Source organism: Gammaproteobacteria bacterium, assembly GCA_029862005.1.
Classification (GTDB): Bacteria; Pseudomonadota; Gammaproteobacteria.
Map to the genome: position 1 here is coordinate 1 of JAOTYD010000001.1, position 57671 is coordinate 57671.

57 protein-coding genes (1 of these 57 running past the window's edge) are annotated in these 57671 nt (G+C 54.0%); 48 read left to right on the forward strand and 9 right to left on the reverse strand.

What is annotated here, in order from left to right; all coding sequences use genetic code 11:
• Positions 1 to 493: 493 nt before the first annotated feature.
• From OES20_00005 to OES20_00020, 4 genes are all read right to left on the reverse strand, one after another.
• Positions 494 to 700 (reverse strand): addiction module protein, encoded by a 207-nt coding sequence (locus OES20_00005; protein MDH3633062.1) that lies wholly within the window; start codon positions 698 to 700, stop codon positions 494 to 496.
• Between the two features lie 157 nt (positions 701 to 857).
• Positions 858 to 1880 (reverse strand): hypothetical protein, encoded by a 1023-nt coding sequence (locus tag OES20_00010; protein MDH3633063.1) that lies wholly within the window; start codon positions 1878 to 1880, stop codon positions 858 to 860.
• 66 nt (positions 1881 to 1946) lie between these two features.
• On the reverse strand, positions 1947 to 2315 hold the full coding sequence (locus OES20_00015) for a hypothetical protein (protein MDH3633064.1): 369 nt from the start codon (positions 2313 to 2315) through the stop codon (positions 1947 to 1949).
• A gap of 178 nt (positions 2316 to 2493) precedes the next feature.
• Positions 2494 to 2931 (reverse strand): hypothetical protein, encoded by a 438-nt coding sequence (locus tag OES20_00020; GenBank protein ID MDH3633065.1) that lies wholly within the window; start codon positions 2929 to 2931, stop codon positions 2494 to 2496.
• Between the two features lie 763 nt (positions 2932 to 3694).
• Here OES20_00020 and OES20_00025 point away from each other — a divergent pair.
• Both OES20_00025 and OES20_00030 read left to right on the forward strand, forming a co-directional pair.
• On the forward strand, positions 3695 to 4687 hold the full coding sequence (locus OES20_00025) for an integron integrase (GenBank protein ID MDH3633066.1): 993 nt from the start codon (positions 3695 to 3697) through the stop codon (positions 4685 to 4687).
• Positions 4688 to 4741: 54 nt separating this feature from the next.
• Positions 4742 to 5410 (forward strand): alpha/beta hydrolase, encoded by a 669-nt coding sequence (locus OES20_00030; GenBank protein ID MDH3633067.1) that lies wholly within the window; start codon positions 4742 to 4744, stop codon positions 5408 to 5410.
• Positions 5411 to 5412: 2 nt separating this feature from the next.
• Here OES20_00030 and argH read toward each other — a convergent pair whose 3' ends face one another.
• Positions 5413 to 6801: an argininosuccinate lyase gene (gene argH, locus OES20_00035; GenBank protein ID MDH3633068.1), complete on the reverse strand. Its 1389-nt coding sequence runs from the start codon at positions 6799 to 6801 to the stop codon at positions 5413 to 5415.
• A gap of 105 nt (positions 6802 to 6906) precedes the next feature.
• On the opposite strand from argH, the gene OES20_00040 reads away from it, so the two are divergent.
• The 44 genes from OES20_00040 (at position 6907) to OES20_00255 (ending at position 50941) form a co-directional block, all read left to right on the forward strand.
• On the forward strand, positions 6907 to 7965 hold the full coding sequence (locus OES20_00040; GenBank protein ID MDH3633069.1) for a histidine kinase: 1059 nt from the start codon (positions 6907 to 6909) through the stop codon (positions 7963 to 7965).
• On the forward strand, positions 7962 to 8693 hold the full coding sequence (locus tag OES20_00045; protein ID MDH3633070.1) for a LytTR family DNA-binding domain-containing protein: 732 nt from the start codon (positions 7962 to 7964) through the stop codon (positions 8691 to 8693). The genes OES20_00040 and OES20_00045 overlap by 4 nt, the downstream gene beginning before the upstream one ends.
• A 5-nt stretch (positions 8694 to 8698) precedes the next feature.
• Positions 8699 to 9631 carry a hydroxymethylbilane synthase gene (gene hemC, locus OES20_00050; protein ID MDH3633071.1) on the forward strand — a complete coding sequence of 311 codons (933 nt, stop codon included), beginning with the start codon at positions 8699 to 8701 and terminating at the stop codon, positions 9629 to 9631.
• A 2-nt stretch (positions 9632 to 9633) separates the two neighbouring features.
• Positions 9634 to 10413: a uroporphyrinogen-III synthase gene (locus OES20_00055; protein MDH3633072.1), complete on the forward strand. Its 780-nt coding sequence runs from the start codon at positions 9634 to 9636 to the stop codon at positions 10411 to 10413.
• A gap of 19 nt (positions 10414 to 10432) precedes the next feature.
• Positions 10433 to 11710: a uroporphyrinogen-III C-methyltransferase gene (locus OES20_00060; GenBank protein ID MDH3633073.1), complete on the forward strand. Its 1278-nt coding sequence runs from the start codon at positions 10433 to 10435 to the stop codon at positions 11708 to 11710.
• Positions 11703 to 12896, forward strand: coding sequence for a heme biosynthesis protein HemY (locus OES20_00065; protein MDH3633074.1), 1194 nt, complete (start codon positions 11703 to 11705; stop codon positions 12894 to 12896). Before OES20_00060 ends, OES20_00065 begins: the two co-directional genes overlap by 8 nt.
• A gap of 17 nt (positions 12897 to 12913) precedes the next feature.
• On the forward strand, positions 12914 to 13687 hold the full coding sequence (locus OES20_00070) for a methyltransferase domain-containing protein (protein ID MDH3633075.1): 774 nt from the start codon (positions 12914 to 12916) through the stop codon (positions 13685 to 13687).
• Positions 13688 to 13717: 30 nt separating this feature from the next.
• Entirely contained in the window at positions 13718 to 14077 is a 360-nt protein-coding gene (locus OES20_00075; protein MDH3633076.1) for a GFA family protein, read from the forward strand.
• Positions 14078 to 14105: 28 nt separating this feature from the next.
• Positions 14106 to 15638, forward strand: a complete 1533-nt coding sequence (betC, locus tag OES20_00080) for a choline-sulfatase (GenBank protein MDH3633077.1) — start codon at positions 14106 to 14108, stop codon at positions 15636 to 15638.
• Entirely contained in the window at positions 15635 to 17491 is a 1857-nt protein-coding gene (locus OES20_00085) for a HAMP domain-containing histidine kinase (protein MDH3633078.1), read from the forward strand. The genes betC and OES20_00085 overlap by 4 nt, the downstream gene beginning before the upstream one ends.
• Positions 17488 to 17943, forward strand: coding sequence for a response regulator (locus OES20_00090; protein ID MDH3633079.1), 456 nt, complete (start codon positions 17488 to 17490; stop codon positions 17941 to 17943). Before OES20_00085 ends, OES20_00090 begins: the two co-directional genes overlap by 4 nt.
• A 105-nt stretch (positions 17944 to 18048) precedes the next feature.
• Entirely contained in the window at positions 18049 to 18882 is an 834-nt protein-coding gene (locus tag OES20_00095; GenBank protein ID MDH3633080.1) for an HDOD domain-containing protein, read from the forward strand.
• 66 nt (positions 18883 to 18948) lie between these two features.
• Positions 18949 to 21045: an EAL domain-containing protein gene (locus OES20_00100; protein MDH3633081.1), complete on the forward strand. Its 2097-nt coding sequence runs from the start codon at positions 18949 to 18951 to the stop codon at positions 21043 to 21045.
• 82 nt (positions 21046 to 21127) lie between these two features.
• Positions 21128 to 22174, forward strand: coding sequence for an MBL fold metallo-hydrolase (locus OES20_00105; protein ID MDH3633082.1), 1047 nt, complete (start codon positions 21128 to 21130; stop codon positions 22172 to 22174).
• A 160-nt stretch (positions 22175 to 22334) separates the two neighbouring features.
• Positions 22335 to 23786 carry an aldehyde dehydrogenase family protein gene (locus tag OES20_00110; GenBank protein ID MDH3633083.1) on the forward strand — a complete coding sequence of 484 codons (1452 nt, stop codon included), beginning with the start codon at positions 22335 to 22337 and terminating at the stop codon, positions 23784 to 23786.
• On the forward strand, positions 23783 to 24784 hold the full coding sequence (locus OES20_00115) for a dipeptidase (protein ID MDH3633084.1): 1002 nt from the start codon (positions 23783 to 23785) through the stop codon (positions 24782 to 24784). Before OES20_00110 ends, OES20_00115 begins: the two co-directional genes overlap by 4 nt.
• A gap of 5 nt (positions 24785 to 24789) precedes the next feature.
• Positions 24790 to 26466: a hypothetical protein gene (locus tag OES20_00120; protein MDH3633085.1), complete on the forward strand. Its 1677-nt coding sequence runs from the start codon at positions 24790 to 24792 to the stop codon at positions 26464 to 26466.
• Positions 26463 to 27116 (forward strand): DUF3726 domain-containing protein, encoded by a 654-nt coding sequence (locus OES20_00125; protein ID MDH3633086.1) that lies wholly within the window; start codon positions 26463 to 26465, stop codon positions 27114 to 27116. The genes OES20_00120 and OES20_00125 overlap by 4 nt, the downstream gene beginning before the upstream one ends.
• Positions 27117 to 27391: 275 nt before the next feature.
• A complete protein-coding gene (locus OES20_00130; GenBank protein ID MDH3633087.1) occupies positions 27392 to 27667 on the forward strand; it encodes a hypothetical protein in 276 nt (91 codons plus the stop codon).
• A gap of 132 nt (positions 27668 to 27799) precedes the next feature.
• Positions 27800 to 28753, forward strand: a complete 954-nt coding sequence (locus tag OES20_00135) for an arginine deiminase family protein (GenBank protein ID MDH3633088.1) — start codon at positions 27800 to 27802, stop codon at positions 28751 to 28753.
• A 73-nt stretch (positions 28754 to 28826) separates the two neighbouring features.
• A complete protein-coding gene (locus OES20_00140; GenBank protein MDH3633089.1) occupies positions 28827 to 29318 on the forward strand; it encodes an SET domain-containing protein in 492 nt (163 codons plus the stop codon).
• A gap of 10 nt (positions 29319 to 29328) precedes the next feature.
• Positions 29329 to 30132 (forward strand): enoyl-CoA hydratase, encoded by an 804-nt coding sequence (locus tag OES20_00145; GenBank protein ID MDH3633090.1) that lies wholly within the window; start codon positions 29329 to 29331, stop codon positions 30130 to 30132.
• Positions 30129 to 31760, forward strand: coding sequence for an acyl-CoA synthetase (locus OES20_00150; protein MDH3633091.1), 1632 nt, complete (start codon positions 30129 to 30131; stop codon positions 31758 to 31760). Before OES20_00145 ends, OES20_00150 begins: the two co-directional genes overlap by 4 nt.
• Positions 31757 to 32227, forward strand: a complete 471-nt coding sequence (locus OES20_00155) for a CoA-binding protein (protein ID MDH3633092.1) — start codon at positions 31757 to 31759, stop codon at positions 32225 to 32227. The genes OES20_00150 and OES20_00155 overlap by 4 nt, the downstream gene beginning before the upstream one ends.
• A 12-nt stretch (positions 32228 to 32239) precedes the next feature.
• A complete protein-coding gene (locus OES20_00160; protein MDH3633093.1) occupies positions 32240 to 33523 on the forward strand; it encodes an O-acetylhomoserine aminocarboxypropyltransferase/cysteine synthase in 1284 nt (427 codons plus the stop codon).
• 285 nt (positions 33524 to 33808) lie between these two features.
• Complete coding sequence (locus OES20_00165) at positions 33809 to 34252, forward strand: NfeD family protein (GenBank protein MDH3633094.1); 444 nt, start codon at positions 33809 to 33811, stop codon at positions 34250 to 34252.
• Positions 34253 to 34263: 11 nt separating this feature from the next.
• Positions 34264 to 35199: a paraslipin gene (locus OES20_00170; GenBank protein MDH3633095.1), complete on the forward strand. Its 936-nt coding sequence runs from the start codon at positions 34264 to 34266 to the stop codon at positions 35197 to 35199.
• Positions 35200 to 35871 (forward strand): HAD family phosphatase, encoded by a 672-nt coding sequence (locus OES20_00175; protein MDH3633096.1) that lies wholly within the window; start codon positions 35200 to 35202, stop codon positions 35869 to 35871.
• 260 nt (positions 35872 to 36131) lie between these two features.
• On the forward strand, positions 36132 to 38021 hold the full coding sequence (gene mnmG, locus OES20_00180; protein ID MDH3633097.1) for a tRNA uridine-5-carboxymethylaminomethyl(34) synthesis enzyme MnmG: 1890 nt from the start codon (positions 36132 to 36134) through the stop codon (positions 38019 to 38021).
• A complete protein-coding gene (gene rsmG, locus OES20_00185) occupies positions 38022 to 38648 on the forward strand; it encodes a 16S rRNA (guanine(527)-N(7))-methyltransferase RsmG (GenBank protein ID MDH3633098.1) in 627 nt (208 codons plus the stop codon).
• Positions 38645 to 39433 carry a ParA family protein gene (locus OES20_00190; protein MDH3633099.1) on the forward strand — a complete coding sequence of 263 codons (789 nt, stop codon included), beginning with the start codon at positions 38645 to 38647 and terminating at the stop codon, positions 39431 to 39433. The genes rsmG and OES20_00190 overlap by 4 nt, the downstream gene beginning before the upstream one ends.
• 5 nt (positions 39434 to 39438) lie before the next feature.
• On the forward strand, positions 39439 to 40302 hold the full coding sequence (locus tag OES20_00195) for a ParB/RepB/Spo0J family partition protein (GenBank protein ID MDH3633100.1): 864 nt from the start codon (positions 39439 to 39441) through the stop codon (positions 40300 to 40302).
• A 103-nt stretch (positions 40303 to 40405) separates the two neighbouring features.
• On the forward strand, positions 40406 to 40765 hold the full coding sequence (locus tag OES20_00200) for an ATP synthase subunit I (protein ID MDH3633101.1): 360 nt from the start codon (positions 40406 to 40408) through the stop codon (positions 40763 to 40765).
• Positions 40766 to 40771: 6 nt separating this feature from the next.
• Complete coding sequence (atpB, locus tag OES20_00205; GenBank protein ID MDH3633102.1) at positions 40772 to 41614, forward strand: F0F1 ATP synthase subunit A; 843 nt, start codon at positions 40772 to 40774, stop codon at positions 41612 to 41614.
• A gap of 40 nt (positions 41615 to 41654) precedes the next feature.
• Positions 41655 to 41885, forward strand: coding sequence for a F0F1 ATP synthase subunit C (gene atpE / locus OES20_00210; GenBank protein MDH3633103.1), 231 nt, complete (start codon positions 41655 to 41657; stop codon positions 41883 to 41885).
• A 37-nt stretch (positions 41886 to 41922) separates the two neighbouring features.
• Positions 41923 to 42393, forward strand: coding sequence for a F0F1 ATP synthase subunit B (locus OES20_00215; protein MDH3633104.1), 471 nt, complete (start codon positions 41923 to 41925; stop codon positions 42391 to 42393).
• Between the two features lie 10 nt (positions 42394 to 42403).
• Positions 42404 to 42949 carry a F0F1 ATP synthase subunit delta gene (locus OES20_00220; protein ID MDH3633105.1) on the forward strand — a complete coding sequence of 182 codons (546 nt, stop codon included), beginning with the start codon at positions 42404 to 42406 and terminating at the stop codon, positions 42947 to 42949.
• Positions 42950 to 42979: 30 nt separating this feature from the next.
• A complete protein-coding gene (gene atpA, locus OES20_00225) occupies positions 42980 to 44521 on the forward strand; it encodes a F0F1 ATP synthase subunit alpha (GenBank protein ID MDH3633106.1) in 1542 nt (513 codons plus the stop codon).
• Between the two features lie 12 nt (positions 44522 to 44533).
• Positions 44534 to 45394, forward strand: a complete 861-nt coding sequence (atpG, locus tag OES20_00230) for a F0F1 ATP synthase subunit gamma (GenBank protein MDH3633107.1) — start codon at positions 44534 to 44536, stop codon at positions 45392 to 45394.
• Positions 45395 to 45433: 39 nt separating this feature from the next.
• Positions 45434 to 46813: a F0F1 ATP synthase subunit beta gene (atpD, locus tag OES20_00235; protein MDH3633108.1), complete on the forward strand. Its 1380-nt coding sequence runs from the start codon at positions 45434 to 45436 to the stop codon at positions 46811 to 46813.
• A gap of 9 nt (positions 46814 to 46822) precedes the next feature.
• Entirely contained in the window at positions 46823 to 47236 is a 414-nt protein-coding gene (locus OES20_00240) for a F0F1 ATP synthase subunit epsilon (GenBank protein ID MDH3633109.1), read from the forward strand.
• A 212-nt stretch (positions 47237 to 47448) separates the two neighbouring features.
• Positions 47449 to 48819 carry a bifunctional UDP-N-acetylglucosamine diphosphorylase/glucosamine-1-phosphate N-acetyltransferase GlmU gene (gene glmU / locus OES20_00245; protein MDH3633110.1) on the forward strand — a complete coding sequence of 457 codons (1371 nt, stop codon included), beginning with the start codon at positions 47449 to 47451 and terminating at the stop codon, positions 48817 to 48819.
• A 3-nt stretch (positions 48820 to 48822) separates the two neighbouring features.
• Positions 48823 to 50646 (forward strand): glutamine--fructose-6-phosphate transaminase (isomerizing), encoded by a 1824-nt coding sequence (glmS, locus tag OES20_00250; protein MDH3633111.1) that lies wholly within the window; start codon positions 48823 to 48825, stop codon positions 50644 to 50646.
• A gap of 31 nt (positions 50647 to 50677) precedes the next feature.
• A complete protein-coding gene (locus OES20_00255) occupies positions 50678 to 50941 on the forward strand; it encodes a hypothetical protein (protein ID MDH3633112.1) in 264 nt (87 codons plus the stop codon).
• On the opposite strand, the gene OES20_00260 is transcribed toward OES20_00255, so the two are convergent.
• From OES20_00260 to OES20_00275, 4 genes are all read right to left on the reverse strand, one after another.
• Positions 50915 to 53347 (reverse strand): heavy metal translocating P-type ATPase, encoded by a 2433-nt coding sequence (locus OES20_00260; GenBank protein MDH3633113.1) that lies wholly within the window; start codon positions 53345 to 53347, stop codon positions 50915 to 50917. The two genes, OES20_00255 and OES20_00260, sit on opposite strands and share 27 nt — an antisense overlap.
• Before the next feature lie 230 nt (positions 53348 to 53577).
• Positions 53578 to 54249 (reverse strand): hypothetical protein, encoded by a 672-nt coding sequence (locus OES20_00265; protein MDH3633114.1) that lies wholly within the window; start codon positions 54247 to 54249, stop codon positions 53578 to 53580.
• A 14-nt stretch (positions 54250 to 54263) separates the two neighbouring features.
• Positions 54264 to 55664, reverse strand: coding sequence for a hypothetical protein (locus OES20_00270; GenBank protein ID MDH3633115.1), 1401 nt, complete (start codon positions 55662 to 55664; stop codon positions 54264 to 54266).
• Between the two features lie 64 nt (positions 55665 to 55728).
• Complete coding sequence (locus OES20_00275; protein ID MDH3633116.1) at positions 55729 to 55917, reverse strand: hypothetical protein; 189 nt, start codon at positions 55915 to 55917, stop codon at positions 55729 to 55731.
• 207 nt (positions 55918 to 56124) lie between these two features.
• Here OES20_00275 and OES20_00280 point away from each other — a divergent pair, with 207 nt between their 5' ends.
• Positions 56125 to 56928: a response regulator gene (locus tag OES20_00280; protein ID MDH3633117.1), complete on the forward strand. Its 804-nt coding sequence runs from the start codon at positions 56125 to 56127 to the stop codon at positions 56926 to 56928.
• A protein-coding gene (locus OES20_00285) for an ATP-binding protein (protein MDH3633118.1) crosses the window boundary here: on the forward strand, positions 56925 to 57671 show its start. It continues 768 nt past the right edge of the window; the window shows 747 of its 1515 coding nt (coding positions 1-747); the start codon lies at positions 56925 to 56927; the stop codon falls past the right edge of the window. Before OES20_00280 ends, OES20_00285 begins: the two co-directional genes overlap by 4 nt.

The window sequence follows — 57671 nt, forward strand, 5'->3', positions numbered from 1 at the left end:
GGTCCTGATAGTGAACCCTAATGTAAGCAGTCTCGATCCAACCAATTTCCTTTTGCCGCTTGTCGCTAAGTTGCGTCATTAACTCCGATAAATCGCTGCGCAGTTGGTTTAGGTCGTAATCTATATTGGGAAGAGTAGCCATAAGACGCCTAACGCTCAAATCAGCGGCGCGGCGTCAGCCGCGTCCGTCTGCATTTGCTTGTTATGTTCTATCTTTCCAGTTATTAGGGTCACGGCTACCGTGCATTACTGCGACAATTGATACAAGAGCATTTTCTGCTCTGTAGTAAATTCCAAATGGAAATTTCTTAATGACGGCTCTTCGAGTATTCGATGAACCACGGGAAACATTTCAGGATTTCGCCAATTAGGTCGCAGATCGACAAAACTTCGTCCAAAAATTCTGCTCCCAATCCTTATCTTTGAGTCTCATACCAGGCAGCTGCGTCTGCGACATCTGTTTCAGCATCCGGCTGGAAGTTGACTACGGACTTCACAGCCTGCTTTTTATATCCGCTATGACCTCAGAAGCTTCGCGCCCTTTGTCGCCATCCCCTTCATAGGCGTCTAGGCGTTTGTCTAGCTCCATCCTCTGAGCATCTGTCAATTCAAGTGAAGATTGTTCCGCCGCAATGCTGTCCCAGATATCTTCGACTAGTCGGATACGGTCTTCTAATGGAAGTTTTAATATGCTTGACATAGGTTAATCTCCGAGCGGTATTTTACCACCAATTACTCGTAGATGTGACATAGAACATAACGCCTGGCATCAGCGGCCAAAGTGAACGCGTAGCGGGCGCTTTGGTCCGACTGCATGCGCTTGTTAGGCGATAATGGTTGTAATTCGATATCGTTACTCATGCGCGGCCAGTTTTGCGTAACGTATTGATCATTGACGCTGCATATGTCTCGTCATTGGAAGGAGTTTCATCGCATGAATTTTCGCTGAATGCATTGGTACTGCTAAATAGATTGGGTTCCAGGAAAAATACGATGGAATGACGGACCCTGTCCCAACCTAATACTCGATGCGGCGTTGCAACGAACTTCCGAGATGACTGCGTTTCGAGGGCCTCTCCCAAATGGACAGAAAGCCCTTCACTTCTCTCGGGGACATCCAGCCACTCTCCGGTTGGCGTTTTAATTTGCAAACCTGGTTGATCTTGCCATTGGAAGGTGAGCCCGCCATTGTCGGTATGTTTTTTTCCGATAACGTTTTGATTTTGCCCAGTTGGATTACCTGGATATTTCAATAGTCGCATACTCGAGCTACTGTTCTGGTATCGAGCCGCTGCGGTTGTTTCATTGACATTCAAGTAGCGCGCCATGGCGCGAATAATTCTGACACCCAATGCCTCCATTTGCGTGAATCGTGCAGTCATTTCTTCTCGCCAGTTGGGGGCGGGCTCTACTGAAGGCCAGACATTTGTTTCGGTGACCAGTTCGATATCATCTATACCGGGACCAGAGGCGGGCATTTCTGGGCCAATATCGAAGATTTCATTGTAGGCAAAACCACCGGCTCGCCTATCGACGTAGCCGCGCATACAGCGTCGACTGGTGGGGCACATTTCCCGCTTCCCCATTTCATATAGCACTGGCTGTGATAGGTCAAACAGGGAAAATAGTTTCTCGATTATTTTAGATTCTGGTTTTAACGGGGCAGGTAAGCCGACCGCCATGAATCCCCCAATGGTTTCACATGCTTTTCCTATTGCTTGATCTACAGGCACCCAGATTTCGGGCTTGTCGTCATACAACACTCGGATATCGATTATCGGTAAGGTGTTTCGTTTATTAATCACGGGTTTTGTATGGAATTTTACTGGGTTTAAAATCGAAATAATTGAAGATTTCTGAAATCGCCTAACGCTCGGCATCAGCGGCGTGGCCGTAGGCCACGTCCGTCTGCATGCCCTTGTTAGGCGCGTTTTGTTTAGTGTTACCTACTTTGTAGAATATTTGCTCGCGTAATAATAGCTGTACGTCATCAGGCTAATCAGACCAATTGCAAATAGAAACAGGACCAAATTAAATTCAACAGTTCCATCCAAAGAAAACTTCGTTCTTACGACCGTAATCAATGTTACAACGAGAATTGTTGGAATCAGTATCCATTTTCGCTCTATTGGTTTTCTATCTGCTATTAGCAACATTACAGTCCATGAGAATATGGTAACAGACGCCAGACCCATCGGATAAGCTACTTCGTCTACACCCATTCTTTCCGGTATCCACACTAAAATTGCAACAATGAAATCTGCTATTGCCGCAATCCAATAACTCAGTCTCAATAATAGAATTGATTTTGTCATATCATTTTGTCCCTAAAGACGTAGAAATCGGATACTGTCGCGGAGGTAGGGATTTGTCTAAGCGCCCTAACGCCTCGCATCAGCGGCAGACAAAGCGCGTAGCGGTTTGGCTGTCCGGCTGCATGCGCTTGTTAGGCGGCTTTGTTGGCTCATGCTTAGTAGCTGCGTCTTAGGAGCTTTATAGCTCATTGAATGTGCCTGCCTGCGTAGAATTTACACCTGCCGTTGTAGTTTCAGTTGCGACATATGTCCCAGAGAAAGCAGTATTAAATGTAAACGAATAAGCAATACTCCCACCCACAGAATCTGTTACTTTAACAGTACCACTGGCACCATTAGAGCTATAGATGTACATCCCCCATGAATCGGGAAAATTAACTCCATCACCTTGTACGGTGTACCAAGGCTGAGAACTTAAAAAAACAACGGTAAATGTGCCCGTTTTTGAGAACTCACCTGAACCAGATTCAGCTGTTACTCGATACGTTTTACCAGCTAATGTACTTGGTGCCGAAACTGCTGCTGCATCGTCATCACTGCTGCTAATACCACCAATACTGCATGATATTAATGACATAGTTAGGGAGAGAAATGAGATACAGGCCATTGCTTTCATTTTATATCTACATTGTCCTATATGGATGATTACTGTTATGACGAAGGACTCATTAAACGCCTAACGCCTCGCATCAGCGGCCGGCCGTAGGCCGGTCCGACTGCATGCGCTTGTTATGGGTAAATTTGAACTCTTTACTCAAACTGCTGAAGTACACCAATGCTAATATGAAGCCATCTATAATACTCATTACCTGAAGATACACAGTTGAAAGCTCAGTTAAGACAGTAATTCCATAAAAGAACGATGAGACAACCGAAAGGATTGTTAACCAAAGAAACGCCAATCTGGCCCAGGGCTTAAAGTAAATAAGGCCAATACTGACGACACCATAAGCAATTAGAAATGCATATGAAATGTTACTCAGTGCCTCCCAGCTAAAAACACGACCAACGTGCGCCCAAGACAATGCGTCAATTGTCTCTGGGCTGTAGAAATGCGATTCAATTCTGGGCAGGAATCCCCAAATTACATAGAGAGCCACTGATGCAATCACTAAGATTCGAAAGTAAAGTTTGAACATTTATGATTTACCCATAACAGCCTATTTAAAAGGTCTTCGACCTTTTAATATATATTAGCGGGTGGACTTGATAACTGGGGGGTTGTGTTTGGTATGTTGCCAAGTTTCTGATTTACCCACTAAATTTGTTGCTGATTATTAGATTCATTGTTATCGAGTAAATGACTCGATAATACCCTTGATTTGGCGGCTGAGGTTGGTAAGGTGGCTGGGAATAGTTTCACGAAAGGATTCGTTACTATGCCCACCTTACAAAAGCCTGTTGCCTCGCCGTTTCTTGCCTCCGTGTCTGATTATATGGCGGTGCGTCGCTATAGCAAACGCACGATCAAATCATATCTCTACTGGATCAGGTATTTTATCGTGCACCACGGTATGCGCCACCCGTCTGAAATAGGTTCGAAGGAGATTGAGCAATTCCTGACCTATCTCGCGGTGGAACGGGAGGTTTCCATTGCCACTCAGAAAATTGCGCTGAATGCGTTGGCTTTCCTGTACAACCGGGTGCTTGAAAACCCGTTGGGGGAACTGGGCAATTTCAATCGCGCCAGGCGTCAGCGCAATCTCCCGGTTGTGTTAACCCGGCTCGAGATCGCTCAGTTGCTGCAACACCTGTCAGGCACGGCCCTGTTGATTGCGTCGCTGCTCTATGGCTCGGGCTTACGCCGTACCGAAGCGGTTAGGCTAAGAGTCAAGGATATCGATTTGGAGCGCCACCAGTTACAGGTGTGGAATGGCAAGGGATACCATAACCGTTTGACCACGCTGGCACCTGAACTGGTGCCACCGTTGCGAAGCCAGATCGAAAGGGTGCGCCTGTACCTGCAGGAAGACAGCCGGCATGCGCACTATGCGGGTGTCTGGATGCCGGATGCGCTGGCGCGAAAATATTCCGCAGCGGCCAAAACCCTGGGGTGGCAGTACCTGTTCCCGTCTCCGCGCCTGGCGCTAGACTCGCACAGCAGTTTACTCCGGCGTCACCATCTCCATGAGGCCAACATCAATCGGTCAATCCGGCAGGCGGCGCGCCAGGCACGCATCGACAAGCACGTCACCAGCCATGCCCTGCGGCACTCGTTTGCCACCCACCTGCTCGAAGCGGGCGCCGACATCCGCACCGTGCAGGAGCAGCTGGGCCATCGGGATGTCAAGACGACCGAGATCTATACCCATGTGCTTAAACGCGGCGCACGTGGAGTGCGTAGCCCGTTAAGCGATTTGAATAAAACGTGATGGATTGGCACGGCACCGCTATAATCCGGCCTTGGTTTTTGAGCGAGATCCGTAATGGCTGACGAATCCCTGGTAATTGACACCGGCGTGCACGCGCCTGATGCCTGCGTCATCTGGTTGCATGGCCTCGGCGCCGATGGTCACGATTTTGAGCCCATCGTGCCTGAACTGCGTCTCGACCCCGGCCTCAACATCCGCTTCGTTTTTCCGCACGCGCCGATGATGCCGGTCACCATCAACCAGGGTTTCGTGATGCGCGCCTGGTTTGATATCGGTACTGCAGACATCAGCGCCGAGGTCGACGAGAAGGGTATTCGTGCATCTGCCAACCTGGTCGATAAGCTCATCGATGCCGAAATTGCCAGTGGCATTGCACCTGAGCGCATCGTGCTTGCCGGTTTCTCGCAGGGTGGCGCCATTGTATTACACGCCGGCCTGCGTTACGGCAAGCAACTTGCCGGTATTATCGCTTTATCGAGTTTCCTGCCGCTCGCGGAAACACTGGAGCGCGAAAAGTCCAAGGTCAATGCAGGCCTTCCAATTCTGCTGGCGCATGGATCGGCTGACCCCGTGGTGCCGGTTGTCCTCGCTTACGAGACCCGTGGCGAGCTTGAAAAGCACGGTTACGCGGTTGAATGGCATGAGTACAAGGGCATGGCACACAGCGTTTCGGAACAGGAAATCTTCCATCTCGCCGAGTGGCTTGAACAGAGAATTATATAACCTTAGTCCTTGATTCTTTCGCGGCCAGCGTTGACCTGGAACAGCACCTGTTCGGGCGCGGTTCCGCCGGTGATGTTGCGCGCATTGATTGAGCCTTCGAGCGTCAGCACCTCGAACACATCCTCTTCGATGCGCTTGTCGAACTTCTGCAATTCTTTCAACGTGCATGCACTGAGATCCTTGCCTTGCTTGATCGCAAATGCGACAGCCTTGCCGACTGCTTCGTGTGCGTCGCGGAAGGTCACGCCTTTTTTGACCAGGTAATCGGCGAGATCGGTCGCGGTCGCATACCCCTGTTGCGCGGCCTGGTAGGTTTTTTCCCGGTTGACACTTAGTGCGGGCACCATGTCGGCGAACGCGCGCAGCGAATCGATCAAGGTGTCGAGGGTGTCGAACAACGGCTCCTTGTCTTCCTGGTTATCCTTGTTATACGCAAGCGGTTGCGCTTTCATCAGCATCAACAGGCTCATCAGGTGTCCGCTCACGCGCGCGGATTTACCACGCACCAGCTCGGGCACGTCCGGGTTTTTCTTTTGCGGCATGATCGAAGAGCCCGTGCAATAGCGATCGGGCAGCTGGATAAAATCGTACTGTGCACTCGACCACAGCACCAGCTCCTCGGCCATGCGCGACAGGTGCATCATGCAGATCGCGGCAGCAGCGCAAAATTCGATCGCGAAATCGCGATCGCTAACCGCGTCGATCGAGTTGCGGCTGGGCATGTCAAAGCCCAGTAGTTCGGCCGTGTACTCCCGGTCGAGTTCGAAAGAAGTGCCAGCCAAAGCGGCACTGCCCAGCGGCATCTGGTTCATGCGTACCGCGCAGTCTGACAGTCGTCCATGGTCGCGATCGAGCATTTCAAACCAGGCCAGCATGTGATGCCCGAAACTTACCGGTTGGGCGACCTGCAGGTGGGTAAAGCCGGGCATAATGGTTTCGACTTCGCGTTCGGCAACATCGAGCAGCCCGTTTTGAAAGCTGCGAATACCTTGCATGCAAACCGTGATCTGTTCACGCAGGTAAAGTCGAATATCGGTTGCGATCTGATCATTGCGCGAGCGACCGGTGTGCAGTTTCTTGCCGGCATCGCCGATCAGTTCGGTCAGGCGTGCCTCGATGTTCATATGCACGTCTTCGAGTGCCACCGACCAGGCGAACTTGCCGGCGTCGATTTCTTCACGAATTTGCTGCAGACCGTACTTGATTGCGGTCAGCTCATCCGAACTGAGCACGCCGATGTGTTTCAGCATCATGGCATGGGCGCGTGAACCTTCGATATCGGCATGCGCGAGCCGCCGATCGAAACCGACCGAAGCAGTAAAGGCCTGCACGAACTCGTCGGTGGGTTGATTGAAGCGCCCGCCCCACATGCGGGTATCATCTTTGCTCATTGATTTCAGGTCGTTTGGCAGTCGTAAAATTGTGCGTAATACGGCAGCACATTGTGCTAGATATTGTTGTATGCTTGCAGCGCGGGACGAACAAATCAACTCTTTATGCCAGATAATACAGAAAAAAGTATACCCGGCTCCAAAAACTCGACTTACCTGCCCAACTTCTGCGATGGCGAGGCATTTTTACGCCTGTTGCTGGTGGTCGAATTGATCGCGATTGTATTCGCACTGGTCAGCTTCGGTGGCGGTAGCCTGTTCGTGCATATCTCGCTAATTTCGGTTGCGATGCTGTGGGTTGGCATGGCGACCGCGGCGGTGTTATGCGTGCTAATGCGTAAGAGTTGGCTCGGTAGTCATCTGCGCACCACGATCATCGCAATTTCGACAACCCTGCTGATGACCTTGCTGGTCAGTTTCGGGAGTTTGAGCATGGGTGAAATGCTACGCTTTGGACCCACCGCGCAGGATGTCGGTTATACGTTGACGCGCAACCTGGCGGTAGCGGCAATCCTGATCGGTCTCGCGTTGCGTTACTTTTACCTCCACTACGAGTCCGATCAACGCCTTCAGGTGCAGGCACAGGCGCGACTGCAGGCACTGCAGGCGCGCATACGACCGCATTTCCTGTTCAACAGCATGAATACCATCGCCAGTCTTACCCATGACCAGCCGGATCTCGCCGAACAGGCGATTGAGAATCTGTCGGACCTGTTTCGAGCAAGCCTGGCGGCTGAGTCCAGTATCTCCCTGCAACAGGAACTCGAGTTGACGCGCAGCTATATCGAGCTCGAGGCCCTGCGCCTGGGCGATCGGCTCGAGCTGATCTGGAAACTGCCATCACCGCCACCATCACTTAACCTGCCGGCGCTGACCCTGCAACCGCTGGTGGAAAACGCGATATACCATGGGATTGAACCCCTGCCCACCGGTGGCATCATCGAGATCGAAATTCGTCAATCTGACACCGATACTGAAATACTAATCTCCAACCCGGTGATACCGGTACAACAGTCGGAACGCCGCCAGGGTAATCGCATGGCGATGGAGAATATTAAGGAACGCCTGGCGCTGGCTTTTGATGGACTGGCTTCAATGGCGTTATCCGAGACTGAGACACGCTATACTATAAAGTTAACGATTCCAACGGCGGAGACTTCGTGAAAATCCTGATAGTCGACGATGAAAAGCCGGCACGTGATCGCCTGGCGCGCATGGTAGGCGAACTCGATGCACATGAGCTGGTGGGCGAGGCGGTTAACGGGCTCGAGGCACTCGGCATGGCGCAAAGCCTGGAACCCGATATCGTGCTACTCGATATCCGGATGCCGGGCATGGATGGCATTGAAGCCGCGCGCCATATCGCCAAGCTCGATGAACCACCAGCGGTCATTTTTATTACCGCGTTTTCGGACCATGCCCTCGAAGCCTTCGAAACCCATGCGGTCGACTACCTGCTGAAGCCGGTCAAGCAGGAGCGCCTGCAGGCGGCGCTGGATGCAACCATCCGTCCGACCCGCGCCCAGGCCTCCCGCAGCAACGGTGTGCTGTCAGGGCTCGAGGCGCGCCAGCATATTTGTGCACGGGTACGCGGCAGCCTAGTGCTGGTACCGATCGATAACATCTATTATTTTCACGCCGAACAGAAATATGTCACCGTACGCCATACCGAGGGCGAGGTTTTGATCGAGGACGCGCTCAAGGGCCTTGAGTCCGAGTTTGGCGACCGCTTCCATCGCATCCATCGTAACGCGCTGGTCAGCCTGTCGCGACTGGCCGGGATGCAATCCGAAAATGACGGCCACCGGGTCATCTTCCGCGATATTGACGATACCCTCGAAGTCAGCCGCCGGCATTTGCCGGGCGTGCGCAAGATTATCAGGAACCTGTAACGGGTATGACCGAGACCCGATCTGAATTGCGCATCGCTACCCGTGCCAGCCCGCTGGCGCTGTGGCAGGCAGAGCATGTGGCGGCTCGTCTCGAAGCATTGCATTCACATCTCAAGGTTTCGCTGGTGACGATGAAAACCCGCGGCGACAAGATGCTCGATTCACCGCTTGCCAAGGTTGGCGGCAAGGGCCTGTTTGTCAAGGAGCTGGAGCAGGGTTTGCTCGACGGTCGCGCCGACCTGGCGGTGCATTCACTCAAGGATGTGCCGGTACATTTTCCGGACGGGCTTGAGCTCGCACTCGTTATGGAACGTGAAGACCCGCGCGATGCCTTCGTTTCGAATCGGTATGCCAGGCTCTCCGAAATGCCTGATGGCACGCTGGTCGGCACTTCCAGCCTGCGTCGTCAGACCCAGTTACGTGAACGTTATCCCGGGCTGCGAGTCGACTGGTTGCGCGGCAATGTCAATACCCGCCTGTCGAAACTTGATGCCGGCGAGTTCGATGCCATTATCCTCGCGGCAGCGGGATTGCAGCGCCTCGGCTTTGCCGAGCGCATCAAGGTCGCGATTGAGCCTGAAGAGTGCCTGCCAGCTATTGGCCAGGGCGTGCTCGGTATCGAGATTCGTGGCGATGACCAGCAACTGCGCGAACTGATTGCGCCGCTTGAGCATACTGAAACCACGCTCCGGATCGTGGCCGAGCGTGCCTTGAATCAAACCCTGAATGGTGGCTGCCAGGTACCGATCGCCGGGTATGCGGTACTTGAGCAGGATCAGATATACCTGCGGGGGTTGGTGGGGGAGCCCGACGGCAGTAAAATTCTACGAGCCGAAATCCGCGGTAACCGCTCCGAGGCGCACGATCTGGGAGTACAACTGGCACATCAACTGCTGGCACAGGGTGCCGATAGCATTCTCGCCAGGCTACGGGATTAAGTATGGTGTCAGGGCTGCAGGGCCAGGTAATTCTGAATACCCGGCCTCGGCATCAGCAGGCCGAACTCACCGCGCTACTCGAGCGGGATGGTGCGCGGGTCTTGTCGTTTCCGGTAATTGAAATCGCACCAATTGAAAATCCTGACCTTGAACAACGCCTGGCCCGGGAGATCCCGCAGTTCGATATCCTATTGTTTGTCAGTCGTAACGCGGTCGATGGCGCATTTCGTATGCTCGACGCGTCGCGGCTTGCATCGAACCGGTCTTTTGGCGTGATCGGTACAGCGACACGACGCGCGCTGGCCGACCGGGTCGCGAACCTGGATCAGTGCCTGGTCGCGGGCGAACCCTATAACAGTGAAGCCTTGCTTGATGCCGATGAATTGCAGCAGGTTGCAGGTAAACGCATTATGATTTTTCGCGGTCAACAGGGGCGCAACCTGCTCGGAGAAGAACTGGTTGCACGCGGTGCCGAGGTCCGCTATTGCGAGGTCTATCGCCGCGAGCTGCCGCAACGTGATCTATCTGCCTTCAATCGACTGGTTGCCGAGACGTTTCCAACGCTTGCAATATTGACCAGCAACGAGGGCATGCATAACCTGTTTGAGCTGGTGGATGCCGATGCCGCGGAGCGATTACGCCAGATCCCGTGGCTTTTGATCAGCGAAAGAATGCGTGAATCGGCGTTGAAACTGGGACATAATGCGACCATCGTTATCGCACGCAGCGCCAGCGACGAAGGCGTTCAGCAGTCGATAAGCGAATGGGCTGATCAGCGATAACATCGACACTAACCAGAATATGATTAAAGAAGAATCATCAGGCGACAAGGAAACCGGTACCGAGGTCCAGTCTACCGATACGGATAACGCGGAGACAAGCGATCTCGAAATCGAGCTTGAAACTGAAGAATCTGGCAATGGCGAAATTTCGCCGGCAGCTGAACCCGAGGGAGAGGCACCTGTAGAATCCGATACCTCGTCCGAACCCGGAGACGAGGTACCCGAAGAAGCTGAAATCTCGCCCGAGCCCAAACCCGAGACAGAACAGAATGTACCGCCTAAACCGCGCCGCTCCTGGTTCGGCTTTTTCAATTTCCTGTTAATCCTGGTGCTCGCGGGTGCCGCGGGTTATTACTGGTGGCAACAGCAACAGGTCGCTCGAGACTATGAGTCCGCACTCACCGATCTCGAACAGCAACTCGCCAGCAAGGCTGAAAATGCCCGGCTCGAATCCAGCCTGTCGCCCCTTAAAAGCGATCTCGGCAGTCTCGGCAGAAAGCTCGACGAGCTCGGGGTCGAACAGCAGGGCTTGCGGGAGTCGAGCGAAAAGCTCTACGAGCTGTATGGTCGCGACAAGAATGACTGGCAGCTTGCAGAAGTCGAGTACCTGATGCGTGTAGCCCAGCACAAGCTGATCCTGCAGGACGACTTCGAAGGTGCCGCGATCACGCTGCAGGCGGCCAGTGACCGGATCGCGCTCACCGCTGATCCCGGTTTATTGCCGGTCCGGGTCAAGATCAGCGAGGAAATCGCCGACCTCAAAACACGCAAGCGCGCCGACCTGGTGGGCATGACGCTGATCCTGGCGCAATTGCGGCGCCAGGTGCGGGTGCTTGAACCCGGCTTCGCGTTGCGCGTGGACGAACCTGCCTCGCCAGCACCGGAAACTCCGGCATCACAGGACTGGTTCGATCGGTTCAACGCGTTTATCGATTCATTGGTCAAGGTGCGCAACGAGGCAACCCAGCCTTCCGAGATCGAGGCCAATATTGCCGATGTCGGTGAAACCCTGGAAGACAACCTGAAGCTTGCGCGCTGGGCGGTGCTCGAGCGTGACGGCAGGCAGTACCTGCGTTTGATCGAGCAGAGCCTGCGCCTGTTTCGCGAATTCTACGATCTCGATAACGCGGCCAACCATGACTTCATGACCCAGTTGCAGGAACTGCAGAAAATGGAGTTAAAACCGGAAAAACCGGACATCACCGGTTCGTTGCGCGAATTGCTGCGCATTCTAAGCCAGCGTGAGAACGAACCGCAACCCGATGCAACCGAAGCCCCGGAGCCTGACAATGGTTAAGTTTATCGTCGGCCTGTTAATCCTGGTAATTCTGGTGCTCGGCGCCGTATTGCTGGTGCGCGAAGATCCGGGTTTCCTGTTGCTGCGTTACCGTGATTACTCGGTTGAAACCACGCTTGCGTTTGCGCTGGCAGCGCTGATCGTAGTGGTGATCGCGATTTATTATGCACTCCGGTTCCTGCGCGGCATCTGGCGCCTGCCCCGCACGGTGCGTCGCCAGTCGCAAAACCGGCGTTATGCCCGGGCAAGGCGGCAACTTAACATGGGTCTGATCGACCTCGCCGAGGGACGATTCGAAAAGGCGGAGGTTCAGTTGATGCGCCTCGTCGATCACAGCGATAGCCCGCTGGTGCATTATCTTGCGGCGGCCCGCGCGGCCCAACTGCAGGGCAAACACGACGCCAGGGATAATTACCTGAAGGATGCCCACGAAGCCAATCCCGATGCGGAGCTCGCGATCGGTGTTACCCAGGCCGAACTCCAGCTTGCGCATAAGCAGACCGAGCAGGCATTGGCGACGTTGACCCATCTGCACAGTATCGCGCCGCGCCACGACTACGTGACCATGTTACTGGCACGCGCCTACCATGATCTGAAAGACTGGGGGGCGTTGGTTGAAATTCTGCCGGAGGTGAGACGCAAGAAATTGTTCAAGGAAGCGCGAATCAAGGAGATCGAACAGGCGACCTACCGCGGAATACTTGATCAGTCCCGCGATGACCAGCAAGGTTTTGAACAGGCCTGGAGTAAAATTCCCAAGGACCTGCAATCGGATGTTGTCATGACACGCTACTATCTCGACCTGGTGGCGAGCCAGGGCTGGCGCAGCAGTAAAGCCGAGCAGCTCTTCCTGAAATCGCTGGATAATCAATGGGATGACGAGTTGATAGAGAGCTACGGTCGATTCGAAGCGAAAGACGCGAACCTGCAACTGTCGCGCGCCGAAAAATGGCTCGATGACTTCGGTCAGAATGAAAATCTGCTGTTGGCGCTGGGGCGGATTGCGATGCGCGCGCGTCTGTGGGGTAAAGCCCAGGGCTATTTTGAAGCCAGTATTGGCGCCAGGGCAACACCGGCTGCCTGCCTCGCACTTGCAGAGCTGTTCGAGGACCAGTTACAACAGCCCGATAAGGCTGCCCATTATTACCAGCAGGGACTCAAGCTCAGTCTTGAAAAAAATTCCTGAAGTAGGTTTCAGGAGATATGGAAACCTATGATAAAAAAGCAGCCGAGCTGATCGAGCGCAGCTACCGGACCCCCGAAATTGTGAATCAACGGTTGCGCACGCTGGCCGCGCTCGCGCTTGCCAACGGTGAATCCGTTCTTGATGCCGGGTGCGGCACCGGGCTACTGCTGGAACAGGAGGCACTTGCCGTGGGTCCCGAGGGGCGAGCCGAGGGAGTTGATTTTAGCGAGGCAATGCTGGCCCACGCGCGCCGGCGTTGTGGTGGGCTCGAACAGGTCAACCTGCAGCAGGGTAGTATTGAAACCCTGCCATTCGACGAGGCCAGTTTCGATGCACTGAGTTGCACCCAGACCTTGCTCTACGTAAAGGACCTGGAAAAAGCGCTGGCCGAGTTTTATCGTCTGCTAAGGCCGGGTGGACGCATCGCCATCATCGAAACCGACTGGAGCGGTGCGATCATCAACAGCCTTGACCAGTCCGTGACTCGCAAAATTCTTGATTCCTGGGGACGCGCCGTGATTAATCCGAGCCTGCCGCGCCGCTTGCGTCCCATTCTCAGGAAATTCGGCTTCGACGCAGTGCGCGTGGAAGCAATACCGGTACTCAACGCAAGTTACACGGAGAACAGTTTCTCGGCGAACATGCTGCAAAATTTTGCCAGTGCAGCACGCAAGGTGGATGCTATCTCGGCGGAGGAATCCGAGACCTGGCTCGAAGGTATCGAGCGTATTATTCAGGCGGACGAATACTTTTTTTGTGTTAACCGATTCCTGTTTACCGCGATAAGATAGGGTCGGAGTCAATTTCTGTGGGGAGAAGTCATGACACATCACTACGAAGGTAGCTGCCACTGCGGCGCAGTCAGGTTTGCTTACGATGGTGAGGAAATCACGCAGGCACTGCGCTGCACCTGCTCGATTTGCCGGCGCAAGGGCGCGCTGATGAGTACCGAAGCGATCCCGGTGGAGGCGCTTAAAATCGAGGCCAACCCTGACGATATAGGGCTTTACCAGTTCGGTAGCAAAGTTGCCAAGCACTACTTCTGTAAACACTGCGGTATTTACACCCATAACGAAATGCTACGCATTCCGGGTCATTGCCGTGTTAACCTCGGTTGTATCGACGATATCGATACCAGCGACATGGAAGTTACCGTGTTTGATGGTAAAAACCTGCTCTAGATTGCGACTCGACCGGTAGATTACCGATATGCAGAACATCCTCATCGTGATGGCCGACCAGCTCAGCGCGCTCGCGCTGGGTTGCTATCAAAATGCCGTTGTCAAAAGCCCGCATATCGATCGACTCGCTGAAGAGGGCGTGATTTTCAACGCGGCTTATAGTTCGAGTCCGTTGTGCACGCCGGCACGCTATGCATTTATGACCGGCCAGAACGTCTCTGCCTGCGGCGGCTTCGACAACGCCTCCTACCTGCCTGCCACGATGCCGACTTTTGCGCACTACCTGCGCCTGATGGGCTACCGCACCTGTCTCTCGGGCAAGATGCATTTTGTCGGGCCGGATCAGCTACATGGTTTCGAGGATCGCGTCACCACGGATATTTACCCGGCCGATTTCGGCTGGATTCCCGACTGGACAAAACCCGACGAGCGCATCGACCTGTGGTATCACAACATGTCCAGCGTGAAACAGGCCGGCGTTGCAGCGATCACCAATCAGCTGGCTTACGATGATGAAGTTGGCGCGCAGGCACTGCGCGTGCTTTACGATCATGCGCGCGGTGAAGATGAACGCCCGCTGTGCCTGGTGACGAGCTTTATTCATCCACACGATCCCTACGCCACGCGGCAACAGTACTGGGATCTGTACCAAGACGTCGATATACCGCTGCCCTCGGTCCCGCGCCCGTCGCAGCAGGATGCACACAACGCACGCCTGGAAAAAGCGATTGCGCTGGATGCGGTCGATATCCAGGAGCAGGACATTCTGAACGCGCGTCGGGCCTACTACGGTAACGTCAGTTATGTCGATGAATGGGTAGGACGATTGCGCTCAACCCTTGACGAGTGCGGTATGGGGGATAACACGACAATCATGTTTACCTCGGATCACGGCGACATGCTGGGTGAATTTGGACTTTGGTACAAAATGAGTTTTCGGGAATGGTCAAATCGCATTCCGATGATTGTGCACCAGCCGCAGCGCTTCAAAGCGCGGCAGGTGAAGGCGCCGGTAGCACAGGTCGATGTTTTACCGACGTTGATCGATATCGCTGCCGAGGCCACGGGCAGTGAAAAACCGTTACCGATCGACCCGCTGCACGGACGTTCGCTGGTGCCACTTTGCGATGGTGATGCCAGCGGCGATCCTGATGCCTGTGTCAGTGAGTATCTGGCTGAGGGTACCGGCGCCCCAATGCTGATGATAAGACGGGGACAGTATAAATACATTTCCTGCAACACTGATCCCGAACAGTTATTCGATCTGGACGAGGATCCCAACGAACTGGAAAATTTGCAGCATCACGAGCGGCTCGAAAGTTTTCGTCGTGAAGCTGCGGACTACTGGGACGCTGCGGCACTTCGGGAATCGGTTATTCGTGACCAGCAGCGTCGGCGCGCGGTGCACGCGGCGTTGAGGGTCGGTCGTTACCAGAGCTGGGATTTCAACCCGACGCGGGAGGCATCGGAAGAGTATACCCGCAGCCATTTGGATTTGACCCGTTTTGACATTACCTCTCGTTTCCCGAGACCGGCGGCATTTAATCCGAAAAGAAAATGAATCTATCCAGGCTTAAGCTGCGGCAGAAATTGTTGATTTTATTATTCAGCGTTGGCGGTATCGGACTTTCCGCTTACGTCATCGTGATCGCGTTTGCCGATCAACAATTGTCCGATAAATTTATTCCCGAGAATCGTTACTTGCGCGATGTTGAATCAAGATCTACGTTGTTGCTCCAGAATCACTTTCGTTTCATGCTGACACCCGACATGGTCATCGCTGATGGTTTTGAACAGGACTTGAATTTGATCAGGGAAAGTCTCGCCACTTATACGCATTTGACTAAAGCCGAGCCCGCGAAGGAAGAACTGGCAGCCGCCATCGCAACCACCATTGATGCGTTGGAAACGACAGGTAATGAAATGATTGCCTCCCGACGCGACTTCACCAGAATTTTTACCCGGCAATATCAACTTGAAAACGATATCGATCAGGTGTTTATGCAATACCGCGCCGCTATCAGTGTTGATATCGGAATCGCGATCGAAAACCAGAATTGGCGTGAATTAACCAGGGACTATATGCCGGAATTGCGCATGATCGACAATATCAACCAGCTTTTCCTGGCCTTGTCGCTTAAGACGCGTAAATATCAGATTGACTCCGGCAACGATCTAATTATTAGTGAAATTGAAGCGCTGAAACAGCGCATAAAGTCATCCAACGCGATGCTGGAACTTTACGCATCGAGTTCGAGTATAAGGGCGCGACTATCGGCACAAATTCTGGTTATTTATCAGGATCTGATTAACATTGTTGATGAATTTACCATGGCCCAGAAGCAGGCTGGGCTTGCGCTTGCCCGTGCCGAACAGACCGGCATTGATCTAAATGAGATCATGCAGCAGGCGATTGCCGCTAGCGAGACGGTCGGCTGGCGTGATTTGCGATTGTCCTTGTTTACATCGGGCAGCATTATATTTTTGACGCTAATCATCGGGTACCTGTTGATTTATTTAGGCCTGGATAGAATCCTGAAGCCTCTCGAGAGCCTGCAGCAGGTTATCGATCGCCTGGGTGAAGGCGACCTTAAACAACGTTCGATTAGTACCGGTAGAGCTGATGAAGTCGGCCTGCTGGCGGATGCTTTTAATCGTATGGCCGATGAGCTTGAAGATAATGTCGGCCAAAAGCAGCGGTTCATTGATCAGCTTGAGCAGAAGAATATGGAGCTTGAGCAGTTTAGCTATAGCATTTCGCACGAATTGAAATCCCCGCTGGTCACCATGAGTGGTTTTGTCGGGCTGCTGGAAAAGGATCTGGCAGAGGATAATCGGGATCGAATCGAGAACGATATGAGCAGGATTCTGAATGCGATCAATATTATGGGAAAACAACTCGATGATTTACTCGAATTATCGCGAGTCGGTCGAATTACGGCCCCCCCTGCCTCTTTTTCGATTACCAGTCTGTGCCTGGAGGTAAAGGAAATGATGCAGGGTATGATCAATGAGCATAATGCATTGATTGAGATAGAAGACGAAATGCCTCAGGTGCACGCCGATCAGGCCAGGATTCGGGAAGTCATCAAGAACCTGGTAGAAAACGGCATCAAGTTTGCCTCTGTTTTGCGGCGGCCACGTATTACGATTAATGCCGAGAAGGTGGAAGACAAGATCGAGTGCCGAGTTCAGGATAACGGGCCCGGTATCGAGCCGCGCTACCAGGACAGAGTATTCGGATTGTTTGATCGTCTCGATACCGATGTTTCCGGAACCGGGATCGGACTCGCCCTGGTGAAGCGGATTATTGAAATCCACGATGGCGATATCTGGATAGAATCGCAGGGTAATGGACGCGGCTGTTGTTTTTGTTTTACGCTACCCGTTCCAGGGGAGAATCTCGAAGTATGACCACCGATGCCGCTGCCGAGCCGTTTAGACTATTACTGGTCGAAGATAATGATGCGCATGCTGAAATGGTTAAGCGCAGCTTTGAACAACACAGAATTTCAAACGTGGTTTTCCATGTTGATGATGGCCAGAAGGCACTCGATTACGTTTTTCGAGAAGGCGAATACATTGACCAGGAAAAATACCCAAGCCCGCATTGTATCCTGCTGGATCTGCGCTTACCCAGGGTGGACGGACTCGAGGTGCTGCGCCGTATAAAATCGGATGAAAAAACGCGCAAGACACCGGTCGTTATCCTGACAACTTCTGCAGCGGACAACGATATCGCGCAATCTTACAAGTACCACGCCAACAGTTATGTCGTAAAACCAATGGACTTTTCCAGGTTTGAGGCTTTGATGAAAGATCTTGTTTATTACTGGCTTGTCTGGAACCAGACTCCCTGGCGATAAGCTTGCTTGCTGCGCGGCATCGTCGTGCGGATTAATTAATTATCCCGTCTATAATTACGAATGATTTCGCAAGCCTGCGAGTAATTGGTAATTATTGGAGTCAGAGTGGAAACACCTCAGGCGTTGGTAGAAAACGTACTGCAGCTCATCAGCTTGCCTGAAATTTATCTACGCCTGCAACAAACGATCGACGATCCGGAGCACAGTCGTGAGCAAGTCGCTGGCATAATCGCTTACGATCCTTCCCTGAGCGCACGCGTTTTGCGCATTGCCAATAGTTCCTATTATGCTTTTCCGCGGGAGATAGAAACGGTCGCGAGTGCGGTTGGCATTATCGGCGAGCTCGATTTACGTAACCTGGTGCTGGCCACCACCGTTGTCAATTCGATGAGTGCGTTAAGGTACCAGGGTATTAATATCGATGCGTTCTGGCTGCATAGCTTGCGTTGTGGAATCATCGCCCGCCTGATTGCCAAATCGATAGGAGGGTCCAATGCCGAGGTATTGTTTCTTGCCGGTATCTTGCACGACCTCGGTATTCTCGTGATCTACCAGCAGGATGCCGCCCTGGCTGACGCGGTTAAACGCCAGATCGAGGAACAGCATCAGCTTCGTGACCAGGCCGAACGCGAGGTAATGGGCTTTGATCACGCCGAGGTCGGTGCGCTGTTGATCGGCGCCTGGGGATTGTCACCAGCGCTTGTCGAACTGACGCGTTGTCACCACCAGTATCAACTGGCCCAAACCGATCGACGGTCTGCCATGATCCTGTCACTGGCAAATCTGTTGACTAACAGTGACCAGGTGTCTGCCGGCGAAACGGATATCAGACACGAATTCCTGATCGAGCAGCTCGAGCTCGATAAAAACAACCTGGTTGAGATCGTTGCAACTGGCGAACAGCAATGTGAGGAGGTCAAAAGTATTATCTTAGGATAATCGCGCGTCTGCCGATAAATCGGCCAGAAGTTTGCTTACGGGGACACCAGGTACAAACGCTGCGCCATGCCCATCCAGCCCGAATACAATATACTAGTCGTCGAGGATGACCCTCGTCATGCGTCCTTGATTAACCGGGCATTCGAAACCGAGGTCAATTACAAGCTGGTTATCACCGCTACGCTGGAACAGGCAAAGTCCCTGATTAAGCGCACTAATCCCGACTTGATCATTACCGATGTCCGCCTGCCTGATGGGCAGGGTACCGAACTTCTGGTTCCCAATGCCAACTGTCCGACTATCGTCATGTCCAGTCTAAGTGATGAAATCGTTGCGGTTAGCGCGATGAAGTCCGGTGCGTCGGAGTATATCGTCAAAACCCAGGAATCCATATCATCGTTGCCGCGCACTGCCACCCGGGTCATGCGCGAATGGCGCCTTGTTATCGACCAGAGGCTTGCCAAGGAACGTCAACAACGCCTGACCGCAATTCTCGAGGCGACCCCTGATCTGATCTGTATCGCAAACCTGGATGGCTTTCTGACCTATATCAACCAGTCGGGTCGAAAGCTGCTCGGCATCGGCGAAAACGAGGACATACGCCGCGTTCGCCTTGCCGACTTTCATTTGCCTGCCGATGGTCAGAAAATACTCAGCGAAGGAATACCCCAGGCGATGCGCGAGGGTATGTGGACGGATGAAACCACTTTTCTGTCGCTCGATGGTGAAAAAATTCTTACTTCCCAAGTACTGATTTCGCATCGAAATAATCACGGTGATATCGAGTTCTTTTCTACCATCGCACGCGATATTCGCCACCTGCGTGCCGCCGAAGAGCGTGTCGAGTTTCTCGCGTACTACGATACCCTGACCGGTTTACCGAACCGTAACGAGCTCGCCAAGCGTCTCGATATGGAGGTCGCACGGGTGCAACGCACGCTCAGTTTTGGGGCACTGCTTTTCATCGACCTGGATAACTTTAAAAACATCAACGATTCGCTCGGGCATCCTGCTGGCGACCTGGTGTTGCAGGAAATGGCGCAACGACTGAAGGCGCATGTGCGTGGGGACGATACCGTTGCGCGGCTCGGCGGGGATGAGTTTATCGTAATTCTGACCAGCTTGAGCGGGGATGGAAGGCAGGCTATGTCGCGCGCGCGTGAAATCGCCAACAAGATCCGTGACACGATCTCGATGGAATGTCGAATCCATGACGACGAGCTGCATGTCACTGCGAGCATCGGGATTTCGATGATTTCCGGGGACGATACCAGCGGTCATGACTTGTTGCGTTTTGCCGACACCGCGATGTACCAGGCCAAGCGCGAGGGACGCAACCGGCTCGAATTTTTCAGTGAAAGCATGAGCAGCGAGGTGACCCGTCAACTGGAACTCGAAAATCAACTGCATCGAGCGCTCAAGGAAGACCAGTACCGACTATTTTATCAACCGCTTGTCAATACCGCGATGAAAACGATTGGAGTAGAGGCCCTGATTCGCTGGGAGAATCCCGAGCTGGGTGTGGTCGCACCCGCTGAGTTTCTTGACGTGCTCGAATCATCGGGCCAGATTGTCGAGGTTGGTAACTGGGTCATCGAAACCGCACTCAAGCAATTAACCTTGTGGATCGATCAGGGGCTGGTCGCAAAAGACTTTATGCTGTGCATTAACATCAGTCCGCGTCAATTCCGGGATGCCCAGTTTGCAAATAATATCCATAGTCAACTCGAACGTATCAACGTTCCGACGCAAAACATCATGATGGAAGTTACCGAACACAATATTATCCATAACCTCGAAGATGCCATTTCGCGGATGCAGGAACTCATCCTCAGTGGTATCAGCTTTTCACTGGACGATTTCGGTACCGGTTATTCTTCGTTGGCGCATCTGAAAAACCTGCCGGTAAATCACATCAAGATCGATCGCTCGTTCGTCAAGGATATTTGCGACGATCCGGGCGACCAGGCCATGGTGGCGTCGATTCTGGCGCTTTCCAAGCATCTTGGTCTCGAAGTCGTTGCCGAAGGTGTCGAGGCGCTGGAACAGTTCCATCTGCTGAAGCAATATGGTTGCAAGATTTACCAGGGTTATTATTTCAGCGAGCCGCTCTCTGCAGAAAAAATAACCGATTACCTGGAGACGAATTCGCCAGAAGCCTGACGTCAATCCAGTGGATTGGCTGTTGATCTTTCCTTGCATAAGCGCCGTATAATCTCTGCATGAGCTTGATGAGAGATATTTGATGCAACATAAGCAAACCCGGGAAACCATCCTGGGCGCGTTGTGCCTGCTGTTAGCAGGCTGCAGCTCCTATACGGGCGTGGTCTATGATCCATCGAAAGCGCATCATGGTAATGGCGAATTTGTCAGTGCCAAGCAGGGATCGTTTTTCGGACATTTCCTGATGCGTATGCGCGAGGATAGCCCACCCCCGCCTGATCCCGCGGAGATCAGATCCATCGTCGGTGCAGCTGACCAGGAGTTAATCGGGTCTTTTGCCTTGCGTCCGCGGGCAACCTGGATCGGGCATGCGACTGCACTGGTGCAGTATGATGGCGTCAGCTACCTGACCGATCCACATCTGACTCAATACCCGTTTTACTACGAAATTATCGCCAAACCGCGCTACACCCAGCCCGCTCTGACATTTGAGCAGATGCCAAAGATCGACTTCGTTTTGATTTCACACAACCATTACGATTCACTGGATCATCGTACCGTCGACATGTTCGGTGATTCGGTACTCTGGTATGTTCCGTTGGGGGTAAAGGCATGGTTTCTCAAACGCGGTATTTCCGGGGAGCGTGTCATCGAACTCGACTGGTGGGAGAGTCATCGCTTCAACGACCGGGTTGAAGTGACGATGACCCCGGCTCAGCATTGGTCGAAACGCACCCCATGGGATACCAACAAGAGCCTGTGGGGCGGCTGGTCCGTCGAAATTGCGGGTTTCAGGAGCTGGTTTGCCGGTGACACCGGCTATAACGAGGGCTATTTCAAGGAAATCGGCCAGCGCCTCGGGCCCTTTCGGCTGGCGATGATTCCGATCGGTGCCTACGCACCGAGATACTTCATGGAGAATGCACACGTCGACCCGGCTCAGGCTATCGATATTCATCTCGAGGTCAGGGCGCAACAATCGTTGCCAATTCACTGGGGTACTTTTCAGCTGACCATCGAACCGATGTTGGAACCCGCGCAACTGCTGACCGAGGAAATGACTCGGCGAGGCCTCCCGCTCGATCAGTTCCAGCCGGTTAAAATCGGCGACACCCTCATCCTCGACTAGTTCGACTGTACTCACGGCATTTCCGAAACAATGCGCCGCAGATCTCGCAGGTATTAACCAATTTCAACGAAAAATCCTGTGCTAATCTGATAATCATTGACGGCGCGCCTACCCGGATTTATGGTTTAATGCTACTTCTGAGCCGTTGCCGGGAAATATAATGTCCAACCTTAATCAAAACTTTATCGCCGGTGAATGGCTTGCCGGCGCGAGCGAAATCGCCAACATCAATCCCTCCGATTTATCAGACACCATCGGCCATTATGCACAGGCCGATAGTGCGCAGTTGCAACGCGCACTCGACGCCGCACAAGCCGCGCAGCGTGAATGGGCAGCTGCCGGAATCGAACGGAAGTACAGCGTATTGATGGCAATCGGTAACGAATTGATCGCCCGCTGCGAGGAGCTTGGCACCCTGCTTGCGCGCGAAGAAGGCAAGACCCAGCCCGAGGGTAAGGGGGAAGTTTATCGTTCCGGTCAGTTTTTCACCTACTACGCGGCCGAGGTGTTGCGCCAAATCGGCGACAATGCCGACTCGGTGCGCGAAGGCATCGAAGTCGATGTGCGCCGCGAACCGGTGGGAACCGTGGCCGTTATTTCACCCTGGAATTTCCCGACCGCGACCGCGGTCTGGAAAATAGCGCCCGCGCTCGCGTTTGGTAACGCGGTGATCTGGAAGCCCGCTAACCTGGTGCCGGCAAGCGCGGTTGCACTTGCGGAAATCATCGCGCGCCAGGACCTCCCGGCAGGATTATTCAACCTGGTCATGGGTTCGGGTAGTGGCGTCGGCCAGGAACTGGTTGAAAGCCCGCAGGTCAATGCGATCAGCTTTACTGGTTCGGTACCGGTAGGTCGAGGTATCGCGCAGTCGGCGGTGACTAACTTCACCCGGGTACAGCTGGAGATGGGCTCCAAGAACGCGCTCGCGGTAATGGATGATGCCGACCTCGACACCGCACTCGCCTGCGCACTGAATGGAGCCTTCGGCAGTGCCGGACAAAAATGTACCGCTTCTTCACGCATCGTGGTGCATAAAAATATTCATGACCGTTTCGTCGAACGCCTGGTCGAGGGCGCCAGCAACATGGTGGTTGGACATGCGCTCGAGCCTGCCACCCAGATCGGCCCGGTTTCGAGCGACGCGCAATTGCAGCAGAACCTCGCCAATGTCGAGCTCGCCAGGCAAGAGGGCGGGGAGCTGCTTTGCGGCGGGGAGCACGTCGAACGCGATACCGAGGGTTACTTTATGACACCGGCAGTATTCGCCGGAACGCGAAATGACTGGCAGGTTAATCGCGAGGAGCTGTTCGCACCGATTGCCTGCGTGATCAAGGTCGATTCCTACGACGAGGCGCTCGCAACCGTGAACGATACTCGATTCGGGCTTACCGCCGGAATTATTACCGGCAGCCTCGCGCGCGCGACGCATTTCCGCCGTAACGTCAAGACCGGCTGTGTCATGGTCAACCTGCCGACGGCCGGAACCGATTACCATGTGCCCTTCGGTGGTCGCGGCGAGTCGTCCTATGGACCCCGCGAGCAGGGACAGTATGCGAAAGAGTTCTACACCACTGTGAAGACCGCCTATATCAGCAGCGGTAACCCGGCATGAGCGGGGATGAGTTTATTGAAGGGGCCTATCGTATCGACGCACTGCAGTATGCTAACTGGTCGGAAAAAATCTTTGACCAGATGCGCGCCGGCGGGGTTGACGCAGTCCATGTCACCATTGCCTATCACGAAAACTTTCGTGAAACCGTGGCCAACATGGAGCAGTGGAACAGTTACTTCGAACGCTTTCCGCACCTGATCTTCCAGGGTTTCACCGGTGACGATGTACGCCTCGCCCGCGATACCAATCGCACCGCTATTTTTTATGGGTTTCAAAATCCTTCGCCGATGGAGGATGACATCCGCCTGGTTGAAATCCTGCATACGCTCGGTGCCCGTTTCATGCAGCTGACTTATAACAACCAGTCGCTGTTGGCCACGGGCTGTTACGAAACCGAAGACACCGGCGTCACGCGCATGGGTCGCGAGGTGATCGAGGAAATGAATCGGGTCGGGCTCGTCGTCGACATGAGCCACTCGGCCGAGCGTTCGACCCTCGATGCGATTGAAATCAGTAGCCGACCGATCGTCATTACCCATGCGAACCCGGCGTTCTGGCACCCGGCATTGCGCAACAAGTCGGAGGCAATCCTGCAAGGGCTTGGCGAAACCGGTGGCATGCTCGGTTTCAGCATGTACCCGCACCACTTGAAGGATGGTAGTGACTGCAGTTTGCAAAGCTTTTGCCAGATGATTGCCAATTGCGCCGAAATCATGGGCGTCGATCATATCGGGCTCGGCTCCGACCTGTGCCAGGATCAGCCGGACTCGGTGGTCGAATGGATGCGCGTCGGTCGCTGGACCAAGAAAATCGATTACGGTGAGGGCTCCGCCAGCAATGCCGGCTTTCCGCCGATGCCGGAATGGTTCAACGACAATCGCGACTTCGGTAATGTCGAGAAGGGCCTGCTCGAGGTCGGTTTTGACGCTGCGGATGCCGCTAAAATCATGGGTAATAACTGGTTGCGATTCTTCGACGAAAATTTTGGACCGGTTTAACAGGCATGAAAAATTTCGCTGACAACAACCCGATGCCGGCGGCGGCAGATTACCGCAGACCACCCGAGGTGGTGATGCGGCTTGCGCGCATGGGTAGCTTTCACCAGACCCGACTGTCGTTTATGCGCACGCTGTTGCGGCGCCTCAAACGGGAGGACTGGAAATTCAAGCGCAGCCTGTGGGCGATCGATGACCAGGGGTTCGGGCGAGCGGTATACACGGTTTTCGGACCCGAGCGAACTTACTCGCTGGTTGCTTTTTCGCACGACCTGCCGGACGAAATGCGTTCCGATCGCGTTATTGCAACAGCCTGGGATGCGACTTTCGCGCTGTATGATGGTATTCCGAACACGGCTGATCTCGATCGTCTCGAGCAGAACGTACCCAAACAGGAGGCAGGCAGAATTTCTGACTCCGAGCTCAGCCTGTCACGGGCCAACCGTTCTGTGCGGCTCTGGCAGCACGTGATCGATCGCCTGTCGACGGGTAAACAACCGGATCGTGACCAGCTTGAAGCGGTAGGTTACCTGGTGCGCACGACCGCGGTTTACGGTTCCGGTAAATTCGGTGCCGCCGATCGCCTGACGATTGCCGAACGTCCCGAGCTCAGCGGGCCGTTTCAGGCCGAATTGCTATCGGTATGGCTGACGCGCGCGTTTTCGATCGACCTGGTCGAGCATATTGCCCGTGCGCAGGGCGGTGATCAGGCGGTCACCATCGATCCGGAATTGCGCCGCCGCATCGGCGTGGGTAATTCGACCGGACTTGGCATGGCGCCGTTTCTGATCAATCATCCGGCACTCCTCAATAACTGGATGATGGCACGCGAAGAAGCCCTCGCACGCGTGCGTTCATTACCCGAGACCGAGCCGGCAGCTGTCGATGCGTTCAAACAGCATTTCGAACAGGCTCGCTTCAACGTCTCGCAATGGCATTCGGAGCACCCGATCCAGATTGAAAAATTGAAATCCCTGACCTCTGACCTGGAGCAAATGGCAGGCTACATTGTCAATGAGTCGCTTAGCGATGATCATCCCTGGGACCGGTTCTATCGTTGGGCCGAGGATAACCTGTCACTGGAAGGCCAGGAGCAGCTGGTATCACTGCTACTCGAACCCTACGGCGAGTTGGTCGATGAATTGGCGCAGTGTATGGACGCTGATGAGCATGTAAGCTTTTTTATCGATGGCGCAATGCCGGTTGCGCGCCTGCAGGAGATAATCGATACCCAGTGCCGCTGGGCCCTGGGTGTTGACTACGACCTTCCCGAAAATCATGCCCGTTTTTGGTACACCTCGGCGGAGAAACTGGAGCCGCGCGTCGGTGAGCGGTTCGAGGAAACCGGTGCTGAATATGAACTGCCGCTTGGCGTAGGCCGTGATATCAAGCTGATGTCTACGGAATTACAGGCATGGCGTGGCGGGTCGACGACTGCGGAATTTCTGCTGGCCCACCCCGAGCATCGCCACACGGCACGACGGGTGCAAAACCTGGCTTCGTGTCCCTACGCCGAAATCCAGGACAACCTGATTGCGGCCGACATGCTGCCGATCGATATTCTGCGTTGCAAGCTGTCGTACTTCGGCGCCACTAAATTTGATCCGCGCTCGGATCGCTGGGTACGTATCTGCATGTACCAGGATGCGCCCTTTCCACACGAGTTACTCGTCGCGGCACCGTGAGCTATAACCTCACGCTCGCCGAATCTGAATCCTACCTGCGCAAGGCTGCGCGCGCCTGTGGTCTCGACTGGGGAATCGCCGAGGAGGCTGGCAAGGCGGCACGCTGGCTGGCCGCCTTTAATTTGCCAGGCCCCGAAATCATGCTTGCCCATCTGCAGGATCTCAAAGGCCAGAACTACCGCAGTTTTGTTCCGGATTGCAGCACCCAACCCTGGCAGTCCAGCGGCGCTCTGCTGTGTCCGATCATTACGGGAGCGGCGCTTGCCGATCGCTCGGCACAGATGCTCGAAGGTGCACAATTCAGTCTTGGCCCCACCGCCTATCCGCTGTTACTTGCCGCAACCGTGGGACAGGCAGCCCGTTGTCACCAGACGGTGTTTACCACTGCCTGGGCCGGGGTGAGCGTGAGCTGTTTTGAGAACGGGCTCAGCATTGAAGGTAATCGGGATGACTTGACTTTATCGGTTGTCGACGCGGCCAGTTGTTATCGCGACGACCTGGAGATTCCTCAACAAATGCCCTCGACGTTGGCTTATAAAATCGATAGTGCAGCTTTTAAAAAGATTGCTGAACTTGCCTTCCAGACTTATGCGCCAGCCACCGAAGCGTCACGCGCCGGTGCCGGTGCCGGACTCACCGACAACGATTAGACCAGGATCATCCAGATCCCCGAATCCGATATTAGATCATGCTGAACAGAGATATGTAGACCTATCTAGTGTAGAATTGGCGGGATTCGACGAAGTCGACCGAATACACCACATGGATTTTAAGCAAAATATCCGCAAGCTAACTGCCCTGGTTCCAGAACTGAGACAAGTCCTGCCGCACGCGGCCAGGCTTTCAAATGACATCGAGAAACTCGCTAAAGGCTCGCTGAGATACCCCATGCCACAGCCTGATTATTACGGATTTAGGAAAATATATGGTTAAGTCATCCGACAGTGAACTAGATGTACGCAAGTTTCCCGTTACTAGCATCGAGAAAACGGATCCTCCAAAGGGTGTGACCGAGGGCGAGTGGTACGAATACGTAATCGGCCAGGGCACGTCCGAAATCAAGGGCAAACGCTCCGGCAGCCTCAAGTCGGTTACCGCCTACGTCAAGGAATACGCCGAGAATCTCAACCAGCGCTCGACACTCGGATACTCGGCTTATGCTGCGCGCAAACCAGCCGTCAAAACCCCCGCTAAAACCTGATACCGGCCGGGCGCTGCGGAGAAGCCTTGCGCACAGCGTCATCGCTTAGCGGCCTGCTATTCTTCGTTACTTGTAGACACGACCGGGCAGGTAATATACTCCAGTCCTCGCGCCGCGGCCCGGAGTATTCCAATGAACGCACCTGTCAGCAACCCTGAAATCATACAAAATCCCCTGCGCGCCCGGAAAATCGGCGGTGGAACGCAGGAAATGACCGAGTGGTACCTGAAATCCGAAACCGGACCCCTGCTCGATGTGCTGCTGGGACCGGTCGATACTTTCCGTTGGCTAGGCCCTGAAAACGCCGAATTCAGCTCTCTGGTTCGCGATTCACTGCGTCGGGGCCGGATTTACGACCCGGCGCTGGCCGCAAGTCAGCATGCCGAAATGGTCCATGCGTATCAACAGGCCGGCACCCAATGTCATTTTCTTCCCGTGGATGAAGGCACGCCGATGCAGGTGTATGCGCGGGATTCTTCGTTTATGACGCCCTACGGTGCCGTCATCTGTCAACTGGCCAATCCCAGGCGTCGCGGTGAATACGCACCCGCGCTGCGTTTTTACCTGGAAAATAATGTTCCCATTTACGAAATGGTATCGATGGGTAATTTTGAAGGTGGAGATTTTAATATTATCAGGCCGGGCGTTGCGCTGGTCGGGTATACCGATCATCGCAGCGAGGGTGTTGCAGCCCGGCAGGTAGCCCAGTGGTTTATCGATGAGGGTTGGGAAATCAAGTTTGCCCCGATCGATCCCTTCTACGTGCACATCGACTTGATGGTCTGCATGCTGACAGAAAATTGTGCCGCGGTTTGCCTTGAAACCACCGATGACGATATTGTCGACTGGTTGAAACAGAAAAAAATCGAAATTGTACCGGCGACATTCGCGGAGACCATGGCGCTTGGTTGTAATGTCGTGGCGCTTGGAAACGACAAGGTATTATCGACCCGGGTAGCAAAAGACCTGAACCAGAAAATGCGCGCCATCGGGCTTGAAGTCTATGACCCGGATATGACGATGTTTACCTGGGCCGGAGGCGGCGTCCATTGCATGTGCCAACCTTTACGCCGGGATCCAGCTTAACCGGTTTAGCCATTGCCTGTTTGATGATCAAAAGTCTGTCTTTGCGGCGAATCGTTCGCGCCCGGAACCCGAAATGAAGACCTGGCGCTCGCCCAGCATCGAGGTCCGGCAGGACACCCTGTCCGGGCGTGGCGTGGTCGCAATTGCGGATATCGCCAGGGATGAAATTGTTGCGATCAAGGCAGGCAATATTATCACCCGCGCAGAACTCAATCAGGCAACCGCTGCTGCCGGTGACATGGCCTTGCAGATCGACGACGATTTTTACCTTGCCCCACGCACTGCCGATGAAGTGGAGGATATGTCGGTATTTATCAATCACTCCTGCGAACCGAATGTCGGCTTTCGCGGGCAGGTGGTCTATGTCGCGATGCGCGACATCAAGGCGGGTGAAGAATTGTTCCATGATTACTCGATGGAGCGTTCTGACGATTACAGGCTCGATTGTCATTGCGGAAGTGCTTTATGTCGGGGTAAGGTAACCGGTCAGGACTGGAAACTTCCCGAATTGCAACAACGCTACGGGGATTATTTTTCGATTTATATCAGGAACAAGTTTCAGTGAGGATAGGCTTATGAATGTCGCAGCCGACCCGGTAGTCGATCAACCCATTCTGTTGCGCGAAGACAGCGACGGGATTACCACGCTGACGCTGAATCGCCCGCGGCAATACAATGCGCTTTCCGGCGAGATGCTAACCGAATTGCAGGCGGCGCTCGACGATATCGGACAGGACGATTCGATTCGCGTCGTCATTATCGGTGCAAGCGGCAAGGCGTTTTGCCCCGGCCATGATCTGAAGGAAATGCGCAGCAGCGAAGAGCGCGAGTTTCACCAGGCCCTGTTTAATCAATGCAGCAAGATGATGTTGACGATCAACCAGTTGCAGCAGCCCGTTATAGCCCGGGTCAACGGTATCGCCACCGCCGCTGGTTGCCAGCTGGTCGCAAATTGCGATCTTGCGGTAGCGTCAGACGAGGCGCGTTTCGCCGTGTCGGGGATCAACGTCGGCCTGTTCTGTTCAACCCCGGCGGTACCGTTAAGCCGCAACATGGGGCGCAAGCAGGCAATGCATATGCTGCTGACCGGTGATTTTATTTCGGCCCCGACCGCTCAACAGTGCGGTTTGATCAACGAAGTCGTGCCTGTCGCTGAACTTGAGCAGGCAACCCTCGCATTGGCGCAGAAAATCGTCGCCAAGTCCGCACATGCGATAAAGCTTGGTAAGGATATGTTTTATAAGCAGTTGCCGATGGATTTGTCCGACGCCTATGCTTACGCCGCCGAACGCATGACCTGCAACATGGATTCGCACGATGCGCGTGAAGGCATCGACGCTTTTATTCAAAAACGCAAACCCGAATGGAAAGGGAATTGAATTCGTCCAGTCAGTATTCGACCGATCTTGACAAGAACGCGGCTAACTATTCACCTCTTTCGCCGTTGACTTTTATTGAGCGTGCGGCCTCGGTATACCCCGATCGCAATGCGCTGATCTACGGTGCCAAACAGCAGACCTGGGAGCAGACCTATGCCAGGTGCCGACGGTTTGCATCGGCGTTGCAAAAACATGGATTGCAACAGGACGAAACCGTCGCATTGATGCTGCCCAATGTTCCAGCGATGTATGAAGCCCATTTCGCAATCCCGATGGCGGGCGGAGTGATTAATGGTCTCAATATTCGGCTTGATGCCGACGCTATCGCGTTTCAACTAAAGCACGGTGACGCAAAAGTTTTGCTAACCGATCGCGAGTTTTCAGACACCATAGAAGCCGCCGTTTCCCAGCTTGAAAACAGACCCCTGATCATCGATGTTGATGATCCCGAATTTGGTGGTGGTGAGCTTGTCGGTAATTTTGAGTATGAAGATTTTCTCAAGCTTGGTGATGCTGAATTCAGTTGGCAACCGCCGCGGGATGAATGGCAGGCGATCGCGCTTGGTTATACCTCGGGCACCACCGGAGATCCCAAGGGCGTGGTGACTCATCATCGCGGCGCCTACCTGAACGCGGTGTCGAATGTACTTGGCTGGAATATGAGCGCTCACCCGGTTTACCTGTGGACATTACCTTTATTTCACTGCAACGGCTGGTGTTTTCCGTGGACGATCGCCGCGTTGAATGGAACCAATGTGTGTTTGCGTGCAGTCAGGGCGGACGATATCTTCAACGCGATCAAGCAGCACAATGTCACCCATCTTTGCGGTGCGCCGATCGTCATGAACCTGATGGCCAATGCCGACGAGGAATTAAAAGCGGGTGTTGATCACCAGGTGAATATCATGACGGCCGCGTCGGCTCCACCGCCGGCGATACTCGAGGCGATGCAGAAATTGAATTTCAAAGTGACTCATGCCTATGGTCTGACTGAAGTGTATGGTCCGGCAGTAGTATGTGCCTGGCACGAGGAGTGGGACGAATTATCGACTGCCGAACAGGCAGCCATGAAAGCCCGCCAGGGCGTGCGTTACCCGATGTTGGAGGAACTCGTAGTCATGGATCCCGGGACCATGAAGCCGGTGCCACGTGATGGAGAAACCATCGGCGAAATCATGTTCCGGGGCAATATCGTTATGAAGGGATACCTGAAAAATCCCCGTGCCAGTGAAGAAGCCTTTGCTGGCGGTTATTTCCACAGCGGCGACCTCGCGGTTTGTCATCCGGACGGTTATATCCAGATCATGGATCGCTCCAAGGACATCATCATTTCCGGCGGCGAAAATATTTCCAGTATCGAGGTTGAAGGGACGCTGTATCGTCACCCCGCCGTTCTGGAAGCTGCGGTTGCCGGCATGCCCGATGAAAAATGGGGCGAAACGCCCTGCGCGTTTGTCACGTTGCACGATGATGCGGGTGCAGTAAACGAGCAGGAAATAATCGATTTTTGTCGCACAAACATGGCGCATTTCAAGGCCCCACGTAAAGTGGTATTTGGATCCTTACCGAAAACTTCGACCGGTAAAATTCAGAAGTTTGTTTTGCGCGAGCGTGCCAAAAGACTATGACCGATATTAATACACTGCGCCGAATCCTGATCGAGAATAAACGCGTTGCGATCGTCGGACTTTCCGACAACTGGTCCCGACCGAGTAACTTTGTCGGTAAGTACCTGCTAGAGCATGGCTTCGAAGTGATTCCCGTGAATCCGAAGTACGACGAAATTCTCGGGCAGAAATGCTATGCCGATCTAAAAGATATTCCGACCCCGGTTGATATCGTCGATCTGTTTCAGCGCTCCGATCGCGTCATGCCGTTTGTCGAGGACGCAATCAAAATCGGCGCCAAGGTAGTGTGGATGCAGCTCGGTATCGTTAACGAGGAAGCGGCGCAAAAAGCCCGCGACGCGGGACTCGAAGTCATCATGGATCGTTGCGTCAAGATCGAGTATGCGCGGTTATTTGGTGGGCTCAATACGGCAGGGGTAAATACTGGCGTAATTTCATCTCAACGACCAACCGTATTTAACCGGTAAGCGGGGCAGACCATGGCCGATCGAAAATTTGGAATCGAAACCCTGTGTTTGCACGCGGGGCAAATCCCGGATCCGATCACAGGTGCGCGCGCGGTACCGATTTACCAGACCACGTCCTACGTGTTTGATGATGCCGAGCATGCCGCCAGCCTGTTTAACCTGCAGACCTTCGGCAATACCTATGTACGCCTGACCAACCCGACCACCGCGGTGTTCGAGGAGCGCATGGCAGCGCTCGAAAATGGCCGTGCCGCACTCGGTGTCAGTTCGGGCATGGCGGCACAAATGACCGCTATCCTGACGCTGATGCAGCAGGGTGACGAGCTGGTATCCGCGAAGACCCTTTACGGGGGTACTTTTTCTCAATTCGATGTCACTTTTCGCAAGATGGGGATCGAGACGACGTTTGTCGATTCCGACGACCCCGAAAATTTTCGTAAGGCAATCACTGCTAAAACCAGGGCACTTTATGCGGAAACCATCGGCAACCCTACTAATAATATTATCGATATCGAAGTCATCGCCGAGATCGCCCACGATGCAGGTATACCGTTAATCGTAGACAGTACCTTTGCGACGCCTTACCTGTGCAAGCCGATCGATTTCGGCGCCGATATCGTGGTGCATTCGGCGACCAAGTTTATCGGCGGGCACGGTACCAGCATGGGAGGTGTCATGATCGAATCCGGCAAGTTCGACTGGGACAACGGCAATTTCCCGGGCATGACCGAACCATCGGCCGGTTATCACGGTATTCGTTTTTACGAAACTTTCGGTGATTTCGGTTTCACGATGAAGGCGCGCTGCGAAACCCTGCGCACGCTGGGACAGGCCATGAGCCCGTTCAACGCATTCATGATGCTGCAGGGAATCGAAACCCTGCCGGTGCGCATGGATCGCCACTGTGCCAATGCCATTGGAGCAGCCAAATTCCTGCAGGATCATCCGGCAGTCGGATGGGTTAATTACGCCGGTCTCGAAGAGAATCCTTACCAGCCCCTGGTTAAAAAGTATTTACCCAAGGGCGCCAGTTCCATTTTTACCTTCGGCGTCAAGGGTGGCGCGGCGGCGGGCGAGAAATTTATCAACAGTGCCCAGTTCATGAGTCACCTTGCCAACGTGGGTGACGCGCGTACGCTGATTATTCACCCGGCATCGACCACTCACCGCCAGCTCAGCGAGGAGCAGCAAATCGCGGCCGGGGTCACCCCGGACATGGTGCGTATCTCGGTCGGGCTCGAAACCCTGGACGATATCCTGTGGGATCTCGACCAGGCACTCAACCAGTCCCAGTAGAGTAATTTGCCCTCGACCTGGCCTAGTCGGTTCAGTGTCCACTCAAATTGTGCCAAAGCCACCGCGGGATAACGCCCCCAAAAGGCGCTCCCAACCGGCGTAAACGCCGGTCGGTCCATCCATGGAATCGCTTGGAGCACGGCATCCATGCCGCGCTACACTTTTGGGGGCGTTATCCCGCGGTGGCTCTTCGCGAGAGACCATGACTGCATGGAAGCGGGACGAATGGCTTGACTGTGCCCGCATCGGGGCTAAGATGAATTCTGAATATGACGGGAGAACGCTATGCCCTGGTGGGGATGGATGATAGTCGGTGCGTTGCTGCTTGGCTCGGAACTAATGATTGTCGATGCCGGTTTCTACCTCGTGTTTCTCGGCATAGCGGCAGCCATAACCGGGCTGATCGAGCTTGCCGGGGCCGATCTCGAACCCTGGGTGCAGTGGATACTGTTCTCGATCATCGCGCTGGTGTTCATGGTTCTGTTCCGTAAAAAACTTTACGCCAAGTTGCGCGGTTCCGGTATCGGCTACGAGGTTGGACCGACGGGTGAAATCGTCACTGTCGAGCAGGCCTTGCAACCTGGCGAAACCGGGCGCATGGCTTATCGCGGTACCGAATGGACCGTGGTCAATACCAGCGACCAGGCTTTTGAGCAGGGGCAGCACGTTCAGATCAGCAGCGTAGACGGGCTTACGTTGAAGCTCGACGCCGTCAAAACCCAAGAATAATGGAGAACATCATGTACGGTAATTTCGCTTTCTGGGTATCGATTGCAATCGCGATCGTCGTCATTCTCGTCATTTTCAAAACCGCGGTGGTGGTGCCGCAACAAAGCGCCTTTGTGGTCGAAAGCCTGGGTAAATACAGCCGCACGCTGCGCGCGGGCTTTCACATCCTGATACCGTTTATCGAACGGGTAGCCTATCGGCATAGCCTTAAGGAGCTGGCGCTCGATATCCCCGAGCAGGTCTGTATTACCAACGATAATGTGCAGGTCGGGGTCGACGGCGTGCTCTACCTGCAGGTGCTCGACCCGGAACGCGCTTCGTACGGCATTTCTGACTACGTGTTTGCGATCTCGCAGCTAGCGCAAACCACGCTGCGGAGCGAAATCGGCAAGATCGCGCTGGATCGAACCTTCGAGGAGCGCGCGATGATAAACGCCAGCGTCGTCGCCGAACTCGACAAGGCATCGGACCCCTGGGGCGTCAAGGTTTTGCGTTACGAGATCAAGAACATCAATCCTCCACAGGATGTGCTCAGTGCGATGGAAAAACAGATGCGCGCGGAACGTGAAAAACGTGCGGTGATCCTGACTTCCGAAGGTGAGCGGGATGCCAAGATCAACGAGGCCGAGGGTGAAAAGCAGCGCGTCATCAAGGAATCGGAGGCCGCCAAGCAGCAACAGATCAACGAGGCCGCGGGTGAAGCCGAGGCGATACTCGCGGTAGCTACCGCAACCTCGAAGGGATTATACCGGGTAGCCCAATCGCTGGTCGTCGAGGGTGGCGATGCCGCGATGCATCTGCGCATCGCCGAGGCTTACATCACGCAGTTCGGCAACCTGGCCAAGGAGGGCAATACCCTGGTCGTGCCATCGAACCTGACCGACCTGTCGTCGATGATTGCGCTGGCAACCACCATTGCGAAAAAAGAGCCGCCCGGGACGGTTTAATTGGGTAACAGTTTTGACCTGATTATCTTCGATTGCGACGGGGTGCTGGTTAACAGCGAGCGCGTCGCTAACGAAGTGTTCGCGAGTGTACTGGAAGAGGTTTGCGGCCTGCAGTTCACCCTCGAAGACATGTTCGATACCTTCGTCGGACACTCACGCGATCAGTGCCTGCAAAAAATCGAGGCCATCATCGGCGAGCCACCCCCTCCAGAACTTGATCGTCGCTACCAGCAGGATATCAATCGCGCACTGGCAGAATCCGTTGCCGCGATCGACGGCATCGAAACTGTATTGGAGCAGCTGGCCCTGCCTTATTGCGTTGCATCGAGTGGCTCCCACGACAAGATGCGCTTGACCCTGGGTAAAACCGACCTGATCCGCTTTTTTACCAATAAGATTTTCAGTACCAGTGATGTTGAACGCGGCAAACCGCACCCCGATATCTACCTGCATGCCGCGCAGACCATGGGAATCGACGATCCCGGACGCTGCCTCGTCATCGAAGACAGCCCCATCGGCGTCACTGGCGCGGTCGCCGCGGGCATGAAAGTTTTCGGATTTGCTGAGCTCATGCCCGCGCACAGGCTCCACGGCAGCGGTGCCCACATCGTGTTTGATCGCATGCACGACCTCCCAGACCTCATCGCCACCCACTCCCCTGGTAGCGAGTAACGTCACCTCCCTTTCACCGGAATGACCCCCTTTGTTTCCAAAGTTAGTAAGGTTGGAGCTACGTCGGGTATATGCCTCCAAAAGTGTAGCGCGGCAGGGATGCCGCGCTCCAAGCGATCCCATGGATGGGCCAACTGGCGCTCGCGCCAGTTGGAAGCGACTTTTGGAGGCATATACCCGACGTAGCGTTCGAAGCGATTTTTTGGAAAAGGCGGACTATTGCGCTAGAATGCGCGCCCTTTTTGGTATTATGACCGGTTATGGAATTTAACAAGCGTTTCGATGTGATTGTGGTCGGCGGCGGGCATGCGGGCACCGAGGCCGCGCTCGCGGCTGCGCGCATGGGTGTCGAGACGCTGCTGCTGACACACAGTATCGAAACCCTGGGGCAGATGTCCTGCAATCCGGCAATCGGTGGTATTGGCAAGGGTCACCTGGTCAAGGAAATCGATGCCCTCGGTGGCGAAATGGCACTTGCCGCCGACAAGGCCGGTATCCAGTTCAGAATACTGAATCGCCGTAAGGGTCCCGCGGTGCGCGCGACACGCGCCCAGGCCGACCGCCAACTGTACCGCATGGCGATTCGCGAAAAGCTCGAAAACCAGCCGGGCCTGTCGATATTCCAGCAGCCCGTGGTTGACCTGCTCGAAAACGGAACTGCGATTGAAGGTGTAGTGACACAAATGGGGGTACGTTTTTATGCACCCTGCGTGGTACTGACCGTCGGCACCTTTCTCGATGGTAAGATTCACATCGGTGATTCGAACTATGCCGGCGGGCGTGCCGGTGATCCGCCGGCGACCGCACTCGCCGAACGACTGCGCGCGCGTCCGTTTCGAATCGGTCGTTTAAAGACCGGGACCCCGCCACGCATCGATCGCAAAACAATCGATTTCACGCGGCTCGAGGAACAGCCTGGCGATGATCCACTGCCGGTATTTTCAACCATGGGTAGCCTCGATTTGCACCCGCAGCAGATCAGTTGTCATATCACCCATACCAATGCAAAAACCCACGATATCATCCGCGAAAGTCTGCACCGATCGCCGCTGTTCAGTGGTGACATCGAGGGTGTTGGTCCGCGCTATTGTCCATCGATCGAAGATAAAGTCGTGCGCTTCGCTGACAAGAATTCGCACCAGGTATTTGTTGAGCCCGAGGGCCTGAAACTCGGCGAGATTTACCCCAACGGGATATCCACCAGCCTGCCCTTTGACGTGCAGTGCAAGCTCGTGAACAGCATGGTCGGATTCGAACAAGCGCAAATAACGCGCCCGGGATACGCGATCGAGTACGATTATTTTGATCCACGCGATCTGCGCACAACGCTGGAAACCCGGTTCATCGAAGGGCTGTATTTTGCCGGGCAAATCAACGGCACGACCGGTTACGAAGAGGCGGCGGCGCAGGGGTTGATGGCGGGTGCCAATGCCGCGGCGAGGGTGCAGGGTAAGAAGCCGCTTGAACTGAAGCGTTCAGAAGCTTACCTGGGAGTGCTGGTCGATGATTTGATCACGCGCGGCACCAACGAACCTTATCGCATGTTTACTTCGCGCGCCGAGTACCGGCTGATGCTGCGCGAAGACAACGCGGACCTGCGTCTGACCGAAACCGGGCGTGAACTCGGTCTGGTCGAAGACGAGCGCTGGCAGTCTTTCGAACAGTACCGTGAACAGCTCGAACGTTTGAACCAGGCACTGCGCGATCAATGGTTACGGCCCGATACGGACGCTGCCCTGGCCCTGGGTGAAGTTTTACGCAAGCCGGTAACGCGTGAATATCGATATAGCGAAATGCTGAAACGCCCCGAAATTGAAATCGGTCACCTGATACCTTTTATCAAAGATAGCGGGTCTTTTCCGCCAAAGGTACACGCCCAGGCCGAGGTCAATGCCAAGTACGCCGGCTATCTTGATCGCCAGCAACAGGAAATTGAAAAAGCCACTCAGCACGAGCAAACCGAGTTACCAGAAGACCTCGACTACAGCGAGGTCCGCGGGCTTTCCAATGAAGTTTGCCAGAAGCTGGCGCAGCATCGTCCGGCCACGATTGGTCAGGCAAGCCGCATTTCAGGTATTACCCCGGCCGCTATTTCTTTGTTATTGGTGCACCTGAAGCGGCATCAGTACCAGGCCAGAAAGACGGCTTGAATGAATCTCGCTGGTGAACTCCGCGCAGGTACCGAGGCGCTGGGAATCACGCTCCAACAATCTCAGCACGATCAATTACTCGAGTACCTGCGGCTTCTTGAAAAGTGGAACCAGGTTTATAACCTGACCTCGATTCGCGGATTACCGCGCATGCTGAGCTATCACTTGCTGGACAGTCTCTCGGTTTTGCCACTGCTGGTTAACGGCCGGAAAGCGATTGATGTCGGTAGCGGTGCGGGTCTGCCAGGAATTCCGCTTGCAATTGCCATGCCTGACGTCATCTGGATTCTTCTCGACAGCAATGCGCGCAAGACTCGATTCATACGCCAGGCGATTGCGCATTGTGGTCTGAAAAATGCGCAAGTTGTACAGTCACGGGTTCAGGACTATCATGCGCCGGACGCGCTGGATTTCATCGTTAGCCGTGCCTATGCACCGCTGGCGGAATTTTGCGATAGCGTCGCCCACTTGATGGAACCTAAAACCCGATTGATTACCATGAAAACCGGACTCAGGCAGGAAGAGGTAAAGCAGCTGGATACCGGCAGGTTTGCCTACAAAGAGAAAACCATAAAAGTACCCGGCATCGTCGAAAGCCGCAGCCTGGTTACAATTAGCGCGCTATGACCAGGACCATTACCATAGCCAATCAAAAAGGCGGGGTTGGTAAAACCACCACCACGGTCAACCTCGCGGCCGCACTGGCGGCAACCAGGCGACGGGTATTGCTGGTCGATATGGATCCACAGGGTAATGCCACTATGGGCAGCGGGATCGATAAAAATGAATTGATACTCAGTGTCTGCGATGTGTTGCTCGGCGAAGCCAGCGCGACCCAGGCGTTACAATATTCGAGCGGGGCCGGTTACGATATTTTACCGTCCAATGCTGATCTTACCGCGGCCGAGGTGCAGCTGGTGAACAAGATCGGTCGTGAACGGCAGTTGACACTTGCCCTCGAAACGTTACGCGACAACTACGAATATATCCTTATTGATTGTCCGCCATCATTGAATATGCTGACGGTCAATGCGCTGGTTGCCGCCGATGGTGTTATGATTCCGATGCAATGCGAATACTACGCGCTCGAAGGCCTGTCCTCGTTGCTCGATACGATCGAGCAGATCCGCATCAGCGTCAACCCGGAAATTCGGCTCGAAGGCTTGCTGCGCACGATGTATGACCCGCGTAACAACCTTTCCGGTGATGTTTCCAATGAACTGGTCGAGCATTTTGGCGATCGCGTGTATCGCACTGTAATCCCGCGCAATGTCGCGCTTGCCGAGGCTCCGAGTTATGGCCAAACGATCTTGAACTACAGTAAGAATTCGCGCGGCTCGATGGCCTATCTTGCGCTGGCCGGAGAAGTGCTGCGGCGGGATGCCAAGCAAAACCATTACCTGACACAATGACTACTATGAAAAAAAAGCGCCTCGGAAGAGGACTCGGATCGTTAATCGGTAATCTCGATGATCTCACCGCCGAGGCAGGTAGGGATCAGTTAACCGGCCTGACTGAAATTGATATCGATCGGATTCAGCGTGGCAAGTACCAGCCACGGCAGGTATTTGAACAGGAGTCCCTGCAGGAACTGGCTGATTCGATTCGCGTCCAGGGCATCGTGCAACCCATTGTCGTTCGCGCCGAGGGCAGCCATTTCGAACTGGTAGCAGGTGAACGACGCTGGCGCGCCGCGCAGCTTGCCGGTTTGCAGAAAATACCTGCGGTAATTCGTGAGCTGGATGCAAAATCGGCCGCCGCCATCGGCCTGATCGAAAATATCCAGCGCGAGGATTTAAACCCGCTCGAGCAGGCACAGGCATTTTCGCGCTTGATTGAAGAATTTGACCTTACGCATCAACAGGTTGCGGATTCTGTGGGGCGCTCTCGCGCAGCCGTCAGCAACCTGCTGCGCCTGCTCGATCTTGCCGAACCGGTTAAACAGCAGGTCAACAAGGGCTTGCTCGACATGGGACATGCGCGTGCGCTGCTGGCGCTCATTCGCCATGACCAGATCGAAATTGCCAAACTGGTCGTCAATCGCGGCCTGTCGGTGCGGGAAACCGAATTGCTGGTTAAAAGAACGCTGGCCGCCGCAAACACTGTAAAAGTCAAACCGAAGGCCTCGGATCCTGACATCAAACGGCTGGAGAACCAGATCAGTGAAAAGCTGGGCGCAAATGTCAAAATCAGGCCGGGGAAAAAGGGCTCCGGACAGCTTGTAATCAGCTTTCACAGTGCCGCAGAACTCGATGGAATCCTCGAACATTTGTCTTTATAAATATATTTGTTCGGGTCATTGATTATTCTCGTTTAACTCGTTTATACTCTTGATCCGCTTTTTCAGACGGGTACTGAGGCTCGGATTGTGCCTGTAAAAAGCGATGAAAAATCAGATTACTAGGATACTGGTCTTTCAATACATTCTGGGGGCTACTTACCTGATAGTTACAGGTCTCTGGGATATAGCGTTTATGCCATCGGCCCTGGTTGGATGCCTCGCCGCGCTGTTACCGAAAACATATTTCAGTATCAGAATGCTGCGAGTGACAGAAAATAATAATGCGCCGCAATGGTTGGGTTACGTGTATCGGTCCGCGATCGGGAAATGGGTGATCATGAGCATGATACTGGTGCTTGCCTTCACTTCGGGTTATTCCTGGGATCCGGTTGTTTTGTTTGTCGGGTTTGTAATGATCCAGCTATCCGGCTGGTTTGCACCGTTTGTTACAAAAGGTAATTGATCTAATATGGCTAGTGATTACGCTAATTCTGGCGAATACATCAAGCACCACCTGACCAACCTGGTATACGGGCAGCATCCAGATGGCAGCTGGGGTATTGCTCACGGTGCCGACGAAATCAAGGAAATGGGTTTCTGGTCGATCAATGTCGATTCGATGTTGTTTTCAATCGGCCTCGGATGTTTTTTCCTGTGGATATTCCGCCAGGCCGCCAAAAAAGCCTCCACCGATGCCCCGAGCGGGCTACAAAATTTTATTGAAATGTTGATCGAGTTTATCGATGACTCGGTACGCGGATCATTCAGTGGCAAGAATCCGCTGGTTGCACCGCTGGCGCTGACCATCTTCGTCTGGATATTCCTGATGAACCTGATGGACCTGGTTGCCGTCGACCATATTCCCTGGCTCGCGAGCCTGATGGGAATTCCTTATCTGAAAATCGTGCCGAGTACCGATCCAAACGTGACTTTCGGTATGTCGCTATCGGTTTTCGCGCTGGTCCTGTATTACAGCGTCAAGATGAAGGGGCCCGGCGGTTTTTTTGCCGAACTGGCCTTTCATCCCTTCCCTAAATTCATGATGCCGATCAACCTTGTGCTTGAAGGCGTCACCCTGATTGCAAAACCCGTTTCACTTGCCTTGCGTTTGTTCGGCAATCTCTATGCCGGTGAAATGATATTCATCTTGATAGCCCTGATGTACAGCGGTGGCTGGATACTCAAGATATCGGGAGGATTTTTGCAACTGGGTTGGGCGATATTTCATATCCTGATTATTACCTTGCAGGCGTTTATCTTCATGACGCTGACCATCGTATACCTGGATATGGCATCGCAGACAGATCACTAAACTTTATATTTAACACACTCTAAATTATCAGGAGACAATCATGGAATCAGCCTTGTTATATATCGCAGGCGCTTTAATGATGGGCTTGGGCGCACTCGGTGCGGCTGTAGGTATTGGTGTACTCGGTGGACGATTTCTCGAAGGTGCTGCGCGCCAACCGGAGCTGATCCCGATGTTACGTACCCAGTTCTTCATCGTTATGGGTCTGGTCGACGCGGTGCCGATGATCGCGGTTGGCCTGGCTATGTATGTCATGTTCGCGGTTGCTTAAGCGCGACAGGCCTGACATTTAAAGCGAGGACAGCAATATGAATTTCAATGCGACGCTGATAGGGCAAACCATCACCTTTATCGTGTTTGTCTGGTTCTGCATGAAATATATATGGCCACCACTCATGGCAGCACTGGAAGAGCGTAATGCTCGAATTTCAGAGGGCCTGGCCGCAGCACAACGTGGTCAACAGGACCTGGAAGAGGCCCAGGCGAAAGTCAGCGACAGCCTGAAAGATGCCAAGCAACAGGCACAGGAAATTATCAACCAGGCGCAGAAACGTGCCAACGAGATCGTCGACGAGGCCAAGGACGCCGCGCGTGAAGAAGCCGATAAAATCAAGGCCGCGGCCAGCGCCGATATCGATCAGCAAATCAATTCGGCACGCGACGAACTGCGCAAAGAGGTATCCTCGATAGCGCTCGCCGGTGCCGGTCAGATCCTGAAGCGCGAAGTCGATGCCAATGCGCATGCGGCTGTGCTTGATGAACTGGTTGCCCAGATTTAGGGTTTAGAAGATGGCTGATTTTGAAACCGCCGCCCGACCCTACGCCAGGGCTATTTTCGAACTGGCGAGTGACGAAGGCAAGCTGGATCAATGGCAGAATAACCTGCGGTTGGCCGCCGCGATTGCGGCGGACGAATCCATGAAGACTTTTCTGGAGCAGCCTGACGTGCTACCGCGGGAGCTGGGCGTACTGTTCCTGTCGGTACTCGAGGGTGCCGGGGTCGAGGACGATGGTGACTTTGGCAACACCGTCCGCCTGCTTGCTGAAAACCGACGCCTGGCGGCGCTGCCGGCAATTGCCGATGTGTTTACCAACCTCAAGCAGGAGGCCGAGGGCAAAATCGAAGTGCGGGTCAGAAGTGCCCAGGCCTTGAGTGCCGAGCAACAGGAAAGTATCGCCAGCAGCATGGCCAAACGGCTCGGTAAGGAAGTCAGCATTACGACCGAAGTAGATGACAGTTTGATCGCCGGTGCGATCGTCACCGCGGGTGATCTTGTTATCGATGGTTCGGCCAGCGGGCGCATGGAAAAATTAACCATAGCGGTCAACAAATAACAGATTTTTACGATTACGGGATAAAACGCGATGCAACTTAATCCGTCAGAAATTAGCGAACTTATCAAAGATCGCATCAAGAATTTTGAAAGTGTAGCCGAAGCCAGAACCGAGGGCACAATTGTCAGCCTGATGGACGGCATCGCACGTATTCACGGCCTTGCCGACGTCATGTCGGGCGAGATGATCGAGTTTCCAGGCAATACCTACGGTATGGCGCTTAACCTTGAGCGGGACTCGGTTGGCGCGGTAATTCTGGGTGACTACGAGCACATCTCCGAGGGGGACAAGGTTAAGTGTACTGGGCGGATTCTCGAAGTGCCGGTGGGCGAGCAGATGCTCGGTCGGGTCGTTAACTCACTCGGGGAACCCATCGACGGCAAGGGCGCTATCGACGCCAAGCAATTCGAACCGATTGAAAAGGTAGCACCTGGCGTTATCGCGCGCCAGTCGGTATCGCAGCCGGTGCAGACAGGCCTCAAGTCGATTGACGCGATGGTACCGATCGGTCGTGGCCAGCGCGAGTTGATCATCGGTGACCGTCAGACCGGCAAATCCGCGGTTGCTATCGATGCCATCATCAATCAGAAAGGCACCGGTATCAAGTGTGTCTACGTCGGTATCGGCCAGAAGGCCTCGACGATATCCAACGTAGTGCGCAAGCTTGAAGAATTCGGCGCCATGGAGCACACCATCGTGGTCGCGGCGAACGCATCGGACTCGGCGGCACTGCAGTTTATCGCGCCCTATTCCGGCTGTACCATGGGTGAATACTTCCGCGATCGTGGCGAAGATGCACTGATTGTCTACGACGACCTGACCAAGCAGGCCTGGGCTTATCGCCAGGTTTCGTTGCTGCTGCGTCGTCCGCCGGGTCGGGAAGCCTACCCGGGTGATGTTTTCTACCTGCACTCACGCTTACTTGAGCGCGCCGCGCGTATCAACCCCGACTACGTCGAAAAAATTACCGACGGTAAGATCAAGGGCCAGACCGGTTCGCTGACGGCGCTGCCGATCATCGAAACCCAGGGTGGTGACGTGTCGGCTTTCGTGCCGACTAACGTTATCTCGATCACCGACGGTCAGATCTTCCTCGAATCGGATCTGTTCAATGCCGGTATCCGGCCTGCGATCAACGCCGGTCTGTCGGTATCCCGCGTCGGTGGTGCGGCGCAGACTCCGATCATCAAGAAACTTGGCGGTGGCGTGCGCCTGGCGCTCGCACAGTACCGCGAACTGGCGGCCTTCTCGCAGTTCGCCTCCGACCTTGACGAAGCCACGCGCAAGCAGCTGGAACGCGGTCAGCGCGTAACCGAACTGATGAAGCAGCGCCAGTATTCACCGATGTCGGTGGCTGAAATGGCGATCTCGCTGTACGCGGCAAACGAAGGTTATCTCGACGACGTCGTCGTCACCAACGTGGTTGCCTTCGAGGATGCGATGCTCGCACATATCCGTTCCAACAAACAGGACATGCTCGACAAGATCAACGAGTCCGGCGATTACAGCGACGATATCGCGGCCGAGATCAAACAGGCAATTGACGACTTCAAGGCCAACGGCGTTTACTAAGGGAGCTTAGATATGGCTGGCGGCAAGGAGATAAAGACCAAGATCACGAGTGTTAAGAATACTCAGAAGATCACCGCGGCGATGGAAATGGTGGCTGCGAGCAAGATGCGCCGCGCCCAGGACCAGATGTTCGCCGCGCGCCCCTACGCACAGCGTATCGCCGACGTGGTCAGCCATGTCGCCAGTTCGAATCCCGAGTACAAGCATCCGTTTCTGATCGAGCGTCCGGTCAAGCGCGCCGGAATTGTTGCCGTGGCTACCGACCGGGGGCTTTGCGGTGGTCTTAATACCAACATGTTTAAAAAGGCGCTCAACCACATCGGGGACCTCGATGAAAAAGGTATTGAAATCGAGGTAGTGACTTTCGGCACCAAGGCGCTGAACTTCTTCAAGCGCATCGGTGCAAAAGTTGTCGCGGAGACTAGCCATATCGGTGACAGCCCCGAAATCTCGCAAATCATAGGACCGGTGACGACCCTGTTGAAGAGTTACGAAAAGGGCGAAATCGATGTCATTTACCTGATCGCCAACGAGTTTGTGAACACCATGACCCAGCAGCCGAAGATGGTGCAGCTGGTGCCGGTGGAACCCGCACCCGACAAGGAGCTCAGCCATCACTGGGATTATATTTACGAGCCCGATTCGAAAGAGGTGCTCGACGGCGTGCTGGAGCGCTATATCGAGTCGCTGGTGTACTGGGCCGTGGTCGAGAACGTGGCCTGCGAAATGGCGGCACGCATGCTGGCGATGAAAAACGCAACCGATAACGCCGGTGCGATGATCGACGAGCTGCAGTTAATTTATAACCGCGAGCGCCAGGCTTCGATTACGCAGGAAATCAGCGAAATCGTCGGCGGCGCGGCGGCAGTTTAAGACTTTTTACGCATATTGAGATTGACAGAGGAATAACAGATGAGCACAGGTAATATCGTGGAAGTAATCGGCGCGGTCGTCGACGTGGAATTTCCCCGAGACGCTGTTCCCAAGATTTTCGATGCGCTTTTGATCGCCGAGGCCGAAGGCCTGACGCTGGAAGTGCAGCAGCAGCTCGGCGATGGTGTCGTGCGTACTATCGCGATGGGTGCCGCCGAGGGCTTGCGTCGTGGTCTCGAGGTTAGTAACACCGGGCAGCCGATCACAGTTCCGGTGGGTCAGAAAACACTCGGACGCATCATGGACGTACTCGGTAATCCGATCGATGAAAAGGGGCCGATCGGTGAAGAATCACGTATGCCGATTCACCGCAAACCACCGACTTACGACGAGCAGTCACCTACCACTGAAATTCTCGAAACCGGTATCAAGGTTATCGACCTGATCATGCCGATCGCCAAGGGCGGCAAGATCGGCCTGTTTGGTGGCGCTGGTGTCGGCAAGACGGTAACCCTGATGGAGTTGATCCGTAACATCGCGGTTGAGCACTCGGGCTTCTCGGTTTTCGCCGGCGTGGGTGAGCGTACCCGGGAAGGGAACGACTTTTACCACGAGATGACCGAAGGCGGCGTTATCGACAAGGTATCGCTGGTATACGGACAGATGAACGAGCCTCCCGGTAACCGGCTACGGGTGGCACTGTCGGGTTTGACCATGGCGGAGTACTTTCGCGATGAAGGCCGCGACGTTTTGATGTTTGTCGACAACATTTACCGTTACACGCTGGCAGGCACCGAGGTATCGGCACTTCTTGGACGGATGCCGTCCGCGGTTGGTTACCAGCCGACGCTGGCGCTTGAAATGGGTGTACTGCAGGAACGTATCACATCGACCAAGACCGGCTCTATCACGTCTTTCCAGGCGGTATACGTACCGGCGGACGATTTGACCGATCCGTCACCGGCAACCACCTTCGCGCACCTTGACGCCACGCTGGTATTGTCGCGCCAGGTTGCCGAGCTGGGAATTTATCCCGCGGTAGATCCGCTTGATTCGACCTCGCGTATTCTCGATCCGAACGTGGTCGGTAACGAGCACTACGACACCGCCCGCGGCGTGCAGGGTACCCTGCAACGCTACAAGGAACTTAAGGATATCATCGCGATTCTGGGCATGGACGAACTGTCTGAGGAAGACAGGCTGGTGGTCAGTCGAGCGCGCAAAATTCAGCGCTTCCTGTCGCAGCCGTTCTTCGTCGCCGAGGTATTCACCGGTTCTCCCGGCAAGTACGTATCGGTCAAGGATACCATTGCAAGTTTCAAGCAGATTCTCGAAGGCGAGATGGACCAGTATCCGGAGCAGGCGTTTTACATGATTGGCGGCATCGAAGAAGTCGCCGAACGTGCCAAGAACCTGTAAGGTAACGTCATGGCCACCATCCAGGTAGAAATCGTCAGCGCCGAGGAGCAGATCTTCTCGGGCGAGGCGCACATGGTGTATGCGCCGGCGATTATGGGTGAAGTCGGTATTGCGCCGCGCCATACGCCACTGATTTCACCGCTCAAACCGGGCGAAGTACGCCTCGATATGGGCGACGGCAAGGAAGAGTTTTTCTTCATATCCGGGGGTATTCTGGAAGTCCAGCCACACCTCGTAACAGTACTCTCCGACACCGCGATTCGCGCAGATGATCTCGACGAGGCCGCCGCCATCGAGGCCCAGAAGCGCGCCGAGGCGGCACTGGCCGACCAGCAATCCGATCTCGACGTCGCCAAGGCCAAGGCCGAACTTGCCGCCGCCGCCGCGCAAATCCAGGCAATCAGGAAACTCAAGCGAAAGTGACGAGGCATATAGAAAGGGGCATAGGCCCTTTTTACATGCCCTGTCATCCCGGAAGCTGCGCAGCAGCTATCCGGGATCTCGCAATCATCAGTCCGATACCAGCGCAGGGATATAATCTCCTGTTACGACTTATCTCGCCAAAACCTTCAGGATAATGAAAAAAATGTGCGCTGTTTTACGGTTATTGAAGCATTTTCCATTATTATTCGCATATGCCACTTAGTATTGTCATTCTCGCCGCGGGCCAGGGAACACGCATGAAATCTGCGCGTCCCAAGGTGATCCATGAGCTCGCCGGCAAGCCGTTGCTGCAACATGTCGTCGATATCGGTCGTGCGCTCGAACCCGAGCAGTTAATTGTCGTGGTCGGACACGGTGCCGTGCGGGTGCAGGAATCGATGCAGGAACCGGACCTGATCTTTGTCGAACAGCGCGAGCAGTTGGGCACCGGGCATGCCCTGGCGCAATGCCTGGAGCAGGTAACCGCAGGTAACGAGGTGCTGGTGCTGTACGGGGACGTCCCGTTAATTCGCGCCGCAACCCTGTCACAGATGATCGAACAGGGTCAGGATGCCGTGGTTCGCATACTGAGCTTCAAACCCGACAATCCTTCCGGTTATGGCCGTATAGTGCGTCAGGGTGATTTATCGGTGCGCGCTATCGTCGAGCATAAAGACGCCAGTCCGGAACAGCTTGGCATCGATGAATGCTATTCCGGCATCATGGTGATTCGCGGAGATCGATTGCAATTCCTTGTCAGCGCGATCGATAAGGATAACGCCCAGGGCGAGTATTATCTGACCGACGTGGTAGATATTGCGGTAGCCAATGGTGATGTCGTTAACGCGGTAATTTGCGCGAATCCAGATGAAGTGATCGGCATTAATGACCAACGACAGCTGGCAGATGTTGAAGCCATTTACCGGTCTCACCAGGCCGAGCTGCTGATGGCGCAGGGCGTCAAATTATACGATCCAACGCGTATCGATATTCGCGGTGAGGTGACGGTCGGCCGCGATGTCGAAATCGATATCAATTGCCTGTTAGAGGGCACGGTTTCGCTTGGAGATAACGTGCGCATCGGTGCCAATTGCGTGATACGAAACACCAGCATCGGTGACGGCAGTGAAATCCATCCCATGACCTCGATCGATGACGCGGTGATCGGTTGCGACGTCAGTATCGGTCCGTTTGCACGGATTCGTCCCGGTGCCGAGTTTGACAATACGGTCAAAATAGGAAATTTCGTGGAAGTAAAGAAATCGCATATTGGTGAAGGCAGCAAGATCAGTCATCTGAGCTATATTGGTGACACCGAGATGGGTGCCGGGGTCAACATCGGTGCGGGCACCATCGTGTGTAACTACGACGGCGTTAACAAGTTCAAGACCGTGATCGAAGACGGGGTATTTATTGGCTCGGATACGCAGCTGGTAGCACCGGTAACGGTTGCACGTAATGCGACCATTGGCGCGGGATCAACTATTACCAGGGATGCACCGGCCGACAGGCTTACCCTGTCACGCGCGAAACAGGTTACCATTAACAGTTGGTCTAAACCATCGAAGCAGGAGGAGAGTTAGTCCATGTGTGGCATCGTAGGCGCATTAGCGCAACGCAACGTCAGTTCGATACTGCTTGAGGGTTTATACCGCCTCGAGTACCGCGGTTATGACTCCGCCGGTATGGCGCTTATAGAAAATCATAAGCTGTCACGATTCCGTGCGCTCGGCAAGGTCAGTGAGCTTGAAACCCGGATGCCGGTTGAACAACCGGGACATGTCGGAATCGCGCACACCCGCTGGGCCACCCACGGTGCGCCTTCCGAAACCAACGCCCATCCACACTTTTCCAACGACCGCATCGCGGTTGTTCACAACGGGATTATCGAGAATTACAAGGCCATTCGTGAACGTTTGCTTAAAGCAGGATACGAGTTCAGTTCTGAAACCGACAGTGAAGTTGTTGCGCATTTAATCGACAGTTATTTCAACGGCGACCTGTTTGATGCCGTAAAAAAAGCGGTCGACGAACTAGAAGGCGCATTTGCGCTCGGCATTATTGCCGTCGATGATCCGCAAACACTCGTCGCCTGTCGTCGTGGTAATCCGTTGGTGGTTGGCGTGGGGATCAAGGAGAATTTTGTTGCATCCGATGTATCGGCGCTGTTGCCGGTGACCAACCGGTTCGTATATCTTGAAGAGGGTGACTACGTCGTTCTGCATAATGGCGATTACCAGGTCTACAACTCGTCAGGTAAAGCCAGGCAACATGACGTAAAGATCAGCGAGTTGAATAGCGACTCGGCCAACAAGGGCGAGTACCGTCATTACATGCTGAAGGAAATTCACGAGCAGGGACAGGCGATTGCCGAATGCCTGGAAGGCCGCATCAGCGACAAGACCGTGCTCGATTCGATTTTTGGCTATGACGCCGATGCGATTTTCGAGCGCGTCGAGAATGTCCAGATCATTGCCTGCGGTACCAGTTATCACGCTGGAATTGTCGCCCGCTACTGGATCGAGTCGCTGCTGGATATACCCTGCCAGGTCGAAGTCGCGAGCGAGTTCCGTTATCGCAAGGCGGTAGTTCCCGAGAATACATTGTTCCTGACCCTGTCGCAGTCGGGGGAAACCGCCGATACGCTTTCGGCACTGCGTAGCCTCGAGTCGAAAAATTATTGTGGCTCCCTGAGCATTTGCAATGCACCGGAATCGTCAATGGTACGCGAGTCGGACCTGGTCATGATGACCCGCGCCGGACCCGAAATCGGGGTTGCGTCGACCAAGGCTTTTACCACGCAACTGGTGGCGATGCTGTTATTTGTTGCGGCACTCGGCAAGCGGCAAAAGCGACTCGACGATAAAATCATAGCCGACATTATCGGTGAATTGAATGCCCTGCCCGCGCTGATCGAAAAATTACTCGGGCTCGAAGCGCAGATCGAAGTCATCGCCGAGGATTTTGTCGATAAAGAACACGCGCTGTTTCTCGGCCGCGGTGAGCATCACGCCATCGCGATGGAGGGCGCGCTCAAGCTCAAGGAAATTTCCTATATCCACGCCGAGGCCTATCCTGCCGGTGAACTCAAGCATGGGCCGTTGGCCCTGGTCGACGCCGAGATGCCGGTGATCGTGGTGGCGCCAAACGACGATCTGCTCGAGAAGCTGCACTCCAATATGCAGGAGGTCAAGGCGCGTGGCGGCAAGCTTTACGTATTTGCCCACCGTGGGGCACACCTTGAAACCGATTCCGACGATATCGTGATCGAGATGGATTGTGACACCGACTGGGTGACCCCGATCCTGTCGACGATTCCACTGCAGCTATTCAGCTATCACGTCGCGGTATTACGCGGCACGGATGTCGATCAACCGCGTAACCTCGCCAAATCGGTCACTGTTGAATAACGCTGACGTCGATCGATCCGGGTCCAGAATTGTGGCGATTGCCATCACCCCGCTGCCGCTATCAATACTGCTGTCACTGGTCGCCTGTAGTGCGGGTCAGCAGCGTCCGATCCCGGTGGACAGGCCACAGACTGCATGCGTCGATCCGCGTCCGCAGATATGTACCATGGATTACACCCCCGTCTGCGCCGAACTCAGAAGTGGTGAATTGAAAACCTATTCCAACGCCTGCTCGGCCTGTGCTGACGCATACGTGGTTTCATATCGCCTAGATCCTTGTGTTGCTGAGTCGTAGTGCATTGCCGATAACTGACACCGAGCTCAAGCTCATCGCGGCGGCGGCAATCATGGGCGATAATAACAACCCGAATATCGGGTACAACACGCCGGCGGCGACGGGAACGCCCATCGAGTTGTAAATAAATGCGAAGAACAGGTTCTGGCGGATATTTCGCATCGTCGCCCTGCTCAGGCGCTGCGCCCGCACGATACCGCGCAGGTCACCCTTGACCAGGGTGACACCCGCGCTTTCCATCGCAACATCGGTACCGGTACCCATGGCGATGCCGACATGGGATTGTGCCAGGGCCGGGGCATCGTTGATGCCGTCGCCGGCCATCGCAACAATGCGCCCCTCTGCCTGTAACTTTTTGATGACCTCTACCTTTTGCTCTGGTGAAACCTCGGCTTCGATACGATCGATACCAAGCGGGCCGGCGATCGCGTTGGCGGTGGTCACGTTATCCCCGGTCAGCATGACGATATCAATCCCTCCTGCGTGCAGGTCAAGTATCGCCTCCGGGGTTGATGCCTTGACGGGGTCGGCCACGCTGAGCAGTCCGGCGGCTATGCTATCGATAGCAACGTACATGACGGTCTGTCCCTGGTTACGGCCGGTCTCGGCAATTGAGGGTAAATTTCCGGAATCGATCGAAAGGGATTGCAGCAACTTCAAATTACCCAGTGCAATCTGGTGTTCTCCGACGCTGCCAGTGACGCCCTCGCCCGTCATCGAAACAAAGTTTGCAACCGTTTTGAGATCGATATTCCGATCCCTGGCGCCTTCAACAATGGCCGTCGCCAACGGATGTTCGCTGGCGCGCTCGAGACTCGCTGCGAGCTGTAGCACGATGTTTTCGTCATAACCATCGCCGGGATGTACCGATACCAGCCGTGGCTTACCCTCGGTCAGGGTGCCGGTTTTATCCACCACCAGCGTATCGACTTTCTCCATGACTTCGAGTGCTTCGGCGTTCTTGATCAATACACCCATGGTGGCACCTTTGCCGGTGCCTACCATGATCGACATGGGTGTGGCGAGGCCCAGCGCACAGGGGCAGGCGATAATGAGAACCGCAACCGAGTTGATGATGGCATACGCGAGTCGGGGTTCGGGACCGACCAGTCCCCAGGCGATCAGGGTAATGACCGCAACCGCTACCACGGCTGGTACGAAATACCCGGCCACGACGTCGGCCAGTTTTTGTATCGGAGCACGTGAGCGCTGTGCCTCGCTGACCATTGTCACAATTTGTGCGAGCAAGGTTTCGGCACCCACTCTTTCTGCCTGCATCAACAGGCTGCCGGTGCCATTAACAGTTGCGCCAATCACGACGTCACCCGCAACTTTCTCTACCGGGATCGGTTCGCCGGTAACCATGGACTCATCCACGGCGCTGTTGCCGCTGCTGACAATGCCGTCTACGGGTATCTTTTCCCCGGGCCTGACGCGCAGTATGTTCCCGGGTTTGACAAGGTCCAGGGCGATATCTTCTTCGTTTCCGTCTGCATGCACGATGCGGGCGGTGTTTGGAGCGAGCCCCAACAGCAACTTGAGCGCGGCGTTGGTATGGCTGCGCGCGCGTAACTCAAGCACCTGGCCGAGTAGTACCAGGGTTGTGATGACGGCGGCCGCTTCGAAATAAACCGGAATCGTGCCGTCGCCGTGCAGCATATCAGCCGGGAAAATACCGGGTAACAACAATGCAACCACGCTGTAACTCCAGGCAACGCCGACACCAATCGCGATCAGCGTAAACATGTTGAGATTCCGGGTCCGCAGCGACAGCCAGCCGCGCTGAAAAAAAGGCCAGCCACACCACAGCACAACCGGGGTTGCGAGTACGAACTGGATCCATTGCGCTGTCTTCATCGACAGGCCCGGTGGCAATAAAGCCGGTGCGAGGTCGGCGATCATCGCCAGCACAAAAACCGGCAAGGCGAGCGACAGGCCGATCCAGAAACGCCGGCTCATGTCGATCAGCTCTTCATTCTTCTCTTCGATCTCGATCGTGCGGGATTCCAGAGCCATGCCACATTTGGGGCAACTGCCGGGATGGTCCTGTACGATCTCGGGGTGCATCGGGCAGGTATATTCAATTCGCGTGGACCGCAACGGGGTGCCTGCCGGTTCCAGCGCCATGCCGCATATCGGGCAGCTACCGGGGTGATCCTGTTCGATTTCAGGATCCATCGGACAAATGTATAAACTCGCATCGGCAACCGGATCAGTGACAGCAGGCCTGTCCGGGTTCAGATAGAAATTCGGGTCGTTACTGAATTTTTGTGCACAGCCCTGGCAACAGAAAAAATAATCAGTGCCTTTATACTGAACCGAGAATTCGCTTTCGGTTGACACTTTCATACCGCAAACCGGATCGTACAAATCGGTTGAAATATGATTTTCGGCGGTGCCTTGCATCGGTTTCTCAAGATTTGAAGGAGCAATGAAATAGATTATAAAGCCTGTAGTAACTACCGACACAAGGATAAAGATCCACGCTTATGCTGTGGTCGCGTCGTAGCTGTTCGATTGAACGGTACATCGAAATCGGTGTTGTTCCAGTCCAAAAAAAAACCCCGCCGAAGCGGGGTAGACGTGAGGAAAATCGAATAGTGATTTAACTGCAGGTTATGGCACCTGGAGTAGAATTATTTGACGTTATAGATAAATTCCTGGATCTTGGTCGCGTCAATCAACGTGTTCCAGCTTCTTGCACCAGAATCAACGATTCGCTGGTTCCATTTTTTAATACGCTTACGGTAGACTTCCGGATTGGCGCTGTCGTCGGTGAGCTTGATGACATTCATGGCAGCGATGTCGATGCCGTCAAATTCATCCTCGGCAAATTTTCGGACCACACCCGACGGCAGTTCCTCTTTCATATCGCTAAAGACGAACATCACCTGGGTACCGGATTTGGTCGCTTTTAGATAATCAGAGCAAAGCATTAAAGCGCCACTGATATCGGTAAGTCGGGACTTGGCATTACCCCTGCCAAATTTGTCCAGTGTTTTTGCAATTGCCAGTTTTTGAGTGTTGGCTTTTGTGGGCCTGTAATCCAGGGTCAGTTTTGTCACCAGATTTTCTTCCGCGTAGCTGTTACTGTCGATCTTGACCAAGAACAGGCTATCGCCAGGAATCATTTCGGGTACGATGCCGGCCTTGATGATATTGGCCACGTTTGCCTTCTCACCGGCGTAAGTGCCGGATATATCCATCAATGCACAGAATGATGTTTCATATTCTTTACTGTCGGTGCAGGCTGAAACAACGACTGATACCGATAGCGCGAGCAGAATACGGGTGATTATTTTTTCCATTGTATTCTCCCAGCTTAGCTTGCGCTGACATGTTTCCCGCTAATCAGATTAGCGATCTGCACGGGGATAATGATGTAGATGTCAAACACGTGCACCAATATATTAAAGAATCCCTCGATTAGATAAGCGATCATGTTAGCCAGATGGCAGAGCAAGGTGATGAATACGGTATACATCTTGGCGAATGCATGTTGGCTGGCCTCGATAAACATTTCCAGTGGTATCGCGATTACCGCCAGAATCCATGGCAGCACAAAGCCGAGCATTGCTTGTCCAATCACAGTAATTCTTGAGTTGATTTCATCGGAAACCGTCGCCGATCCTCCGGCCAGGCTGATATCAAGAGCGTTTTTGGCTTCTGCCAGGTTTTCCCGCAGGATCGCGAGCGACGCTTCTACCGTAGACAGAAACAAAAGCCCCAGCAGACAACCAAATAATATGATTTTACGCTTGGCCCGAGTCATATTGGCAATCTGGGGAAAGGTGTGGGTTACCCCTATTGCTTCAAATAGAAATATGCCTAAAACCAGTTCCAACGCGACAATAACCAGTGCGGAGATTTCTGATACTGCCATTCCGGCGACGCGAACTCCGGCAGGTACCAGTTCGGACATCGGCAGCGCTATCAGGTTAAAGTTGATAAAAGCGCCAACCAGGCCCACACAGATGACGATCAGTGAGATGATAAAAAGCTTGGTCACCTTTGAGGAGAGCATATCGATCGATTCGGGTTCAGCGGCCGAAATTTTTTCGTATTGAGTCATATATTTTTCAATATTACGGCTGTTTTCGGTCACCTTATCGACCTGACTACTGATCTCCTTGCCCAGTTTTTCAACCCGTTTCCAGATCGGTGCCATCGATCCCAGTATCTTGTGGCGTTTTGCTGAAACCTCGCGAAGTTCAGACAGGGCTTTCTTTTCTCCCTCAACCGCAGATTTATGAATTTCACCCAACATACCTTCGATAATTCGGTCAGAGGTCGAACCCTTTACCTTGGCGATACTCTTGACGACTTCACTCCATCCGGGTGCTTCGGGTGTGACCTGCCCACACTCGTTATAATCGGCCTCAAGCTGGCTGATTTTTTCGTCGAGTTTTAATTGTAATTTGGGGTAACCGGCAAGACTTTTGGTATTCGCCATATCGATTTTGGAAAATTCCTGAAGAATTTCGCCCTGAATTTTGGCAACCCCGGATTCCAGCAGGACTTTTCTATCCTTCTCGCGCATGGCCTCGGCCGTATTTTTGGTCCATTCGGCCAATTTTCTCAGGCCGCCGGCGGTTGCATCAGAAAAAGTCTGGATCATTTTATGCACGGGTTCCCTGGCAAAAAACAGGAAAATCATGCTAGCTGCTATCCAGACTGCGATTGAAACACCAGGCATTTCTGGCAAAAAGTAAAAACTCTTCATGGTGAGCTTCCTAATTTAATCTATGTTCGTGAGTAATAGAGAATAGATGCCTTTTGAAGGAATGCTATTCGTTGTTGGCAATCGAAAGTGCGTAATGCTTCAATTTCGGACTTTTTGTCGCCGAAAAATAGTGCAACAAGAATGCCTTTCTAGCCCTGCTCCAGCCATGCTTTTTCGCGACAATCCCGCTATTCCAGAGGGCTACGGTAATGCCGGGAACCGTTGACCAGGCCTTGATAATTTTTGTAAACATGGGATTAACCTCAGTTTTACTAAATGTATGAAGACTTTAGGCAGGCGCTGTGAAAAATCGGTGAAAAACATGAAAAAAAGGCTATAAATTTCTGCAAGGCGCTGTTTTATTTCGAAATATTTCGCATTCTGAGGCGCCACACAGCAGCCCTTGCAGGCGCCTATTATAGTTGAAATCTATGTTTAAAAAGCTTTACTGGACGCGCTGATGGCGGCTATTTTCTGGGTCGAAGATCAATCGCACTGGATCAAGAAGTTTTCTCCCGTGCTCGAAAACGAGGACTTTGACGGTAAGCCGAATTCGCTCGCAATTTATAATTTTGCCGAGGCCGCGCGGCAAAAGATTGCATTGACCGATAAGGAATCTCCGCCGGATGTGGCGCTGCTTGATGCGCGCATGAACGGCAATGACCAGGCCGGCTTTTCCGTTTCCAACGCGTTACGCAAGAAGTGGCCGCAATTGCCGATAATTTACCTGTCGGAGCACAGCGGTACCGAGATCGAGCGTGAAGCGCTGGAGCAGTTTTCCGCCACCGATTTTATTGCCAAACATCAAAACAATGTCGAGCAGGTTTTGTGCTGGCGTATCAAGGCAGTACTCAGGCAAGCGTCGATCGATACCGATTTATCATCGACGTTAAATATAATCAGCAGCGGCGAGCTGACGATCGATTTGAATACCTGGAATGTCTACTGGAAGGGTCAGCGTTTGATGAATCCGAGCAACGCCAAGCGTCCACTGGCACCAACGCCGAGGAAATTGTTGCGTGAGCTGATGGAGTCATCTCCCAGGCCGCTGACTGCCGGACAGATTGCCGAACGGCTCGATATGGACCCCGAAAAGTTTTCCTACGCCAGTTACCGCCAGCATATCAAGACGCTGCGGCGGGCTTTCGATGCGGTTGAGGACGGGACTGCCAGTTTCAGCGAGCTATGTAACCAGGGCCAGGGCATTGTCACTTTCGGCGATGAAGGGGCTTACTACTGGAAACCGCCTGGCAACAAAAAATGAAACCCGCTCGAGTTTATTATCCATGGCCTAGCACCCTGGCGGCACTGGCGGTTATCACCTGGCAATTCCTGCTGGCCAATGCCGCACTGTTCACGGAGCATCCCCTGCCTGAATCCATGCGCCAGCAGGACAGGCTGTTGATCGCGGGCGCGGTACTGGTGCTATTGATGACTTTTGACGCCTGGCGCTTTCTGAAGGCAAGTGCCCGCTGCAAGGAACAATTAAGGCAGCACCAGGACCAGATCAGCGAACTGTTTGATTCCAAGCGCGAACTCGGCACGCGCGCGCGCACCTACTCCGATCATGCGGACAAGTTGAAAATGTTCATCAGTGAACGGTTGCTCGAATATATCGAGTACGATGAAAAGTATTTGCACTTCAAAAATATTGCCTCCGAGGTGCGCCACAATGGTGTCATCAGTTATGACAAGGCGCAGACGGCGCTTAAGCATGCCCAGCTTACCTGTGAAGTAGGCGAGCAACAGCAATATCGTGAAGCTGCAGACGGTCTGCTTTATCTATGGGATTTGCTCGATCTGTCCACTACCGACAACATTACACTACATGTTGCAAACCAGATTTACGACTGCGAAGAACATTATTTTCAGGCGTTATTGAACGACGACGCAACCGAGCCCACGCCCTTTCAGCCTACCTTCATGATGAGCCACGCGCTGCGACGCGCGTTACTCCCTATTACCGATAATCCTGACCAGCTTGGATTGAACAACGGGTGGCCGAAG

Bases quoted from the DNA above. Each gene is read 5' to 3' on its own strand.
- OES20_00090 (MDH3633079.1), top strand. From the start codon at position 17,488: ATGACCACCGATGCCGCTGCCGAGCCGTTTAGACTATTACTGGTCGAA.
- OES20_00030 (MDH3633067.1), top strand. From the start codon at position 4,742: ATGGCTGACGAATCCCTGGTAATTGACACCGGCGTGCACGCGCCTGAT.
- OES20_00135 (MDH3633088.1), top strand. From the start codon at position 27,800: ATGAACGCACCTGTCAGCAACCCTGAAATCATACAAAATCCCCTGCGC.
- atpD (MDH3633108.1), top strand. From the start codon at position 45,434: ATGAGCACAGGTAATATCGTGGAAGTAATCGGCGCGGTCGTCGACGTG.
- OES20_00120 (MDH3633085.1), top strand. From the start codon at position 24,790: ATGAAAAATTTCGCTGACAACAACCCGATGCCGGCGGCGGCAGATTAC.
- rsmG (MDH3633098.1), top strand. From the start codon at position 38,022: ATGAATCTCGCTGGTGAACTCCGCGCAGGTACCGAGGCGCTGGGAATC.
- OES20_00060 (MDH3633073.1), top strand. From the start codon at position 10,433: ATGATTAAAGAAGAATCATCAGGCGACAAGGAAACCGGTACCGAGGTC.
- OES20_00040 (MDH3633069.1), top strand. From the start codon at position 6,907: ATGCCAGATAATACAGAAAAAAGTATACCCGGCTCCAAAAACTCGACT.
- OES20_00200 (MDH3633101.1), top strand. From the start codon at position 40,406: ATGAAAAATCAGATTACTAGGATACTGGTCTTTCAATACATTCTGGGG.
- atpG (MDH3633107.1), top strand. From the start codon at position 44,534: ATGGCTGGCGGCAAGGAGATAAAGACCAAGATCACGAGTGTTAAGAAT.
- OES20_00215 (MDH3633104.1), top strand. From the start codon at position 41,923: ATGAATTTCAATGCGACGCTGATAGGGCAAACCATCACCTTTATCGTG.
- OES20_00220 (MDH3633105.1), top strand. From the start codon at position 42,404: ATGGCTGATTTTGAAACCGCCGCCCGACCCTACGCCAGGGCTATTTTC.
- OES20_00155 (MDH3633092.1), top strand. From the start codon at position 31,757: ATGACCGATATTAATACACTGCGCCGAATCCTGATCGAGAATAAACGC.
- OES20_00145 (MDH3633090.1), top strand. From the start codon at position 29,329: ATGAATGTCGCAGCCGACCCGGTAGTCGATCAACCCATTCTGTTGCGC.
- glmU (MDH3633110.1), top strand. From the start codon at position 47,449: ATGCCACTTAGTATTGTCATTCTCGCCGCGGGCCAGGGAACACGCATG.
- OES20_00085 (MDH3633078.1), top strand. From the start codon at position 15,635: ATGAATCTATCCAGGCTTAAGCTGCGGCAGAAATTGTTGATTTTATTA.
- OES20_00065 (MDH3633074.1), top strand. From the start codon at position 11,703: ATGGTTAAGTTTATCGTCGGCCTGTTAATCCTGGTAATTCTGGTGCTC.
- OES20_00190 (MDH3633099.1), top strand. From the start codon at position 38,645: ATGACCAGGACCATTACCATAGCCAATCAAAAAGGCGGGGTTGGTAAA.
- OES20_00270 (MDH3633115.1), bottom strand. From the start codon at position 55,664: ATGAAGAGTTTTTACTTTTTGCCAGAAATGCCTGGTGTTTCAATCGCA.
- OES20_00105 (MDH3633082.1), top strand. From the start codon at position 21,128: ATGCAACATAAGCAAACCCGGGAAACCATCCTGGGCGCGTTGTGCCTG.
- betC (MDH3633077.1), top strand. From the start codon at position 14,106: ATGCAGAACATCCTCATCGTGATGGCCGACCAGCTCAGCGCGCTCGCG.
- mnmG (MDH3633097.1), top strand. From the start codon at position 36,132: ATGGAATTTAACAAGCGTTTCGATGTGATTGTGGTCGGCGGCGGGCAT.
- OES20_00170 (MDH3633095.1), top strand. From the start codon at position 34,264: ATGTACGGTAATTTCGCTTTCTGGGTATCGATTGCAATCGCGATCGTC.
- OES20_00280 (MDH3633117.1), top strand. From the start codon at position 56,125: ATGGCGGCTATTTTCTGGGTCGAAGATCAATCGCACTGGATCAAGAAG.
- OES20_00005 (MDH3633062.1), bottom strand. From the start codon at position 700: ATGTCAAGCATATTAAAACTTCCATTAGAAGACCGTATCCGACTAGTC.
- OES20_00165 (MDH3633094.1), top strand. From the start codon at position 33,809: ATGCCCTGGTGGGGATGGATGATAGTCGGTGCGTTGCTGCTTGGCTCG.
- OES20_00075 (MDH3633076.1), top strand. From the start codon at position 13,718: ATGACACATCACTACGAAGGTAGCTGCCACTGCGGCGCAGTCAGGTTT.
- hemC (MDH3633071.1), top strand. From the start codon at position 8,699: ATGACCGAGACCCGATCTGAATTGCGCATCGCTACCCGTGCCAGCCCG.
- OES20_00025 (MDH3633066.1), top strand. From the start codon at position 3,695: ATGCCCACCTTACAAAAGCCTGTTGCCTCGCCGTTTCTTGCCTCCGTG.
- atpE (MDH3633103.1), top strand. From the start codon at position 41,655: ATGGAATCAGCCTTGTTATATATCGCAGGCGCTTTAATGATGGGCTTG.
- OES20_00115 (MDH3633084.1), top strand. From the start codon at position 23,783: ATGAGCGGGGATGAGTTTATTGAAGGGGCCTATCGTATCGACGCACTG.
- OES20_00100 (MDH3633081.1), top strand. From the start codon at position 18,949: ATGCCCATCCAGCCCGAATACAATATACTAGTCGTCGAGGATGACCCT.
- OES20_00070 (MDH3633075.1), top strand. From the start codon at position 12,914: ATGGAAACCTATGATAAAAAAGCAGCCGAGCTGATCGAGCGCAGCTAC.
- OES20_00160 (MDH3633093.1), top strand. From the start codon at position 32,240: ATGGCCGATCGAAAATTTGGAATCGAAACCCTGTGTTTGCACGCGGGG.
- OES20_00140 (MDH3633089.1), top strand. From the start codon at position 28,827: ATGAAGACCTGGCGCTCGCCCAGCATCGAGGTCCGGCAGGACACCCTG.
- OES20_00130 (MDH3633087.1), top strand. From the start codon at position 27,392: ATGGTTAAGTCATCCGACAGTGAACTAGATGTACGCAAGTTTCCCGTT.
- OES20_00240 (MDH3633109.1), top strand. From the start codon at position 46,823: ATGGCCACCATCCAGGTAGAAATCGTCAGCGCCGAGGAGCAGATCTTC.
- atpB (MDH3633102.1), top strand. From the start codon at position 40,772: ATGGCTAGTGATTACGCTAATTCTGGCGAATACATCAAGCACCACCTG.
- OES20_00055 (MDH3633072.1), top strand. From the start codon at position 9,634: ATGGTGTCAGGGCTGCAGGGCCAGGTAATTCTGAATACCCGGCCTCGG.
- OES20_00110 (MDH3633083.1), top strand. From the start codon at position 22,335: ATGTCCAACCTTAATCAAAACTTTATCGCCGGTGAATGGCTTGCCGGC.
- OES20_00195 (MDH3633100.1), top strand. From the start codon at position 39,439: ATGAAAAAAAAGCGCCTCGGAAGAGGACTCGGATCGTTAATCGGTAAT.
- OES20_00275 (MDH3633116.1), bottom strand. From the start codon at position 55,917: ATGTTTACAAAAATTATCAAGGCCTGGTCAACGGTTCCCGGCATTACC.
- OES20_00265 (MDH3633114.1), bottom strand. From the start codon at position 54,249: ATGGAAAAAATAATCACCCGTATTCTGCTCGCGCTATCGGTATCAGTC.
- OES20_00020 (MDH3633065.1), bottom strand. From the start codon at position 2,931: ATGAAAGCAATGGCCTGTATCTCATTTCTCTCCCTAACTATGTCATTA.
- OES20_00260 (MDH3633113.1), bottom strand. From the start codon at position 53,347: ATGCAAGGCACCGCCGAAAATCATATTTCAACCGATTTGTACGATCCG.
- OES20_00010 (MDH3633063.1), bottom strand. From the start codon at position 1,880: ATGCCGAGCGTTAGGCGATTTCAGAAATCTTCAATTATTTCGATTTTA.
- argH (MDH3633068.1), bottom strand. From the start codon at position 6,801: ATGAGCAAAGATGATACCCGCATGTGGGGCGGGCGCTTCAATCAACCC.
- OES20_00015 (MDH3633064.1), bottom strand. From the start codon at position 2,315: ATGACAAAATCAATTCTATTATTGAGACTGAGTTATTGGATTGCGGCA.
- atpA (MDH3633106.1), top strand. From the start codon at position 42,980: ATGCAACTTAATCCGTCAGAAATTAGCGAACTTATCAAAGATCGCATC.
- glmS (MDH3633111.1), top strand. From the start codon at position 48,823: ATGTGTGGCATCGTAGGCGCATTAGCGCAACGCAACGTCAGTTCGATA.